We start from the raw sequence: 57,335 nt of genomic DNA, 5'->3' as shown, positions 1-57,335 counted from the left end.
ACGATTTAACTAGCACCACGCGTAAAATTAATATATAATTTTCTTAGAAAGAATATTATTAAAAAATGAATTGTATCTATGGGTGAAAATAATAATGAAAAAAGCTTTATTTGGTATGATTTACATGTCTTCTTATAAGATTCAACTCAATATCGTTGATTTACATGACCTTACGATCCTCGAAAAGATTGATTCACCATCCTTTGTACAAGCAGATAGTAAGAGTCAAGTGTTCGAACAGGATATGGACAAGATCTGTGACGCTATTGAGGGTTTTAAGTTAAAGTTAGCCGAATATCAAATTAAGAACTACAAGTTCTATGGCAATGAACAGTTAATTGACGAAATGTCAGCTAGTTTTATTGCTGATCAGATTAGAGTAAGAACTGGCTTAAATATTGAATGGCTCAATGGAGGACAAATAGTCTATGCCAAGGTGCTTAGTGGTTTAAAGAGCTTAAATCAAGATATTACAGCAAATAAGTACGAGTCGACCTATTTACTTAGTCTGGGTTCAGCTATGATAAATCTATCTTTATTTAAGAACCATAAGTTTATTTCTAGCTGGAGCCTGCCTTTAGGACCACACGAAATTCAACAATTAGCCGAGATTACTAACGAAACGCCTAATGATCCTATTGATGTAATTAGTGATTATTTGGGAGCTAAAATTGATCATTTGGCTCGTCAAATTAAGGATAGCTCACCTTGCTCAGTAATTATTCAGCACGCAGATGCTTTAAATGCAGCTTTCTTAAAAGAAGAAAACAGTACTAACCAGATCTCACGTGAGGATTTTGATCAATTTTACAATCGATTAATTGAAATGCCTGTTGCCGACATGATTCAAAAGTATCATTTAGAACCAACTGTAGCAGTACATACGATTCCTAATGCAATTTCAATTCATCAGTTTTTATCTCTATTAAATGTAAAAGATATCTATGTGACTGATTTATCGGTAATCACTGGTCTATTAATGTTGGAGGGAAAGAAGTCTCATCAAAAAATTGCTAGCAATGACATTGTGATGACCTCTGCACAGAATATGGCTAGTTGGTATTTGGTCGACATGCACCATGCAAATCAAGTACGTAAATTTGCTTTGCACATTTTTGATCGTTTACGCAAGGTGCATCTCTTATCAAAACAAGCTCGTACTCTGTTAGCTTTAGCAGCAACGGTTGATAATATTGGTAGTTTTGTTAACCAGCAGAGACGTTTTGAACAATCGGCAGAAATTCTGGATGCAAACAAATTGATTGGACTTTCAGATCGTGATAATGAGATTGTCAGTGAAATTTGTCGTTATCAGACTATTAATGATGATTATAGTGCCCCAGATATTGGTGGTCATCATTACCGTCATTTAGCTCCTGATATACAACTAGAGGTAGCTAAATTGTCTGCTATTTTGCGTTTAGCAACCGCACTGGATGCTTCTCATCGACAAAAGATAAAAAAGATTGTTTTATCTATTAAGACAAACAATCATTTAATTATTCATGCTAAGACTAATTCAGATATTACATTGGAGAGATGGTCCTTTAACAAGAGGGCAAAATTATTTGAAGATGTTTTTGGAATAAAAGTTACGTTAAAGCAAGAGGGTATGAATAGATAATGAGCAGTACATTTTTAAAGAATGAAAAGGAAGAAACTAAACCTTTTCGTAAACCAGAATATTTTAAAAATCGTGAATTAAGCTGGATGGACTTTAATGATCGTGTATTGGAAGAAGCACGAAATAAAGACAATCCTTTATTGGAGCGAGTTAATTTTTTAGGTATCACTCAAAGCAATGTTGATGAATTCTTTATGGTACGGGTTGCTTCATTGCATAAGTTGGTCGCAGCTGGTATAAAAACAACTGATTCTTCCGGTATGACTGCGGAGGAACAATTAACAGAAATCAATAAAAAAGAACACCGTGCTGTTGAAAAAAGATATTCAACTTATTGGCGTTCGCTTTTACCATTGCTAGAAAAGAAGAATATTTTTATCAAGAATGTCAAAGATTTGAATGCTAATCAGTATGAATTTGTTAGACGTTACTTCTCTGATGAACTTTATCCAGTGATTACGCCAATGGCTGATGATACTAACCGGCCGTTTCCATTTATAGCTAATAATTCATTAAATATTGCTGTACGATTAAAAGATACAGAGAGCGACAAGCATGAATATGCAACGATTCGTGTGCCAAATAACTTTAAACGCTTGGTTAAACTGCCAAATGTCGATAATAGTTTTGTACTATTAGAGGATATTATTAAGGAGTTTATTGGTAAGTTCTTCGATGGCTATGAAGTTAAAGAAGCTGCTTGTTTTAGAGTTACGCGTGATATGGATTTAGACGTTGCTGAACGGGATACATCAGACTTTTTACGTAGCGTTCAGAAACAATTGAAGGATCGAGAACATGGTAAGGTTGTCCGCTTGGAAATCGAAAAAGATATGGGCGATAAGTTGCGGACTCGTTTATTTGATAAATTAAAAGTCAATAAAGATGAAATCTATGAAATTTCCGGTCCAATTGATTTAACTGTCTTGAAGAAATTAACTGGGGCTGTTAAGGGACACGATAAATTGCGTTATGGACCAATCAAGGGCTATATTGACCCAGATTTGGAATTATCCAGTGATATTTTTAGTCATATTCGTGAAAAAGATTATTTGGTTCAATATCCTTATGATTCATTTGATGCAGTATTGAATTTTATTCGTAAAGCTGCTCATGATGATCAAGTTTTAGCAATCAAGATGACTCTTTATCGTGTATCTGGAAATTCACCGATTATTAAGTACTTAGGTGAAGCAGCTCAAGCTGGTAAGCAAGTAACTGTTTTGGTTGAAGTTAAAGCTCGTTTTGATGAACAAAATAATGTTCATTGGGCTAGAACTCTTGAACAAATGGGTTGCCATGTCATTTATGGCTTGAAGGGCCTAAAGACTCATACCAAAATCACGTTGGTTATTCGCAGGGATGAAGATGGCATTCGTCGCTATGTCCACTTGGGTACTGGTAACTATAATGACGTTACTGCCCACTTCTATACTGATATGGGTATTTTCACTTCCCGTCGTGAATTTGGTGTAGATGCAACTAATCTATTTAATATGCTGTCGGGGTATTCTCGGCCGCCATATTTTAACCAATTACGCATTTCGCCAAAGCATATTCGTGAGTTTATCAATGAAAAGATCGACAATGAAATTGCAATTGCTCAAGCGGGACGAAAAGCCGAAATTCACATGAAAATGAATTCTTTATCGGATCCTGAAATTATTGCCAAATTATACCAGGCTTCTCATGCAGGAGTTAAGATTCATTTAATTGTGCGTGGAATATGCTGTTTAAGAACAGATATCCCCGGAATTAGTGATAATATTGAGGTACATTCGATAGTTGGGCGTTTGCTTGAGCATAGTCGAATTTATTATTTCTATAATGATGGCAATCAGGAAATCTATCTTTCAAGTGCTGACATGATGAAGCGTAATTTAAATCGTCGTGTTGAAACTCTTTTTCCAGTTTTGCAACCTGACCTTAAGCAGAGAGCAATTGATATTTACAACACTATGTGGTCGGACAATGTAAAAGCACGGGTGTTACATAATGATGTTTACACGATGATTGATCGTCGTGGCAAGAAGATGGTTAATTCACAAGAGATTTTCATTCGTCAAGCTGAGGAAAAGGTACGGGCATTAAAGGAAAAGAAGAAAATGGATAGAGAACCTGATACCTTTGAAGTAATGCGCAGAGAAGACAATGATTTAACCCTTGACGATAAGGATGAGTGATTTTTATACTGCGTACAGATTAACTAAAGGAGTAAATTATGACGAATTTAGTTGTAATCGATCTGGGTTCAAACTCAGTCAGAATGCAGATTTCACAAATTGATGAATACGGCGGCTATAGTGTTCAAGGATATTATCGTGAATACGTTCGTTTGTCTGAAAATATGGGTAAGGAAAAGACTCTAAAAGATGAGCCAATGAAACGAACAATTGCTGCTTTAAAAGAATTTAAAGCTAAATATACCCAATATGACCATGTGATAGTCAAAGCCGTTGCGACTGCAGCTGTAAGGCAAGCAAAGAATCAAGCTGATTTTTTAAAAATGGTGAAAGAACAGGTTGGCATTGATTTAAGTGTAATTTCAGGAAGCACTGAAGCATATTTAGACTATGTTGGAGTGATTAATACTTTACCTGTCAGAAATGGGATCATCATGGACTGTGGTGGCGCATCGACAGAGCTAATTTGGGTGCAGAACGGTGAATGCAAGGAAAGAGTTAGTGTCCCAATTGGTGCGGTTTTGCTTTCACAAAACTATAAATTGTCTGATAAGATAAGTGCCAGCAACCTTTATAATGCTATGAACGCTGCTGGACAGAAGATTTCTACTGTACGTTGGTTGGGCGAGGTACATAATCTGCCACTGATTGCGTTGGGTGGCAGCAACCGGACGATTGCGAAGATTCATCGCCGGGAGTTAACTGATGAAGTTGATGAGTTGCCTGATATTCATGGGATGCATTTGCCACCAAAATATATTTTTGACTTAGTAAGCAAATTAATTTCTATGGATAAAGATGAGAGAATGAAAGTTCCAGGTTTAGCTAAGAATAGGGCTGACGTTATCATCGGCGGTCTAATTCCAATTAGCTTAGTCTTACAGAACTTGCAGATTAGTGAGGTCATTTTCTCTAACTGTGGCTTACGAGACGGTGTATTATATGATTATTTACGCGAAAATAGGAAGGCGTAAAGTCTTAATATAATTAAAGTGCATAGTCAGCTATTCTAGATAAGTATTGGTCATTATTAATCCTAGATGTTAAATTGTATTTGACAAAGATAGAAGGGACAAAATAATGAATAAACCTTATATTATCGTACACATGATGACTTCAGTAGATGGCCGTATTGATTGCGGAATGACTGCACAGCTGAAGGGTAACAGTGAATATTATTCGACTTTAGATACTATTGGTGCACCAACTCGGGTTAGTGGTCGTGTAACGGCTGAAACCGAAATGGCAGAAGGCAGTTTTAATACTAAATCTAAAGAAAAATTGGATAAAATTACATTTCAAAAGAATGCTGTTGCTAATTCATATAACATTGTAACTGATTCCAAAGGTCGAATGATTTGGGAGACGGAGACTAGTTCTGTTTTTCCACACTTGATTTTAACCAGTGAAAATGTTTCAAAGGAATATATTGACTATCTTAATTCTAGAAATATTTCTTGGATCGCAGCTGGTAAAGAACATGTTGATTTGAAGAAAGCAATGGAGATTTTAAACAAAGAATTTAGAGTTGATCGCTTAGCAGTTGTAGGTGGTGGCCGAATTAACGGTGGTTTCTTGAAAGCTGGTTTAGTAGATGAAATCAGTATTTTAGTTGGACCAGGCGTTGATGGTAGAACTGGTCAGCCAGCTTAACTGATAATCATCCGTTGCTATTGAAGTTAAAGAGTGTAAAAAGCTATGCTGATGGTGCTGTTTGGCTTAGGTATTTAACTAATTAAAATTAAACTGGGATCTAAAAGTGTGATGCTTTTAGGTCTTTTTTCGTTTTTAAATTAATAAAGAATATGTTTAATGAAAATTATTTGTAGTAAACTCAAATTAGAAATGTTGGTACAAATTTCAATACAGTTTTCTATTTGTAATAATACGAGAAGGTGTAAAGATGAGAAAACATTTTATCGTCGCCTTGATTTCTAGTTTAAGTTTAATTGCCTTTTTGGGTATTGCTTCTCCTGTTCAAGCAGCGAAAGTAACGAAGATCACAGTTACTAATTCAGCTCCAATGCGAACTATTACTGGAATACGTAATAATTTGCTCGAACAATACAATTTTAAATACAACCAAAAAGTTACTGACTTAAAGACCAATATTGGAAGAATCAAGTCTGCTGAAATCACTGATTTTTTCTGGGCACCATATCTAGATAAGCCAATTATGGTGACTGAAAAAGATTTCAGTCCAAATAATGTTTATATTGGTCGCGCCTATATCACGATTAATCATTTAAATAAAAATAAATGGTATACCTTTATCGGTCCAACCTGGAATTTAGACGATTCAACTTTACAAAAGATTACGGCTAAACCAAACAAAAAAGGTGAAATTAAGTATCTGGCTAGTGATTATTACTTTAACTTTGATTCACCGATTAAGACTAAAAAGGATGTGTGGTTTAACCAAAGACATCCCCATGCGCCAGCTTTGACAAGATTGAAAAAAGTTTATCGAGTAAGAGCTGGCAAGAGAATACAAACAGTTTCTGATCACGGACAATTAACTGATAGGTATCTAAAGGGAAATCGGAGTTATCATTTTGTAGCCAAAATGCATATTAAAAATTGTGGTCTCTGTTACCAATTACGTGATAAAACTGGGGAACAATACTGGATTTCTAAAAAGTATTTGAAATAATATCAAATGAGTCAATATTATTCGTCTTTTCTCTATGTTTATGTCATTTATGCAACCGGTTCAATTAAATTAGGAACAATCTTTAATAAAGCACAAATTGTGCGTAAGCATGTGATATAATCAGAAATAAAGACTACTTTATAAATTTATGGAAAGCGACTAATAAACATGGAGAATTATATTTGGGTTGTTTCAGAAATTAATGTTGACGAGCCAGTTCCAAAAATAAAATGTTTTAAATATAAGAATTATGCAGCCTTTTTATTCGATAATCGTATTAAAGAACTGACTAAGCAGTATGACTACACGCAAGAATTTAAGAAAGATGAATCTTTTACACGTATCTTTGGTAGTCAAGAAAATGACGAAATTAAGATTGTCTTACAGATGTTAAGAAAAGAATTGCATAGTTAATAAAAACAACTGTTTTACCCATATTACTTAATGAGTAAAACAGTTGTTTTTTATTATTTATTTAATTGATCATTGAGAGAAATCATTTCTAATAAACTTTGTGCTGTAGATGAGCCTTCATTACCTGCTTTCAGTCCGGATCGTTGTAATGCCTGTTCAATATTTTCTGTAGTTAGAATTCCAAAGGTAATAGGGATTTTTGCTTGTAAATTCATTTGCATTATTGCACCAGTTACATTTTGAATAATCATTGAATAATGATCGGTTTCACCTTTGATAACGGCACCCAAACTCATAATACCGGCGTATTTATTGCTGTTCAGTAATTTTTGAGTGGTAAAGCCAATCTCAAAGGCACCCGGTACCCAAAAAACATCAACATCGGACTCTTTGATACCAAACTGTTTTAACGTTTCTTGAGCTCCTAAAACCAAATTTTTAGTAACAATTTCGTTGAACTTGGAAACAACAATAGCAATTGGACCGTGAATGTTTGTATAATTACCTTTATATTCATTCATTTATTCTGCCTCTTTCAATTTTAGTAAGTGATGGAACTTTTCTTTCTTGGTTTTTAAGTAAAACAAATCAAACTTATTTGGCTTGATTTCTAGCGGTATGCGTTGATTGATAGTAATACCGTAATCTGCTAATTGATCAATTTTATCTGGATTATTGGTTAACAAATCCATGACTTTAATTCCAAGGTCTTTAAACATTTTTGCTGCAACATCGTAGTTACGCTCGTCTGCTTTGAATCCTAATAATTCATTGGCTTCATATGTATCATGTCCTTGATCTTGTAAAGCGTAGGCACGTAATTTATTGGTCAAACCAATTCCGCGTCCTTCCTGGTTGAGATACAGAATTACACCAGAGCCATTTTCTTCAATTTTTTTCATAGATTGATGAAGTTGAGGACCACAATCGCAACGTTTAGAACCAAAAGTGTCACCAGTTAGACACTTGGAATGAACACGAGTTAGTACTGGTTTGCTAGGATCAATATTACCTTTAATTAAGGCAACATTGCCATGTCCATAACTTTTAATTTTGAATTCACCGTATTCAGTTGGTAGATTTACAAAGTCTGTAAGTTTACTCGCTGGAGAATTAATGTATTCTTGCAGTTCGGCGATGGTTAAAAAAGGCATATGATATTCTTTAGCGATTTGTCTTAATTGTGTACGTCTAGCCATATGACCATCTGGTTTCATAACTTCGCAGATATATGCTACTTCCGGTTCTCCAGCTAAGTGGGCCAATGCAATTGAAGCTTCAGTATGACCATTTCGCTGTTTGATTTGATCATCTTTAGCTACCAATGGGAAACAATGACCTGGTCTGAAGAAATCTTCAGGTTTAGAATTGGGATTCGCAATTGCTTTAATAGTCGTTGCTCGGTCATATGCAGAAATACCGGTAGTAGTAGTTTTGTAATCAACACTGATAGTAAAGGCGGTACCATATGGGTCAGTGTTGTCTTGTTGCATTTGTGGCAACTTTAGTCTTTCTGCAATTTTCTTGCTTACTGGAGTACAAAGCAAGCCACGAGCGTGCTTTGTCATAAAGTTTACATTTTCTGGTGTAACCTTTGAGCCTAGGCCAATCATATCGCCCTCTGATTCGCGGTCTTCATCGTCAGCCACGATTACTAAACCGCCTTTTTTCATCCAATCGATAGCATTTTGAATTTTTTTAACATCCATTTTAATCTCTCTTTTCTAAATTTTGCGCAACATATTTTCCTAGAATATCGGTTTCGATATTGACTTCTGAGCCTTCTTTTAAATCTGATAAATTAGTTTCATCTTGTGTGTGGGGAATTAATCCAACTGAAAAAGTATTATCTTTAGTATCCATAACAGTTAGTGAAACACCGTTGATCGCAATACTACCTTGTGGCACAATTTGATTTTCCAGGCGTGTAGGGAATTTAAACCAGATTTCAATTGCATTTTCATTTGGAATAATCCTTTTTACTTTAGCAACATCATCAACATGACCGGTAACGATGTGGCCCTCTAACCGTTGTCCAATTTCTAATGATTTTTCTACATTAAGCTGATCACCAGTCTTTAGATTTTTAAAAGTAGTCTTTTTATAGGTTTGGGGCATCATTGTGACTTGAAAACTATCTTCTGTAAATTTTTCAACTGTTAGGCATGTTCCATTAATTGCAATTGAATCTCCAATTTTTAAGTTTTTAGTAAAATCAGGAATGCAACTTACAGTTAATAAAATTGTTTCATCGTTTTTAATAATATTTTTTATGTGAGCATCCCCACGAACTAAACCACTAAACATTTATCTCACCGTCAATTCTTATATTGTTATTTAGGTTTTCAATTTGTACATTATGTAAATTGAGATTACCTCTTGGTAAAACTCCAGCTGGCCCGGCACTTCCTAAAAAAGTAGGGGCAATATAGTCGATCAACTCATTAGCTAAGTCTTCATTCAAAAATGATCTGGCTAAAGTGGGACCACCTTCGACATAAATTGATTGAATTTCCCTTTGAGCTAGCTTATTAACTACTTCACTCAATTCATTACTTTTCATCAATAAAACTTGAATATTATCATTGAATTTTTTCCGTATTAAATCCTTGTTTTGAGTGAAAATCCAGGTTAGACTTTGATGATCGGTTAAGACTTTCAAATCTAAATGATTTAAAAGTCTCCCACGACGATCAACAATAACTCTAATTGGTGGATAGTCGGTCTTAACTGATGTAAGTAGTGAAGGATCGTCAATAATTGCAGTACTTGAACCAATCATGATTGCCTGATAATTTGCACGTTCTTGATGTACTCTGAAGTAAACTGACTGGTTAGTGATATTCGTACGAGTATTCTTATTTTGACTAACACGGTAATCCAGACTCGTAGCTTCTTTGATGGTGATCCACGGTTTATTATTTCGGTAGAAGTAATTATAGAATTTATTAAGTTCTTCAATTTTGCTAGTTAAAACTCCGGTTTTAACTTCTATATTGTGACTTTTTAATTTAGCAATTCCTTTACCAGTAACCAACTTATGCGGATCTACTTGTCCAATAACTACTCGCTTGATCTTACTTTTTACAATTAAATCAGAGCAGGGAGGCTGTTTTCCATAATGATTGCATGGTTCAAGAGTGACATATAAAGTTGAATTAAATAATTGTTCTGGGGTTAGTTTTGAAATGGCATCGCGTTCAGCATGATTTTGACCATAATGAATATGGTGTCCGGTAGCTAGTACTTGATTATTTTTAACGATCACAGCACCAACCATTGGGTTTTTCCAAGTCTGAAAGCGACCTTTTTTAGCTTCTTGTAAAGCCAAGTTCATATAATACTGATCTTTTTCCATTTAAAATCACTTCCTAACAGAACAAAAAAGACCTCGGAATACTCCGAGGTCGAAATAATAGAATTCATTATCAAAATAATTTATTGCACGACAAAAAAAGGGGTACAAAAAATTATTCTTCTTCCATCTAGACTATACTATCGGTGCCATAAGGACTCCACCGCCAAAACGGGTTGCGGACTTTACCGCCGGTCGGGAATTTCACCCTGCCTCGAAGAACAATATTTAATTCCCTTTCAAGATAAAGCGGTTTTTTCTATTTGTCAAATGTAAATTTTTATACAGGTACCTGTATCATTATGCTTGAAAGTAATCTACAGGTACCTGATACAAAAATAGAAGACAGGAGAAATTAACATGAATAAAGATTTAAGAATGGATTTTAATGATAAGATGATGGGATTAATACATGCAATGCGTAGATTCCATATGTTTGCTCATCGTGGAGCTAGTCCACTACAAGACGTAAGTCGTGGCCAAGGAAGAATTTTGGCAATGTTGAAGATTAAGCCAAATTTGACAACTAGGGATTTAAGTTATTTGTTGGGTATTAGACAACAATCACTCAATGAGAGTTTAAAAAAATTGGAGCGTGAAGGATATATCACACGTCAACCTGATCCTACAGATCGACGTGTAATGCGGATAGATTTAACTGATAAGGGTAAAGAAGTTAAACAGATTATAAACGAAACAGATGATGTACTTAATGAGTTTAGTGACGAAGAATTAGAACAATTTGGTTCTTATGTGGATCGTTTAAAAGATGCTTATGGTAAACGTATTTCTGCAGAAGCTGGACCAGAAGATCAACAGTTCTTTGATGAAATGGAAGAAAGGATGGAGGCTATGCGTGAAAGAATGGGAGATAACGATTTTGATGAAATGATGCATCGCTGCCGTCATATGGGAATGCCAATGGGGATGCCTTTTGGAGGGATGCATCATAGACGCCATGGCTGTGGTTGTTAACTTATGAACTGGAGATTAAATTGACCAATATTTTTGATGTAGCTCGAAAAGCTGGAGTTTCAAAGTCAACTGTTTCTCGTGTTTTCAGCCATGGCTATGTAGCTGATGCAACGAGAAGAAAAGTGATTTTAGCAGCTAATGAGCTGAATTATGTTCCATCTTTATTGGCAAGACAGTTACGTGATCAAAAGACCAGAACTATCGGTTTTATAGCAAAAAGCTATTATCCTTCTGTGGGTGTTTTGCTTAACTTTGTTACTCATTTTGCTGAAAGAAAAGGATATAACGTTACTGTTTACTTTACTAAAAGTAAAAAAGATGAAATTAGGATCTTAGATAATTTTCGTTTACATGCTTTAGATGGATTGTTCTTTGTCGCTAATCGTAATGATTGGTCGTTTATTGAAAGATATGCTAAGTATGGACCGATAGTTACTTGGCGAAGAATAAAGAGTAATAAAGTTTATTCTTCGTTTATAGATCATTACCCTTTGTATAAAGAAATTTTAGAGTATATTTATAATAAGTATGGCGTTCAGAAAGTTGGACATATTCTTAATGATCCTACTAAAAACAATACTAAGGCAAGATTAAAAGCCATTAATGCAATTGATCAAAAATATCCCAACGCGGATAATCAATGGCAACTCTTTTATCCTGAACAAGAAGGAGCGGGGGAAAAAGCAGCTAATAAGTTTTTGAATAATCGGGATGCACCCAAAATAATTGTTGCTTATTCTGATTATGTGGCCGCAGAATTTATTTCAAATCTTCACGCTCAAGGATTAAGGGTGCCTAACGATATAAAAGTTTTTGGTTTTGATAATAGCGATTTTGGTAAATTCATGAATATTTCGACTATTGATACTTGTCTGAATTTACAAGTAAAGAATGATGTAAATTATATTATTTCGAATCTCGAACAAAAAGATTTTTATAAAGAAGAGATACATCCACGTTTAATTAAAAGAAGCACTTGTTAAAAAGTTGTAGTTATTTACAACTTTTTTTTATTTTGTCCTTGACCTGGGAATGTTCCCATAAAGTAATATAAAAATGTCAGATATGAAGCCGGTTTCATAATTTAAGAAATGATGTTAAGGAAGGTCAAAAATGAGTAATTTTCCAAAGAATTTTTTATGGGGTGGCGCAACTGCCGCAGATCAGTATGAAGGTGCATATGATGCCGATGGTAAGACTTTATCAGCTTCAGACATCTTACCTTTATCAGGTAATGGCAGAAAGTGGGCATTAGATCATCCACTTGAAGCTGCTAAAAAAGACTATGGCTTTCATCCAGCTCGTAAAGGTGTTGATGGTTATCATCATTGGGAGGAGGACCTAAACTTGTTAGCTGGTATGGGCTTTAATGTTTATAGAATGTCAGTTTCATGGCCAAGAGTCTTTCCAGAATATGGTATGAATAAGCCAAATGAAGAAGGACTTAAGTTTTATGATAAAGTCATCAAAAAAGCTCGTGAACTTGGGATGGACATTATTATGACTATTGATCACTTTGATACTCCGTTCTGGGCTACTGAACAGTTTAATGGCTGGACTGATCGGAGAATGATCAATGAATATATAAAATTGGCAAAGACCTTATTTACTCGTTACCGTAACGAAGTAAAGTACTGGATTACTTTTAATGAGATTAATGCACTTCTGAATTATCCATTATTTGCAGGTGGTATCGATATTTCTAAATGTGAAAATCCTTTACAAGCACGTTACCAAGCTGCTCATAATCAACTAGTAGCATCTGCTAAGGTGGTTAAATTAGGTCACGAAATTAATCCTGATTTTATGATTGGAAGTATGATTGCGGGTATTGTCAATTATCCAAATTCTCCATATCCTCAAGATGCATTGGAAGCACAAGAAACTACTAGAAAATCATATTTCTTCCCAGATGTTCAAGCCCGTGGATATTATCCTTTGTATGCTAAACGTTTCTTTAAAGATAATAATATTCACTTACAGATTGAAGATGGTGATCTTGAAGCATTAAAGCAAGGAACGGTTGATTTTGTATCCTTTAGCTATTATTCATCAAGCGATGTTTCAACCGATTCTCGAATTAAAGCTAAGAAAACCGCTGGCAATTTTTCTTCAGCTAACTCTCACAATGATGGTGGGACAGTTACTTGGGATGCAGCTAATACTGTAATCAATCCATACCTTGAATCGAGTTCATGGGGCTGGGCAATTGATCCAATCGGTCTACGTTACTTGCTAAATGATATTTATGATCGTTATCAAAAACCAGTAATGGTTGTTGAAAATGGCCTTGGTGAACATGATACATTGACTCAAGATGGTAAGGTTCATGATACTTATAGAATTAAGTATATGAGTGAACATATTAAGCAAATGGGATTGGCAATTCATGATGGTGTTGATTGTCTAGGCTATACCATGTGGGGACCAATCGATATTATCGCTAACTCCACTGGTGAAATGTCTAAACGCTATGGTTTTATCTATGTTGATCGGAATAATGAAGGTGAAGGAACTAATACGAGAATTAAGAAAGATTCCTATGAATGGTACAAGAAGGTAATAGCTTCAAATGGTAAAGATGTAAGTTATTAATAAAGAGTTTAATCAGTTATTATTAAAATTTCCCCTTGTGGTCATGGTTAATTAATCATAACCACTTATATTTAATAAGCAACATTCTTGTGCTTAAGTGAATAAGAAGCTATATTTAACTTATAAATAGTAAGTTAAAAGAAGAAGGTACAAAATATGAAAGAATACGATTTTATTGTTATTGGTGCAGGCCCAGCAGCTATAAATTTTTCAAAAAATATGAAAAATGCTGAGAAGTCTATTTTGGTTATTGAAGGGGATAAGTTTGGTGGTACGTGTCCTAACTACGGATGTGAACCAAAGATCTTCTTGGAAGGGGCTGTACGTAATGTTTTAGGAAGCCAAGCTTTATTAGGCCGTGGAATTGAACAAGTTAGTCGTATCAATTGGGCTAAGTTGATGCAGACTAAGAAAGTTATTTGGAAGACTGTCCCTCAAGGTGAAGAAAATAACTTTAAGAAACAAAATGTAGAAACTCTTTATGGCTTAGCTAGCTTCGTAGATAATCATACTGTTGAAGTTAACGGACAAAAATATAAAGCTGACAAGATTATTATTGCTACAGGAGAGAAGCCTCGTAAGTTGAACTTCCCAGGAAACGAGTATACACATAACAGTAATGATGTACTCGATTTAGATAAGTTGCCAAAAACCGTTACTTTCATTGGCGCGGGAATTGTTTCAATGGAATTGGCTACAGTTTTATCAGCCGCAGGAGCTGATGTAAGTATTGTCGAGTTCCTTGATCGACCAATGAAGGCTTTTTCAAGTAAGCACGTTTTAAATACTGTCGCAGAAATGAAAAAGCGTGGTATTAAGTTTTACTTTGGTCAAGAAGTTTCTGAAATTAAAAGGGCTGAAAATAGTTTTACTGTAATTACTTCTAAAGATACTCAAATACAAGCGGATTATGTAGTAGATGCTAGTGGACGAATTGCCAATATTGATCGCCTCAAGTTGGAGAATACAGATGTGAAGACGGATAAACATGGTGTGATTGTTAATGATCATTTACAAACCGCTGCTGATAATATTTATGCTCTTGGAGATGTTATTTCTAAGAAAGAACCTAAGCTAGTACCAACTGCTAAATTTGAGGCAGAATATTTAACTCATGCTTTCATTAATAATGATAATACTCCAATTAAGTATCCAATTATTGGTTCTTCTGCATTCACTTTCCCACAAATTGCTCAAGTTGGTGTTAATGTGGATGAAGCTAGAGATAATGTGGACTATACCGTTAAAGATATTGATAAGTTAAGTCATTCTGATATGGAATACGCAGGACGGAATGATCAATCCGCTAAATTGAGTCTAGTCTTTAACAAAAAAGGTGAGTTAGTTGGAGCTGCGGAAAGTAGTCAGACTGCTGTTAATGATATTAACGGTTATATTCCTTTAATTGGATTACATGTTACTAAGCAACAAATTCATGATAATTATCAATTAATTTTTCCTGCAGTTAGTTTCAAAACTGAAGCAACTATCTAAATTAAATACACTTTAAAAAATCTGTATTCAAGCAATAAGCCAATTCTTTGATTTGTATTACAATAGCGGTTTACACTTAAACTGCAAGTTTATTCGAGGAGGTTTTTTACGTTGGATAAAAGAAAAGTTATTATCGTCGGTGCCTCTCATGGTGGTCATGAGTCTGCAATTGAATTGTTGGACAAATACGATGATGTAGATGTAACTATTTATGAAGCTGGCGACTTCATTTCCTTCATGTCATGTGGTATGCAGCTTTACTTAGAAGGTAAGGTAACTGCTGAAGATGACGTCCGTAACTTTAAACCAGAAGATGTTGAAGCCAAGGGCGGACATGTTTTTGCAAACCATCAAGTAACAGCAATCAATCCTGATAATAAGACTGTTACTGTAAAGGATTTGAATAACGGCAAAGAAAGTCAAGAAAAGTATGACAAGTTAATCTTGTCTTCTGGAGTAACTCCAAAGACTTTGCCTGTACCAAATAGTGATTTAAGAAACATCTATTTAATGCGTGGTCGTGATTGGGCAACTAAGTTAAATGCTGCTAAGCAAGATTCATCAATTAAGAATGTTGTTGTTATTGGTGCTGGTTATATTGGTACTGAAGCTAGTGAAGTCTTTGCTAAGGCTGGTAAGCATGTGACCTTGATGGATATGATTGATCGTCCTCTTGGAACTTACCTCAATCCAGAACTCCTTGATGTATTAGAACCTGCATTCAAGAAAGAAATAGACCTCAAGATGGGTGTTAAGATCACTGGTTTTAAGGGTGATAAGAAGGTTGCTAGCGTTGAAACTGATCAAGGTGCAGTTCCAGCCGATTTAGTAATTGTATCTGCTGGTGTAAGTCCTAATACTGATTGGCTAAAGGGTACGGTTGATCTTGATCAAAGAGGCTGGATTAAGACTGATCCATACTTGAGAACCAATATTAAGGATGTTTATGCAATTGGGGATGCAATTTTGCCACTCTCAATTCCAGCTGGTAAGCCAATGCCAATTGCTTTAGCTACGACTGCTCGTCGTGAAGCGCAATATTTGGTAAATCATTTGTTTGAAGCTAAGCCAGACAAGACCTTTAAGGGTGTTGTTGGTGCTTCCGCATTGAGTATCTTTGATTATCATTTTGCTACAGCTGGCTTGAACCAATTCTCAGCTAAGAAGAATGATATTCCTTACGCAACTAGTTTCTATGAAGATTCAATGCGTCCAGCTTATATTCCTGAAAAAGACAATCCAAAGGTTTATGTAAGTTTGACCTTCAATCCATATAATCATCAAATTTTAGGTGGTGCAGTGCTTTCTAAGTATGACATTACCGCCCAAGGCAATGTTTTAGCATTGGCAATTAGTCATAAGATGACCTTAGAAGATCTTGCTGAACAAGACTTCTTCTTCCAACCAGGATTTGACCGTCAATGGAGTTTGCTTAACTTAGCTGCACAACATGCTTTAGGTATGGCTAGATTTTAAATATAGATAATAGCTCAAAATAAAAGACCTATTAAATCTTGGTATTAACAAACCTTGATTTAATAGGTCTTTTTTTAATTATTTAGCTAACTTTTCATAGCCTGCTTCTACAAATTTATTTAACAGTTGAACATCCCTAAACCAGCTATCATCCTTAATAAAATGATGTGCTCGGTTAACTGCAAAAGAGCCATGAATCATATAGATGAAAATAGTTTCTGCTTCTTTTTGAGATAAACCAGTTTTTTTCATAATAGAGGGGATCGTTTGCTTTCGTTCGTGAGCCATTATTCGTCCGATAATATACTCACTTAAATCTGGATCCATTAGTAATTTTTGATACTTTTCAGAATTCCCAATTCTTTGACAAGCAGGGATTAGCGATTCGTTTTTCTTTAAATAATCGATCGAAAAATCACCATTCGTACAGTTGTCAGAGTCTTGATCTAGCATTAGTGCGTCATCAAGTACCTCATTTAACACATCTGTGATTGAATTAAAGTGCAGATAAAAAGTTGATCTAGTTAATTCTGCCTCTTTACAAATTTGAGTAATTGTAACCTTTCTATAGCCTTCTTTTTTCACCAATTTAAGGAAAGAATCCTTAATTATAGTAATGGTATAGATAGTTCGTCGATCTGTTTTACGTTTTTTATTTGTTGGCATTAAATCACTTTGCTTTCTATTTATGGTTCAGGTGTTGCAAGTCGTTGAATAATGTCTCTTTGATCAGGGAACAGCTGAATCAGTTTGTCAATTCTTGGAACCATAATTGCACCTGAACTATTAGTTGGAATTTCAGTACTAATTTGTGAAAAGCCTACGCCTGCATCATCAGTATCTTCTATCGCAACAAAGGTACCTGGATCTGCATAAAAACCATGAACTTCGCCTTTGCTCTTATCAAGACCTAACCGTACTTTATAATATTGTCCTTCTTGTGTAAAGCAGTGAACGACAGCTGCATCTCCCATAGAGTACATCCAAGATTGCCCATATTGAACAGTGTGCAGATGTGAAGGATGCTTATCATCAACCATTAGATACATAGGAAAGCTTCCAGGGCGGAAACCTTGATCAACCATATAATTAGGATAGAAAAGCCGCATCATTTTTTCCTGCTTTTTGATCTGTGCAGGCGTTAATTGTGGTTTAGACTTAACCTTTTCTGGTCCCTGAGTCTGAGCACCAAAACTTTTACCAGTTAATAACTCTTTAAAGGCAGTGCCGATTGAAGCGGAATACCCAATTGATCTGTCTTTAATCGAATCTGGAATAAACAATTGTCCCTTATTAATAGTAATGTAGTGAATATTAGGGGATGAAGCGACTAACTGCATACTTGGGGCCTTAATCATTTGATTTTGTGGACCTATGCCTAATTCTAATACTAGAAGTTTTTTATTCTCATTATTTTCGATAAAGCTTTGGAAACCTGCTAATTTTTGTTGGTTAATTTGGAAGTTATCACCAGGTAAATTTAGAGATAAAGGAGCTCCACATTGATCACATTTGGGAATATCATCTTCAGTCAAAGTGCCTGCTTGATCTTTTTGATAAATTTCGTGGATCTTTTCACCTAATCTGAAGATACCATGTTTCTTTGGGTTCTTGGAACAAATAGCCTCGAACCAGTTGCCTTCTATTTCAAAAGTATTGTTTAAACCAGCTAGCTCAAAATGATGATCGATATTTGAAGTCCAAATATAATATGACTTATCAGCAATGATCTTTTTCAAATCTTGCATATAGTTGGTTTTTTCATAATTATTACCGTAATATTCGATTATTCTGGCGTATGCTCGCCACTTATCTAAAGCATTAGGATAATCAAATGAGAGAGCAGTTAAGATATTAGGTAAATGATATTTATCTACCAGATCTCCTAAAACTTCACGTAATTTTTTGTCGTTAGCAAATAAGTTTAATCCTTCAGAAATAGAGAAACCATTGCTTGCAGTTACTAAAATTGCATCTGCGTTGTCAATCCATTCTTTTGCAGTACTTGCAGCTTCTTTAGTCATGTTTTTCCTCCTTAATCTTTGCAGCAGCTTCTTTAAGAACTTCATTAATATCATCACCAATCAAAAGAGAACGATCACGGATTACTGGATTAGTTAAAGCATCTTTCGGATTGATATTAATATAGAAAGAATCTTTCATATATTGCGTCATATCCCAGAAGGGTTCCTGGATAAACATCGGTGTCATCCGGCCAACACCCATTTCAATAAAGAGTATTTTTTCGCCTTTATGCTTGGCTAAGAATTTATTGAATTTTTTATATTCATAGTTGTAGCGTTTATCTTCTAAAAATTGGGGACCACGAACCCAGGCAATCAATTCAGCATCATTGATAGGACTCTTAGGAAAGTATTGTGAGTCAAGCTTATAATTCTTTATTTTGGGTAGTAATTCTTTAACAATCTTTTTAGCATCATATAAATTTTTATCTGTTTCAGGATTTGAACTTTGCATAAAAGACCAAGAACCTTGAATTTCGCTAACTGCATCTTCACCAAAATACTTTTTGAATAAGCCGTCTTGATTAGTAGTTACATAGTGAACGGGTTTATTGCCAATAACTGTCTTTAGATACTCATATGTTGGCTTTTGAGGTGGTTCATTAAAAATTAATTTGTAAGCATAAAGCATGAAAGCCCATTTTTCTTCTTTTGAATCAAAGGGAGTGTAGTAGCCTTTGAAAATTCCCTCGAAGTGATATTTATCATAATAAGGTTTCATATATTTCATAAAAAGTGGACTAGCTGAATACCAAAAATCCATTCCGGCTGCATTTGACATACCACTACCGCCACCAACAACTATGGCATCGGCAGCTTTAACTTGTTTTAATAGTTCATCAATTTTGTTCATCTTTTGCCTCGTTTCTTACATACCGATTAGTTTCATACATAATGTAGTGAACTTTATGTAAGTATATTATGATGAATGCGATTATAAATTAAGAACAGTTATATTCTATGTGTAGAGTCAACTACATATATTGAAAAATGTAGTTAATTTTTGATTTGAAAAATAGTCTAGATTTGAGCATCGTTGATGACTGAATAGAGATTCTAGGTTATTATTTAAGCAAGAAGTTAATTACAAAAAGTAAGAGGATAGGATCATGAAAGACATAAAAAATATCATTATTGGTTTTGGTAAGGGTGGAAAAACTTTAGCTAAGTTTCTTGCGCAAAAGGGTGAGGAAGTATTAGTCATTGAAAAATCTAATCAAATGTATGGTGGAACTTGTATTAATATCGCTTGTTTGCCCTCAAAGAGATTGATTATTGAAGCGGGTCAAGGAATTGATTTTGTAGATGCAGTAAATGGCAAGAATCAGATGACCGGGATGTTGCGCAATAAGAATTATCATATGCTGGCTGATGAACCAACCGTTACTGTTCTTGATGGAGAAGCCAAATTTATTGGCAATCATGAAATTGAAGTTGAAACTCTGGCCGGTGACAAAGAGCAATTTCATGGAGAAAGAATTTTCATTAATACAGGTGCTATGCCAGTAATGCTACCAATTCCGGGTTTAGCTGAAAGCAAAGCTGTCCTTGATTCTACTGCGGCTATGGATCAAAAGGATTTGCCTAAGAAGTTAGTTATTATTGGCGCTGGCTATATTGGCCTTGAATTCGCATCGATGTTTGCCAAATATGGCAGTCAAGTGACTGTATTGGATTTGCATTCTGAATTTTTACCAAGAGAAGATACGGATATTGCTGCAACAATTAAGAAGGACTTGGAAGATACTGGTATTAAGTTTGAATTAGGAGTCAAGATTTCTAAAGTAGACGGAAATACAGTATTCTACGAAAAAGCGGGAAAAGAAATAAAAGTTACGACTGATAGAATTTTGGTAGCAACTGGTCGTAAACCCAATACTGAAAATCTTGGATTGGAGAATACTGATATTGAATTAACCGATCGAGGTGCAGTTAAGGTTGATGACTACCTTCAAACATCTGTAAAAAATGTTTGGGCAATTGGGGATGTAAAAGGTGGTCTTCAATTCACCTATATTTCTCTAGATGACTTTAGAATTATTAAAGATCAACTATTTGGCAAGGGAGAACGTAAGGTCAGTGATCGTATTAACGTTCCTTACAGTGTATTTATCACACCAACTTTGTCTCATGTAGGACTTAATGAAAAGCAAGCACAAGCAAAAGGGATTGATTACCAATTAAAGAAATTACCCGTCGCATCAATTCCAAAAGCACATGTTTTAAAAGATCCTAGGGGATTGTTTAAAGCACTGGTTGATCCAAAGACTAATTTAATTTTAGGTGCAACTTTGTATGGTGCTGAATCTTATGAACTAATCAATTTGATTTCTTTAGCAATTAATCAAAAGATACCTGCATCTGTATTGAGAGAGCAAATTTATACCCATCCAACGATGACTGAAAGCTTTAACGATTTATTTAAGTAAAAAATATTAAGGCAAATATTTAAGAATAGGACCGTCAGTAAATTACTGGCGGTTTTATTTTTTGTGAGAAATTGGGATGCAATATGCAAAATTATGTTAAGTAAATAAATTAGTCTATATAAAGTATCTTGTTACTAAATTCTTAAATTTCAATTAAAGTCGTTGAATTAAAATTCAACGACAACAAAAAAATAGGAAACACAAAACGTCCATTAGTGAACAAACTTTTGATATAATTAAAAAGAATGTTAGTTCGAATATAGATACTATAGAAACAGAAAATAATAATGAAAACAGTACAAGAAACCCTTAAGACTATTAACGAAAAGACTTTGATTGATAATTATCTTCATCAAAATCCACCTTCTTTTAACGATTTTGATGAAAAGATTACTATTGGAGATGCGAAAAAATACGCTTATCTTCAAATGCATCAGTATATTAATCATTTGAAGATGTTGAAGATTAAATCAAATAAAAATCAAGGTATTTTCTTTATGCAACGAAAAATGGACGATGGCATGGGTATTGGAACATCTAGTAATCTCGTCTTTATAGATGATCTAAAGAAGAAGGGTGTAGAGGCTCAAAGTTATGCTTTTGAATTTACTCCACAAGCTGAAATAATGAGCTGGTGGATAGCTAATAATGAGCTTACACAAGCTTATTTACTTGATCTTCTAGTAGAAATTATGGAAGAAGCTTCCTTATTTGGCTTTAAACAAGAAGGATTACAAGCGGAAGTAGATACTATTAATTCTAGAATAGAGGAGATTGATAAACATCCTGATAAGCTAATATCAGCTGATGAATTTGAAAAGAATTCTAATTTTGATAAACAAACATCTGAAGAAGATGATTTGGAATGGAAGGCTTCTGAGGCTGAACTTAAATATAGTGAATATTCTCGAAAACTAGAGTTAAAAAAGATTATGAAGGAATTAAATATCAAAACTTAGGAATAAGAGGCGAATTCTATGTCAAAAAAGGTAGCAAAGATTGAATTTGGTTTTGAAAATTGTGAAATTGGTTCATTACCAATAGAAGCTGTTCCTGTTTTTAATTTAAGAAATATTCAAAAGGACTATCATCACATGTGGCAGTTCAAGGATGATCCTACTGATGAAATATCTACGGATATTCACTGTGAAGGAGCCCATTTTCAAATTGATTATGCATTAGCAAGTAAAGTGAAAACTAATTTAATGTGTCTTGATAATCAAAATTTAGATCAAGAAAATCTTGCACAACGATTTTTAAACTGGAAAAAATCTAACTTCTGTCACCTTAATCTATGAAGATAGAAGTAAAGAAATTATTTGGTTACCTTATGAAGAAGCTCTTCCTGGTGAAACTTTTGATACTAGGAATAAATTCCAATCAATTAAAGTGGTACAGGGCAATCCATGGGAAGTAGGTTTTAATGAGGCCTATAAAGATCATAAGATGATTATAATTGATATAAGTAATAATACATAAGAAAAGACAGATCGCTTAATCACGATCTGTCTTTTCCTTTGCCTGATATTCTTTTTCTTTCTGTTTGACCAAAATAGTATCGACAACATCCGATAATTTTATATTATTTAATTTAGCTTTAGCTGCGACTTCGGCTTGATGATAATATTCTTTAAGAGTTGCTTGAATATTACCACCGACAATACATTGAGGATTAGTCTTATGATCAATCTCAAACAAAGGCTTGTCTTTTTCAACTGCTAAATAAACGTCTAATAATGATATTTGATCAGTTGGTTTTGCCAATTTAGGATCTGGCGTACCATGCTTAGTTTCAATTAAACCAGCCTTACGCAGCTCACTCATTAGCTTTCTAACCATCACTGGTGAAGTTTCAATACTGCCCGCGATATTTTCACTAGATAGGGGGATCTGTCCTTTATAGATATGAATGAAAGCTAAGAGGTGAATTGCATCACTAAAACGAGTTGATACTTTCATTTTTTGCCTCCTTATGATGTAATTATACAAATTACAAATAAGTTGTGCAAATCTATTGACCTATGCAATAAATGAGCCTATATTATTAACTATCAACTAAAGATGTAACTTGAATATTAACGAATGGAGAACATCATGAGTAAAAAGAAAATCTATTCACTTATTGGCTTAATCATAATTATTATAGCAATAATCGCAGTTATTTGGCCTCATGATAATAAAAATAGCGTGAACAGCAGTAGTTCTTTAAGAAGAACAACAATCATCCTGGGATCGAAAAACTTTAGTGAAAGCAAAATTGTAATGCAAATTTGGGCTGATGCATTAAAAAAGAAAGGTTACAACGTCAAAACTAAGCCAAATATTTCTAGTTCTGTTGTCTACCAAGCTATCAAATCGGGACAAATTGATCTTTATCCTGAATACACTGGTACTATTGCCATGACTTATCTTAACTTACATATTGTTGGCAAAAATGCCAATGAAATTGCGAAGATTGCTCGAAAGGGCATTGCAAAGAAGAATCTGACTACTCTTAATTACGCACCTAGCAATGATGCTCAAGGTATTGCCATTAGAACTTCTGTAGCCAAGAAATACGGTATTAAAACTATCTCAGATTTACAAAAGAACGCCAACAAGATTCGCTTTGTTTCTCAAGGCGAATTCGATAAACGTGAGGACGGTATTCCTGGTCTGCAAAAAGTTTATGGCAAGTTTAACTTTAAGAGTCACAAGGTTTATGATCCGAGTTTAAAATACGAAATTTTAGCAAAGGGCGAGGGTGATATTACCCCAGCTTCGACAACTGAAGGTCAGCTTGCCACAGGCAAGTACTTTGCTTTGACAGACGATAAGCACTTCTGGCCAGACTATAATTTAGTTCCATTAGTTAGAAATAATACTCTGAAGAGTAATCCTGGTATTAAAAATATGTTGAACAAGATTGATCAGAAATTAACCACTACTGAATTGCAAAAGTTAAATAAGAAAGTGGACGTTGATGGTCAAAACTATCAAAAAGTTGCTCAAAATTGGGTTAATGCCAACTATTAAGAGGTATCTATGCTTAATCAAATTATTCGCTATTTTGCAACATCATCGAATGAATATTGGGGCTATGTGAGTCAACACTTATTCATTAGTCTGACTGCTTTGATTATTTCATTAATTATTGCTTTGCCACTGGGTTATCTGGGCTCAAGGAACAAAGTCATTGCAGCCTTTTGCCAAACTTTTGCGCAAATATTGCGGATCGTTCCTAGTTTGGCTTTGTTGTTCATCTTGATTCCGTTTATTGGCACAGGAATTGTTCCAGCACTAATCGCATTGGTTGTTCTAGCTTTACCACCAATCATGGTAAATACAATACTAGGTTTCAATGAAGTGTCACCAGTTTTAAAAGAAATTGGTTTGTCATTAGGAATGAATCAAATGCAGCTGTTAAAACAGATCACATTACCGTTAGCTTTGCCTTATATTCTGAATGGAATTAAATTAGCCTTAGTTGAGATCATTTCCAGTGCAACATTGGCCACTTACATTGGTGCAGGTGGTCTTGGTACTTTGATTTTTACTGGCCTTGGTTTATATAAGATGCAATACGTAGTTATTGGCGGAGTAAGTGTAGCACTTTTATCACTGCTTTCAATGTTTATTATGGATTTTGCTATTAGAAAGGTTAGAGAAAATGACTAATTCAACCATTAAATTCGTACATGTTAATAAGAAATTCGGCAAAAACCAGATTATTTCCGATCTCAACTTTGAGATCAAACGAGGCGAATTTGTCACTGTTCTTGGATCTTCCGGTTCGGGCAAAACTACCACATTAAAAATGATTAATGGATTAGAGAAACCAACAACAGGGCAGGTGATCGTCAATGGAAAGGATGTAAGCAGTTGTAATCTGGTTGAGTTGCGTCGTCATATTGGCTATGTTGTCCAATCGATCGGTCTTTTTCCTCACATGACGATTGCCCAAAACATTGCGGTAACACCAAAACTTCTGGGTTGGAACAAAGACAAGATCAATCAAAAAGTAGATAGTCTTCTAAAACAGGTTGGTCTTGAACCAGAACAATATAAAAAACGCTATCCGATACAACTATCCGGTGGCCAGCAGCAAAGAGTGGGTGTGGCTCGTGCATTGTCGACCAATCCGCCAATTCTGCTCTTCGATGAACCATTTTCTGCATTGGATGCCATTATCAGACAAAATCTGCAGCAAGAGATAAAGTCATTACACCAGAAGTTGAGTGATAAAACCTTTTTCTTCGTTACGCATGATATCAATGAGGCATTGTTCTTAGGTGACAAAGTAATGGTGATGAATCATGGTCAGATTGAGCAATTTGACACACCAGAAGCACTTGTTTCTAAGCCTGCAACTGACTATGTTGCTCAACTTTTAGATACTGTAAGACAAAATAAAGCATTGTGGGAGCACTTAAATGATTAAGTATTGGCAAGATAATTCGTCGCGCATGATGCAGTTAATGATCGAACATGCGCAGATGGTATTAACAGCATTACTATTGGCATTCTTAGTTGCAATTGTATTAATTGCAGTCTTTTTGAGAAAGAAGAATTGGATGAATAGTTTGATTTATTTCTTCTCGCTCTTATATTCAGTTCCAAGTTATGCATTTTTTGCTTTGCTTATTCCTGTAACTGGACTAGGTAAAACTACGGCAATTCTCGTTTTAGCTTTTTATAGTGAATACGTATTACTCAGAAACTTTATAACAGGAATTCGTGAAGTTGATCCTAACTATATTGAAGTGGCCAAAGGATTAGGCATGGATAATAACGATATTTTCATTAAAGTACAACTACCCTTGGCTTTACCAGCAATCTTTTCAGGATTACAAATTGCTTTAGCTTCAACGATGGCGATTGCTACAATTGCGTCAACGATTAGTGCAGGTGGTCTAGGTGACTTGCTTTTTGAAGGCTTGCAAACAGGCAATGTTATACCGATTTTGTGGGGAACAATTTTAACAGTAGTTTTAACTTTGATCTTTGCATTAATTTTGAAATTAATTAAGAATATTGTGTTAAGTGAAGGCTTAGATATTAAAGAGGGTAAATAATTATGAAAATAGCAGTTACTGGTGCAACAGGACATTTAGGTGGTAAAGTTGTTGCGGAATTGAGCAAGAAAACTAGTAAGAATGACATTGTGGCTTTGGTACACAATAAGGTTCATGCTAAAAATTTAATTGAACAAAATTACGAGATTCGAGAAATCGATTTTCAAAATGAAATTAGTTTATATAAAGCTTTTTCAGGTATCGATACGCTTATTTATGTAGCTAGTAAAACTTATTCGGTCTTCGACCGAGTTCATGAACTTGAAAATGTCTTGGCTGCAATGAAGGAAAAGCATGTTGGTAACTTAGTAGCAATGAGCTTTATTGCTGATCAAGAGGACAATCCATTTGTGATGTCACCATTTTATGGGTATTTACCAAGACGTCTTGCTGGGACTGATTTAAATTACGCCATTGCCAAGAATAGCCTGTATGCTGATCCTTTGGTACCATATTTACCCGAACTAATTGAACGTAAAGGTTTGATCTATCCAGTAGGTAAGCAGGCGATGAGTTTTATCACCTTAGATGATTCAGCTGAAGCAATGGCTACCATGGCCTTGAATAGAGAAATCTTGAAGAGTAGAAAATCTTATTTGCTCACTCAGAGTCGCTCTTATACAATGCCGGAACTGGGAGCTGTGATGACTGAGGTAACCAGTCACGAAATTGGTTATCATCCAGTTACTGTTGAAGAATTTGGTAAAATTTATGTAGCTGAGGGTGATGGTACTGAACTTGCTTCAATGTACAAGGGCGGTGCAATGGGATACTTGCATGGTTTGAGTGATGATTTTGCTCATATTACTGGACATGAACCAGAAACGATGGAACACTTTTTGAGCAGGGAATATAAAAAGCAATAATCATTAGCAAAAAGAAATAACAGCTCAGTTTTGGAGAGCTGTTATTTCTTTTTAGTCATTGTTATCAAGTTTTTCTCTTACAAACAAAATTGATAATACAGTAACCAGTAGCAAAATGCATCCCAGCCTTGTAATCCACAACGGCCAGTTCATCCCGTTAATTATAGTATGATTGTAATAAGCGGACAGAATCTGATTAGTGTTTTGGTTGAAAAGAAAGTTATTAATGATCAAGAGTGAAATCAAGGTAATCTGAGAGGCGATTGAACCTAAAATATTGTAATGCTGCTTAACAAAACGTGTATTTAGAGCTGGAATTTCTTTATCCTGACGATATCTCTGCCAGACCCATTGATTAGTAATACTACAGAAAAGACAAGAAATGAGGAGTCCGATTAAAAAAGTCCACATGTTGGGTACCAGCGAAATGATGAATCCTACTAGACAGCCTTGAAGAAGAGCTTTACTAGATTTAATCTTTCTAGCCAGAATCATACCACCGATAGTAGCAAAGATATAGAGACAGTAGGCGAGATACAAATAATTGAATTTCCCTAAGGCATCAAAATAGAAAATACTGTAGATTAAGAAGAAATTATTGACGGCCCCAGTCCAGAAGGTCCATAGACGTGATGCTTTAAATTTTTGCTGGAGGCAATTAAAGCCGAAGAGCATGATAATCCACATAGTTAGCGTCATGAAAACTACTTCTTTGTCTCCAGTTTGTTTTAAAACTCTGGCCCCTAAAGTCATCAGGAAAATCAAAATAGTTGGAATTAGTGGTTTGAAGTGAAAAGGACCGGTAAAAACTGGGTTATTTTTCCAAGGGGAGGATAGTCTGTGAACTGTATATAACATTAGAATAATCAATACTAGCAGTTCAATTACAAAATAGTTGAACGAGATTGATGCAAGGCACATCCCCAGCGCAAGAATAGCTATCAGGTAGAAAATACCATATAGGGCTTCTTTGCCATATGACCAGTTCTTTTGCTTCTTATATGTGTCCTTCAATTCCTGATAAGCGGGTTGTATACTGGCAAAACCAATCCCCAATAAAATAGCACCTTCGATGATCGTGGGTGAAAAAAGAGTAAGATAGGCACCAACTAAGGCAATGATCAAACTCCTAGTCAAAATCTTATAAGGATTTTTGATTTTACCAAACGCACGCACGGCATACGGAATGGTTTTAACTATTACGTAAAAAAGGATGGCTGGCCAAGCAAATTCCGTATGACGACCATTTTGCGTGAAATAAACGATAAAAAGAATATTCGGAATGACAACATACCCTAGAGACATTGCTTCTAGGTTCGTAATAAGAAACTTCATGAATGTTCTCCACTTCCTGTTTGATACAATAGATCTAGTATAACTCTAAAACGAAAGGCGATCTGAGATGAGAAAAGAAGTACCAAAATTAGATGATAACTTAACTAATGACGAATTTTTGCAATTAATCGTCGATATTTTTCAATCAGTGGTCTTGGGTACGGTCGATGAAAAAGGTAATCCTATCACCAACGTAGCCGATATTGAAGTCAAAGATGGTAATCAATTGATCTTTGCGACCACTTATCAAAAGGCTTTTTACCGAAGATTGAAGAATCATCCGCGCATTTCAATTACTGGTTTAAAAGGTAATGAAACTTTGAATAGTGTGGGCTTTACCTTGAATGGGGATGCACACGAAGTCGATGATCATTATCTGAATGAAATTTTTGTTAAAAGACCGGAAATGAAGCAAATTTCTGCTAACTTTAGCGAACGTCGAGAAATCTTGCGTCTTTTTGCAATTACGCCAATCAATGGCTCTATTTATGATTTACGGCAGCAGCCCATTTTTCAGAAGCAAATTAAATTTTAAAGGGAACAATTATGAAAATTGATTTAGATGAAATCACAAAAATACGTTTGAATTTCTGCCGAGATATGGGATTAAAGATAAAAGATGAGCAATTCTTCCATAATAAGGTGCAGGCATATGGCTATCGTGAAATTATTCATCAATATAGCTCGCATTTTATGCATAAAGATGATGAACAGACTGAGAAATTTAAGCCAAATACAACTTTTGAAGAACTGTATGACTTTTATCAACTGGATCAACGCTTAAAGAATGAGACTATGATTGACTTACAGCTGTTTGAACAAAGTTTTAAAGCGGCATTGGTCGACGCAGTTGATACAGAAGCTGCAAATTTGAGAATGGCAAAGGCAAAATCTGGTAAAGATGATCAGTTAAAATTAGACGATTTTCTCAAAGAAAAATATCAGTTGCAAACTGGACGAGTTATTAGACGAGGTGATCTCCGTAGTCGAATTAGAAGGATAAAAAAGAATTATCTTGAACCTTTTGCTGGCTATAATGAGATTTATTCTGAAATTACACCATGGATCTTAATCAAAGAAATGTCTTTTGGTGTAGCATGCAATTATTTCTTCTTGTTACATCATCATGTTCAGAAAGAAGTTTTAAAAGCGCTTTTTAAGGATGAAACACCGGTTGTCAAATTTGAAAAAATAGTAGAAATCATCCGAGACTTTCGCAATCGGGCAGCACATAATTATCGGTTGATCGGGATTAAACATGATGATGTGTATTATTATCAATTGGTTTACCAACAATTATTACTACTGAAGAATGATGAACCATCTGCAAGAATGAAGATGAGTTTTGATCAGATTAAAAAGAATTATTTAATCAATTATTCTAAAGAAAAACAGTATCTGAAAGAAGTTTTAATCTAATATGTCCTATCTGTTTAAAACCGTGACTCATTCTTTATTGCAAGAACTCATCTTGTTGGGAATTCCCACAATAGTGGTCTTGCTATTAACATTCATCAATCGCAATACTAAACGAAACTTAGCTAGTACATTAGGTGTTAATTCTCAAATATATTTGGGTTGGTTAGGAATCATTGTCCATGAGCTTAGCCACTTACTTATCGCAATTTTGGCAGGGCATCATATTGAGCACTTTAAATTGATATGTTCACCTCGAGAAGTTGATATTAATGGTGGTCGTTTAGGCTATGTTGATGAAAGCTATAATCCTAAATCCTTATATCAAAGAGTAGGGACGTGCTTTATTGGAACGGCACCGATATGGGGATGTACATTAGCTGTCTATTTAATCTTGGTTTTAATGGAACCTAACATGCTAAGACAATTGCAATTCTTTTCCAGTCAGATAATGCAAGGAAATACTAAGATTGCATTTTTGAGTTTATTAACAACAAGCTATTTTCAGTACCCAATAAGTTTGGAGAGAATTATGTCCTGGATTGGTATTTTTTTGCTAATCAGTTTAGTTGTAGGTGGTTTTGATCTCAGTTCAGCCGATTTGCACAATTCCTGGACTGGATTTGCATTACTTTACATAATTATGGCCGTGTTAATTATTATTTTAAATTTGTTGGGACTAGGCATATACGTAAATAAAATCTTAAAAGGATTTATATTCATATTTGTAAGCATTATGAGCATAAGCGTGATTCTGTCGATAATCGTTAATTTAATTTCTAAAGTTTTGCGCATACTGTAAAGAAAAAAGAATGGGATTTACTCCCATTCTTTTTTACTTGAAATAGTAGTTATTCATTTGCGACAGTTATTCTTTGCTTATGATGAACTGGTTCAACTATCTCACTCACTATAACTTCAGCCATTGTGCCAGAGTTTGTCTTGGATTCGCCAGCTTTATTTTTTAGTAATTCATCTTTACCTAAAATGTAATTAGTAGCAGGTCCAGCAGTAAAATTAGCAGAAGGTGAGATGCCTAACCAATCTACATCATTTATAGTTTTAAGAAATTGTAATTCCTTAAGTTGTTGACGTGGCGTGTTTACCCAACTTTCAGCATTTGGCAACTTTTCTAGATCTTTAACGAACAAGTGGTGATCTTCACCGGTCTTGAGACTGCCAGCACCTAAAATAAAAATCACACGTGCTTTACTTTGTCGAGCAACTTCAATTAATTTCTTAGCTAATTCAATTTGTTGATCAGCTTGAGCAGACGTCGTACCTAAAGCATCAACTAGTACATCAAACCTTGTCAGTTCTTCGTTATCCATAGCTAAGGCATCACCAATTAATAAGTTGGCATTATTACCTAAAACTTTTCTAGCTTTGTCCTCATTTCGAATAATGCCAGTAGGCTCTAGCTGTGAATTATTTGTAACTAATTTATAGACTGCACGACCTGCCATACCTGAAGCACCAATGATTCCGACTTTTTTCATAAAATTGCTCCTTTCATAACTATCCTTGTTTTTATTATAATAATTTTACTTTCATTTTGTAAGTTATATGCAAAGACTATAAATAAAGATTCTTATTTCACAACCAACAATTCAGGACGGCGCGCTAATTCTACATATGGTCTATCATTTCGAACTGCAATTCCTTCAGTTTCACGTAGGGTGTGGAATTGATAATGTTTTAGAACTTTACCTGAACTGTCTATCTCAAAAAGATTGTCATTGAAAGCAAGATAGAAGTGATCGTTTGCATAAGTAAAACCTTGAAGAGGAGAATCATTCTTAACAAAGTTAGATTGTGTAGCAGAAATCTCCGTTGGTATCCAAGAGCTGCCTTGTCTAGTTAAACGCCAGTATTCGTAGCAGCCTTTACTAGCATTATGAAAGACAGCATACATCAAATGATCGTTCACAATAAATGCATTATGGAAATAACGTGGAAAGAATTCAGAACGGTTCCAAACTTTGATAGTCCACAGATTTTTAATTTGATAATTCTTTCGTGAAATCTGCAATAGTTCTTCCGACTTAGCAGAATTATCTTCAAGATTGCTACTGGCTAGAACATAAAGATAGTTTCTAGTCATACTAAGTGATTGACCGTGTCCTAACTTTAAGTAAGACGAAACACTAATATTTTGACTGTTATGAACGAAGTCATCCCAATTCATATTAAGTAGGTTCTGCGTCTTAATCGGATCAGTTAATTGATTTAAATTGTAAGTCACTAAATGACCCCAGGTTGAATTAGGTTGGCTAAAGTAAGAAACAGTTAACTGATTTTTCAATAAACTAATTCCTTCAGGAATAACGCCTACTTGATTTAGTTGATCATCTTCTGATTGATAGTTAAGGAGGTGAAAACGTGGTTGATAAAATACAGTTTTCATAGTAGCACCATTTTTACCATGATAGGTATTGATTTTAGTTTCGGGTTGGTAATTGTTTTCCCAGTTCCAGTTACGAGACGAAGATTTGGAACTACCTGAGAATGTTGAAACCTCAGCAGGTCCTGAAACGGGTGTCTTGTCAGCTACGGTTACACCTTCACTGGTATTTGTCCGCACAACAATATTACCTTTAGCTCTAATGCCATGATAGCTATAAATAATTGTGTAAATTCTGGGAGTTGCTGAACTAATAGTTTTTCTGGATACATGAACTTTATCAGGTACGATTAATGTACCATGTTTATCAACGACGTAGGAGATTGCATCCCTAGTTGGGAAAGCATAATAGTTATTTCTAACTAAGGAAATATTATGAGCAATTGAGATTTCATTTCTACGGAAGAACTTTTCATTAACCCAACCAACAGTACGACCATTTGCTACTAGTTGCCAAAATGTTCCATTTTTGGTTTTAACGGAATGCTGTGATTGCAACAATGATTTTCTAAAATACTTTGTTGAAGTAAAAGCATTCACGCCGCCTTTTTGACAAACGTTGCGATAAATGGAGTAATTTTTGTTACCGGCTAATTTAGTCTGGACAGTGTGATAGTCATTAATCTTAGCTTGATTTATAACAATCTGACCATTTTTGACTGGATTAACTTTTTTAGGCAAAAGAAAATAGCCCAACACTCCGAATAGAATTAATAAGCTTAATACTTGAAAAAATCTTTTCATCATGGGGCTATTATCGTTCTAAATAGGCTGATTTCAAATAAGCAGCCATTAATATTTAAGAATACTTAATTTTCTATCCCGAGTTACGCAAGCCAGAAGCTACACCGTTGATAGTGATCGGGATGATACTTTCATAAACGCCTTGCACTTCTTCAGTACGGTCACGTTTGATCATTTCTAATTGAATGTAATTCAAAATGTTGAAGTAAGGCATTCTGTAATCTAAACTCTTCTTTAAAGCTGGATTGTCTTCCAATAATTCATTATGTCCTTCAATTTGTAAAATAACTTGCTTTGTTAATTGCCATTCCTTGTAGATAATGTCAAAGACAGACTTGACGTTTTCACCTTCACATAAGTCTGCATATTGTTTGGCAATTTCCATATTAGACTTGGATAAAACCATGTCTACATTCGAAAGCAAGGAGTGGAAGAATGGCCAACCTTTGTACATGTCTTGCAATTCTTTTAGATTATCTGGATCAGAATCGATGAAGTCCTTAAATGCAGAACCAACGCCATACCAACCTGGGAACATAACTCGACTTTGTGACCAAGAGAAAACCCATGGAATGGCTCTTAAGCCTGAAAAGTCGGTTAACTTCTTTCTAGATGCCGGGCGAGAACCAACATTTAATTTAGAAACTTCTTTAATAGGAGTTGCTTGGAAGAAATACTTAATAAAGTTTGGATTATCGAAGACAAGCTTACGATATACTTCGTTGCTTTCGGTAACAATCTTATCCATTGAAGATCTAAATTCATCGATATGATCTTCACTAACGATTTGTTTAGAAGCCATCCGGTCGATAGTTGCGGAAGCTAACATTTCCAAATTATAGTAGGCAGTGTCTTTATTACCGTACTTATTTTGAATAATCTCACCTTGTTCAGTCATTCTGATACGATCATTGATTGACTTAAATGGTTGAGCAGTAATTGCTTCATATGATGGACCACCGCCACGACCATGCATGAAGGTAATCTTAATGCCAAGATCTTCACCAATAGCAGTTAGATCTTTCTGTGCCTTGTAAAGGTTCCAGCAAGAAGCAAGGTAACCACCATCTTTGTTAGAGTCAGAATATCCCAACATGATTTCTTGGTAATTATTTTGTGACTTAAGCCATTTCTTAACAATATCAAAGTTCAGATATTCCTTGATAATGTCGCGAGCATTGTTCAAATCTTCAACAGTTTCAAAGAGGGGAACGACTTGAATTCTGGCTTTTTGATTATCAAGTAAATCATATTCCTTAAGCATGACAGCTTGTTCTAACATATCAGATACGCTTTCGGTATGAGAAATAATATGTTGCTTGATAACATCTTCACCTAAACGATCTTTTAATTGTCGTGCTGTCTTGTAGATCTTCAACTCTTTTTGTAACAATTCAGACTTTGGTTGATTGTTAGCATGCAAGTTACGTGGATCATCATTAAGTTCTTTAAGCAAGAGGGAAACCTTTTCCTTTTCGTTCAAATCACTGTAATGATCACAAATTCCAGCGCTCTTTAATAATTCTGCAACGCAGGCTTCATTAATGCTAGAATCTTGGCGCATGTCGATTGTCGCCAAGTAGAAGCCAAAAATATCAATAGCTTCTAAGATTTGAGTAAAGCCAGTTTTAACTACTGCTTGGTCATGATTTTCTTCAAGTGAAGTCTTGATCACTTCTAGATCAGCTTTAAACTCTTGTGCATTTTGATAAGCGGGGATCTTATTTAAGTTCTCAAGATCGCGTTCCTTAAGGAAGGTATTGATGTTAGTAATGTTTAAAAGTTTTTGCTCAGTATGAACTAACCGACTTTGAATGTAGTAGAAAGCACGTCTGTATGGTTCATTAACTCTGAACGGTGAATCATCGTTTGAAAGTTCAGATAAGTTGGAAACTGCAGCTGAAGGCTTCATATAAGAAGTTGACAATGAGATGGTGCGGTAGAGTTCGTTGATCTTCTTGATGTAATATTCGAAGATTACTCGACTTTGCAAGGTCGCACTAAGTTCCAAAGTGTCTGCAGTCACATAAGGATTTCCGTCACGATCACCACCGATCCACATACCCATTGTGATTGGTGTAGCCTTTGATACGTTTAGGCCATGTTCTTGAGCTAGTTCCTTATAACGAGTAGTGAATTTGGTGATTGCAGGGATGAGAGCTTTAGTGTAGTACGTCAAAACATTCGTAATTTCATTGGCTACCTTAAGTTTATGACCACGAATAATGTCAGTTTGCATTAAGATTTCAATGCAAGCACGCAATTGTTCAGTCCATTCATCGCGATCAATGGTACCGTTGTTAACTTCACGATAGCTTCGCAGAAGTTGGTGAATGTTATCCGTTAATTCCAAAACGGTCTTTCTCTGAACTTGAGTAGGGTGTGCAGTCAAAACAGGAACAACATTAACGTGTTCAAGGATTTCTTCAGCATTTTTCTTTTTAGCAACGATATCAATGGTATCTTTTAGCTTACCCAAATAATCTTGATGAGTATTATTGAGCAAGTTGACCTTGCTTGCAAATTCTACGTCTTCTGAAATATTGATCAAAAGAGGTAAGGTAGCAAAGTAACGGGCAACGACAATCATTTCTTGGTTGTTCAAGCCAGCAATTTGCTTTTTAAGCTTTTCTTGGCCTTGAGCAGCGGAGATTTTAACTAAGTTTTGAATCTTAGCGAAAGCATCTTCGCCAACTAATTGCTCGGTGGATTCGTTAAGCAAATTGGTTAAAATCTTAACTTCGTCAGCCATTGCATTTACGTCGCTGTTGTTTTCTAATTTTTTAACAGTCATGTCGTAATTCCTTTCTACTTTTTGTTAAGAATAAGATACCATGAAAACGTGAAAGAAATGAATATGATTGAATATTTATGTAGAAAATTTTAATATTTATAGTATAAATGTGATTTAAGCTAGCATTCAAAACAGTAAATTTTCAAACTAAGTCATGACTTCTATAATTATTTTTGAAAATTAAAGTTGATGAAAGGAAGAAAGTTATGAGTAACTGGATTAACGAAGAATTGAATGAATTTGACAAAGCACCAACTTTACAAAACAAACCTTTAAATGATGATGGGGCAACTTTTGAAGAAGAAAATCCTGTATGGGAAGTTGTCGCTAACGATAAGTTATATATCAGAGGTGCCAAAGGAACCCAAGATACCAAGTGGTATATTGCTGGCGTTAAAAATGGTGGTCAAGTTGGTTTAAATGGTAAAAATTATAATGTTAAATATGTTCCAGTAAAGGATAAATCAGAAATTGATGCTGTTACTGCTGCTTTTAACAAAAAGTATGAAGGTCAATATCCTATTGATTTAATGGTATCTGATAAGGTAGCTTTAGCAACGGTGGAACTTGTTAAGCAATAGAATATCTTTTAAATTTGTTTTTGCAAATAAATCATATCTATAAGTTGTTCTCTGGCTTCAAAGATCGGGCGATCGTAATTGTCGACAAAGAAATTACGTTTACGACCACGGACTTTGAAGCCGATTTTTTTGTAAAAAGGTAAGTGGACTGTCACTAGTGCCGACTTGAAAAATAGGATTTGTAGCTAAGTTTTTGATTTCTAAAATTCCATCACCTTCATCGGTGACTACACACTCCGCAATAGCTGTGTTTTTCTTAAAAAGTATGTACATTCTTCCACGACTAAGATACTTGTTAACCATGCTTTCTTGTTCATCAGCTAGTAGTAATAGGTCTAGATACTGTTTTTTTTAATTTCTTTAATCTTCATGACTTTAGGTAAAACTGGATTGATTAGTTTTCGATACGATTTTGTAAATATTAAAGTTGATTTTTAAAGTTGAGAATATGATTCATTACTATAATAGATACCACACTTTATAGAAAGGATCTTAATTTATGTATGTTATCCAAGAAAGAAACATTTTGAAAAAGCATATTGTTAAATTAAAGCGCGCAGGTCTGTTGAAGAACTATCATCGCATTATTGATGAAATTGCAAAAGATCCTAAGAGTCAAACACATCATTTTGAAATTCTGGAAAGAAAAATTTCTAAACCAAGTATTTTTTCGAAAAGATTAAGTAAAAGCCATCGAGTGGTGTATTCAATTGATGTAAATCATAAAAGTGTAACCATTTTTAGTGCTTGGGGTCACTATGCAAGTGGAGTACATAGTTTGGATCAACACAAACTGTGAATTTAGTATTTTTAACTAGCGTTTTTAGAGCGATATTTGCTTGGAGAGACTTTATATTTTTTACGAAAACAGTAGTTGAAGTAGTTAACTGTTTGATAGCCACAACTTTCTGCAATAGTCGAAATGGTTTTATTGGATGTAGTCAAAAGCATAGTCGCCATTGACAGACGATAATTGTTCAAATAGGCAGTGGGAGTTTGATTCAAGACTGACTTAAAACTCCGAAAACATTCAGCTCGACTAATATTAGCGAATTTGGCCATATCTTCAGCATCAATACGATGAGAATAGTTTTGATAAATAAATTGGATTATTTTCCTTACTCGTTTATTACGAATATCTTGCTTAAACAAATTATTATTGGATAAACTTTGTCGCTTTATTTCTAATAAAAGTTGACGCCAGATTAAAAAGAAAAGCTCAAGCGTATGTAATTCGTAACCAATTTCTTTATTAGATAAATGGACTATCTGATTTAATTTTGCTAAAAGCATTACTTGTTTGTCATTATTCTTGTCTAATGATAATACTCGGATATTGGAATCTAGAATTGGTGTCAATGAATTATTCTTGATACTTGTTAACCATTGGATATCAAAAAATACTAGTGGGATAATCAAACAACCAACTTGGGTATGTGGTGTAAGGCCTGAAACTCTGTGCAACATCTCATTGTTGATAAAAATTCCATTGCCAGAATTGATTTGATATTTATGAGCTTGTCCGCCTTCAGTCCAAATTGTGTATTCAACAGTTCCATTTAACACTATTTGTAGTTCTAAGCCTTCATGCCAATGAGCATCCCATGAACGATCATAATAGTCATCAAGATTATCTATGCATGTTACTAAAGGTAAAGTATATTTATCAAAAATCACATGTTCTTGCAAATCATGATCCAGTTGTAATAATCTATTTCCCATTTGTGTCCTTCCTTGATACGATTTTATAAATAAACGATATCATATTGGCTGTTTTTTCGTAAATTATTGAATTACACTATAAAAAATCATCTATGTAACCTTCAGAGGAGTGAAAAGAATGACTGACGACAAAATAGAAATTATCAAAGCTAATGAAAATAATTTAAAAGATATCAGTTTATCAATTCCTAAAAACAAATTAGTAGTCTTTGCTGGAGTTTCTGGTTCAGGTAAAAGTTCCTTAGTCTTCGATACAATAGCGACAGAGAGTAGTCGTGAATGGCAAAATTCTTATTCATTATATTTACGTAATAAGATGCCACATTATCAACGTCCTGATGTTGAAAGCATTAAGAACTTAACACCAGCTATTGTGGTCAAACAACAAGCAAGTAGCGGCAGTAGTCGTTCTACAGTAGGTACAATTGTTGATGTTGCACCACTATTAAGATTACTTTACTCACGTGTCGGTCAACCAAGTGCCGGTGGATCAATGTCTTATTCTCCAAACCATCCAGCAGGTATGTGTCCAACTTGTACAGGCTTAGGGAAAATTCAAGAACTTGATGAGGATAGTCTATTTGACGTAAATAAGTCTATCAATGAAGGCGCTATTTTATTTGAACCATTTTCTTCAGGTTGGCAAAGTTATTTATATTCAACTAATCCGCAATTAGATCCAAATAAAAAGCTGAAAGACTTTTCTGAAAAAGAATGGCAAATATTGAAATATGGCGATAATCAAGAGGTAAAAATCGAGATTCGATCTAATAAAACTGGCCGTGTGGATCGGGTTGACTATGAAGGAGTTATCCCACGTTTCAAGCGTTTGTATCTAAAGAGAGACATTTCTAAGCTAAGCAAAAAATCACGTACACAAGTACTAAGTCATGTGACGACTGTCCCATGTTCAGCATGTGCTGGTACTGGTTTAAACCCTAGGGCATTGGCATCTAAGATTAATGGCTTGAATATTGTTGATATGACGGCTCTTTCAGTTGATGAATTACTACCATATTTAGATAAAATTGATGATCCAAGAGCTAAATCTTTATCTAGACAAATCGCAAACACTATTCAACATATGATTGATATTGGTGTTGGTTATTTATCATTAGATCGTAAGACTAATACATTGTCTGGCGGTGAGATGCAAAGACTTAAGATTGTCAGAAACTTAGGTAGCAGTTTGAATAATGTTACTTATATTCTTGATGAACCTACTACAGGTTTGCATCCAGCCGATATTGATAAAATTGGCAAAATGTTGCTGAATCTACGTGATGCTCATAATAATGTTTTAGTAGTTGAACATTCTAGACAAATTATTAATTTAGCTGACGAAGTAGTTGAAATGGGACCACAAGCTGGTTCAGCAGGTGGTCAAATTGTTTACCAGGGTGATTTAACTGGGCTTAAAAAAGCTGATACGTTAACGGGCCATGACCTCGTTCAAAAAATCGAATTAAACAAAGAACCACGCAAATGGAGCGATAGTTTTCATATTAGGGATGCACATTGTCATAACTTAAAACATGTTGATGTTGATATTCCTAAGAATGTTTTAACTGCTGTTACAGGTGTAGCAGGATCCGGTAAGAGCTCACTAATCAGATATGATTTTATCAAACAACATCCAGAAGCTATTGTGATTGATCAAAAACCGATTGGTACTTCTATTAGATCGACACCGGCTACTTATACTGGTGTGATGGATGAAATCAGAAAGATCTTTGGTAAGGCCAACAATGTAGCTCCAAGTTGGTTTAGTTTTAATTCTAAAGGTGCATGCCCAATTTGTAAGGGTCGAGGAGTAATTAAATATGATATGGCTTTTGCAGATGCAGTAGAAGTGATTTGTGAAGAATGTCAGGGTCATCGTTACAGTCAAAAGGCTCTTAGTTATAAATATCAAGGAAAAAATATTGAAGAAGTAATGAATTTTACTATTTCTGATGCAATTAACTTCTTTGATAATCAAAAGATAACTAATGCTTTGCAAAAATTAATCGATGTAGGTTTAGGTTATCTTACTTTAGGTCAACCAACTAGCACATTATCTGGTGGTGAAATCCAAAGAATAAAAATAGCTGCGGAATTGAATAAAAAAGGCAATATCTATGTAATGGACGAGCCTGCAGCTGGCTTACACAGTGAAAATATTAAGACTTTGAATAAGCTTTTACAAAAGTTAGTTAATAATGGCAATACTGTAATTATTATTGAACATCGTCTAGAGCTTATTTCAAAGGCTGACTGGATTATTGACATTGGACCAGAAGGTGGATCAAAGGGTGGTAAAGTTTGCTTTACTGGTACACCTCAAGAATTATGTCATGATACAAATTCAAAAACAGGAATTTATTTAAAGAGAGCCACAGAATAGGAAGAACGAGAATAATGATTTCAAAAGAAAAAATTGAATATAACAATAAATTAGCTAATTCAGGTAAAATTTACGACAGCGTTGATGAAGAATTCTTAAACTATCAACATCAACTAGTTAATCGAATTATTAAATTTAATCAAACTCCTGAAACCCCTGAAGGGCTAAAAGAAAGAGATAAAATTTTAAAAGAGTCACTTGGAACATATGGTGAAGGATTATATGTAATTCCTCCGATTTATGCTAATAGTGGATTGAAAAATGTTCATGTAGGAAAAAATGTTGTCATTAATTTCAACTCGAGTTTTGTTGATGATGGTGAAATCTTTATTGGTGATAATACAATGATTGGCCCCAGTTGCATGTTAGCAACGGCAATTCATCCTATTTCTCCTAGATTAAGAAAGCCTAAGTTGCAATATAATAAACCAATTCATATTGGCAAAAATGTTTGGATTGGTGGTAATGCTTCAATTTTGCCTGGTGTGACAATCGGCGATAATTCAATTATTGGGGCAGGGAGTGTTGTTACTAAGGATATCCCTGCAAATGTAATTGCAGTTGGTAATCCAGCGAGAATTTTACGTAAAATTACCGCAGAAGATGATAAATTCTATGATGGTAAACCAATTCCTAAAGAAATAATTGATAAATATATGAATTAATAATCAAAAGGTCAAGTAGTGTTGATATGACATTGCTTGACCTTTTTAACTTTGATTGGATTGAATGAACTGGTAAATATTCTTTATCGATGCCTAAGTATTTTTAGTAATTATGATTTGCACTTGAAATTTCTTGAAAGCAGTTTTTTCTGGTTTTATTGTACTTTCTCAATTTTTATAATTTTAGTAAACTTAATATACAACTGACAATAATGGAATAAAGAAAAGAGCTAGCAATGAAAACAGTACAAGAAGTCCTAAAATCATTGGACGAGAAAGATATCATCAATACTTATTTATATCGTTATTCTGCATCATCGATTGAAGACTTCCCCGAAGAAAAACCAATTGATGAAGCAAAAACTATAGCTAGAGAAACTATTACAGAATTTATTCATGAATTAAAAGAAATTACGCCTAAATTTCCCGAAAATAAGAACTATGGCATTTTTTATTCATATTGGGTATTGCACAATGGTTTTAAGGAACCTAACTTTGAATTAACATTTCTTAATGAAATTTATCAGAAAGACAATCCACAGAATTATGGTTACGAACTAACTAATCGTGATGAAATTATGGGGTATTTAGTTTCGGATGATGGATTAACACAATATTATTTGGAAGATTTGATAGTTGATATCTTGTACAATGCTTCCTTTTGGGGATATGACAATGAGACTTTTAAGAAAGAACAAGAAAGAATCTTCCAAGAACTTAAGGAAAGTGAAGATGAAGATTTAGGAAAATCTATGACTCTTGAAGAATTTGAAAAAGAAATGGGTATTGCGTCTCATCCACCTAAACTTACAAAAACGGAAAAGGAGTTGGAAGATAAAGCTTCTAGAGCGAATTATCAATTTAGCGAATATTCTAAACGTCTGTATGTTAGTAAATTTTTAGATAAACATCCTAAAAATAATCCTAACTTATTTGCTTAGTTATCAGTTTCTATTAGATAAAAAAATGTCTGGGAAAAACCAATTTCCCATGCTGTAATGTTTTAGAACCAAATTTCTTGAATAATTAAATGAATTAGAGCTTGTTTCATTCAACCTTTTCCGCTAGAATCAAAGAAAATCAGAAAGAAGGATATTACCCATGAGAGCCATTTTAACCACAGTTGGAAAAGATAAAATAGGAATTATTGCTCAAGTTAGCAAAACTTTAGCTGATGAGAAAATCAATATTTTGGATGTATCGCAAACTTTGATGGCAGATAATTTTGTCATGACGATGATGGTCAATGTTCCTGAAGATGAAGATTTAGTTAAGCTTAATGATTGCTTAAACAAACTAGGGCAAAAATTGAACGTTGAGATCAACTTGCGTAATGAAGAATTATTTAGTGCCATGCATGGACTTTAAGAAGGAAGAAAAATGGATTCAAAGCAAATTTTTGAAACTAGTCAAATGCTTTCCAGTGAAAATCTTGATATTCGAACAATTACAATGGGAATATCACTTTTTGACTGCATTGACAGTGATAGCGACCGAGCTTGTCAAAAGATCTATGATAAGATCACGACAAAAGCCAAAGATCTAGTAAAAGTGGGGCAAGCAATCGAAACAGAATATGGCATTCCGATTGCCAATAAACGAATTACAGTGACACCCATCGCTTTAATTGCTGCTGCTAGTAAGGATCATGATTATGTTAAATATGCAAAAACTTTAAATCGTGCCGCTGAAGTTTTAGGTATTGATTTCATTGGTGGCTATACTGCTTTAGTTAATAAAGGCTATCAAAAAGGCAGTCATACTTTAATTGATTCTCTACCAGAAGCGTTGGCTGAGACTAAATACGTTTGTGCATCAGTAAATATTGGCTCAACTAAAAGCGGAATTAATATGGATGCTGTTAAACGAATGGGCGAAGTAGTCGTTGAAGCTTCTAAACTTGATTACATGACTAATGCCAAGCTTGTAACTTTTTGTAATGCAGTGGAAGATAATCCATTTATGGCTGGTGGTTTTCATGGTGTGAGTGAACCTGATGTAGTTATTAATACTGGTGTCTCAGGTCCAGGCGTAGTTAAAGCAGCTTTAGAAAAAGTTAAGGGTGAGTCAATGGATGTCGTCGCTGAAACAATTAAGAAGACTGCCTTTAAAATTACTCGTATGGGTCAATTAGTTGGTACTGTTGCCGCTGAACGTCTTCATGTACCTTTTGGTATCGTTGATTTGTCCTTAGCACCAACTGCAGCAGCTGGAGATTCCGTAGCAGAAGTTTTGGAAGAAATTGGTGTCGGTCAAGTGGGTGCTCATGGTACTACTGCTGCTTTAGCAATGCTTAACGATGCCGTCAAAAAGGGCGGAATTATGGCTTGCAGTCATGTTGGTGGTTTATCAGGTGCTTTTATTCCAGTTTCTGAAGATGCCAATATGATTACCGCTGCAGAAACTGGCACTTTAACAATTTCAAAGCTAGAAGCAATGACTGCAGTTTGTTCAGTTGGTTTAGATATGATTGCTATTCCTGGTTCTACGCCCGCTACGACAATCAGCGGTATGATTGCTGATGAGGCAGCAATTGGGATGATCAATAATAAGACTACGGCAGTGAGAGTGATTCCTGTACCAGGTAAAGATGTTGGAGACGAAGTAGACTTTGGTGGATTGCTTGGACATGCACCAATTATGCCAGTTAACCCTGCTTCAAGTACAAATTTAATTAATCGTGGAGGACTTATTCCTGCTCCAGTTCATAGCTTTAAGAATTAAGAAATTTTTATAATTAACTAAATTTTCAAATGCGACTTTGTCTTTGAAATATGACTTTAATTTCTTTGATTGTAATGATTTTAAAAACGATCTTTAATCGATTTTTGCCCATTCATCTTGTAAAGAGGTAATAAAGGGCAGAAGCCGTTTTTTGTTTTTACCTAAATAATTGGCATAGAAGGTCATCGTAGCTGTTTCATCACTTATTTTTACAGGACGTCGATCAGCCATTTCTTGTTTTTGCCATAGTGGATCAAGATGAGAGATATTGGTTGTAAAATACGGGAAAACAGAATAATTCTTAATTTCATCAAAGTTATTACGATCATTTTGATACAAAAACTTAGCATCAGGTATTTTTTTTTGAATCAAATCACGCCAAATACCAATGTCACGTAAAACAATAAAACTCATACCTTGCAGATCTTGGAAACTAACTTCATTTCGATTAGCTAAAGGCGTGAATTCGTTAAGATTAGCAATTAGAGATTCTTGTCCTAGATAGGAATTACTGATGTTTTTATCTTGAAGAGGGTAATTAGTAAAAATTATAGTGTATTGTTGATCAATTAATAGTTGATTCAAATTCTTATCAGATAGTAGTTTATCTTCAAATTGAATATTAGTATCATCGATTCTTTTAGCTATCATTAAGGGACCAGGAGCTATTGAAGCGATAACCACTTTAGTTTGATTTTGATTGAAACTTTTGACCTCACTAACAAAACTACGGTTGACTACTAATACTTTTTCTGCCTTTTCTGCAGCAAATCTTCCTGTTTCATTTAAAGTAATCTTATTAGGCTGTCTATCAAAAAGTTTTAAATTCAACTCTTGCTCTAGCTTCTTAGTGCCACGAGTAATCGCAGGCTGGGAGAGTCCCAAATGTTTAGCTGTCTTAGCTAAAGTTTGATATTTGTTAAATGCTACTAATTCTTCTAACAGATAATTATCAATCATATTCTTCACCTTACGCTAAGCGTATACTACCATACCTATCTTTGAATTTTCAAACCATAGATTTTCTATTAACATGCTATGTGTAAGTTAAAGAACAGGAGAAAAATGATGGTTGAAACTTTTAAATTAAATGATGGCAATAAGATCCCTGCAATTGGTTTTGGTGTATTTCAAATTCCTGCTGATGGCTCAACTTATAAAGCAGTCAGCCAAGCATTAAAATTGGGTTATCGTCACATCGATACCGCTGTAGCATACTTTAACGAAGCTGAAGTAGGTAAGGTAATTCGTGATAGTGGCATCCCTCGTGATCAAATCTGGGTAACTTCAAAAATGTGGTTGCAAGATTACGCATACGAAGATGCTAAGAAGGCAATTGATACTTCTTTAGAGAAGCTCGGTTTAGACTACATTGATCTCTACCTAATTCACCAACCATACGGCAAGGTAGATGAAGCTTGGCGTGCGATGGTGGAAGCAAAGAAAGCCGGTAAGATTCGTTCAATTGGTATTTCTAATGTAACACCCAAGATTTGGGATAAATGGAAAGATATTTTTACAGAAAATGTTCCTTCAGTTAACCAGGTCGAATTTAATCCATATTCTCAACAAAAAGAACTACGTAGAGTAATGGCCCAGAATGGTATTACCTTGGAAGCTTGGGCACCATTGGGTGAAGGGAACAAGGACTTATTCAATGAGCCGATTCTGAATAAACTTGCCAAAAAATATAACAAGGATGTTGGTCAAATTATGTTGCGCTTTGAACACCAAGAAGGCGTGATTGTTTTTCCTAAATCTGTCCATGAAGCAAGAATTAAATCCAACAAAGATATTTTTGACTTTGAATTAACTAGCGACGAAATGGATGCTATTCGTGTACTAGATAAGGGCAAAGGAATGCATGATCCTGATGCACCAGGTGTAGCAGATATGTTACTAAATGCTTTTGACGTTCATGCAAATGATTAAATGAGGAGAAATACTATGGCACAGATTCCAACAAAGAAATTAAATGATGGCAATGAAATGCCTCAACTGGGTTTTGGTGTCTTTCAAATTCCGGACCATGACGAAGCAGTTAAAGCTGTTGAATCAGCAATTGCCAATGGTTACCGCCTAATTGACACAGCAGAAGCCTATAATAATCAAAAAGCAGTTGGGGATGCAATTAAAAATAGTGATGTAAATCGTGACGACATCTTTTTAACTACTAAATTATGGGTTTCCAACTTTACTTACGAAAAAGCAACTAAGTCTATCAATAATGACCTGGAAGAATTAGGTACTGATTACCTTGACTTGATGCTTTTACACCAAGCTTATGGTGATGTAGCTGGTGCTTGGCGTGCCTTAGAAGATGCACAGAAAGCTGGCAAGATTAAGTCAATCGGTGTTTCAAACTTTTGGCCTGAACAAATGATAAATTTGCAATTGATGAGTAATGTAAGACCTGCTGTCAACCAAATCGAAGTTAATCCATAGTTCCAACGTGAATCTGAGATTAAATGGAATCAAAAAGATGGTGTGACTGTTGAAGCCTGGGCTCCATTTGCGGAAGGTAAAGATGGTATCTTCACTAATCCGGTTTTACACGAAATTGGTGAAAAATACAGCAAATCGAACGGTCAAGTAATCTTGCGTTGGCTTCTTCAACGTGGAATTATCGTTATTCCAAAATCAGTACACGATACTCGTCAAAAGGAAAACATTGATGTCTTTGACTTTGAATTAAGTGATGACGATATGAAGAAGATTGCTGGTTTGGACAAGAACGTCAGTCAATTCTTTGACCACCATGACCCAACTACCATTGAACAAATCTTTGGCTCAAGTTTGAAAAAATTGAGAAGATAAAGCTGTTCATTAATTAAGCATCAAGCTAGTGGCTTGATGCTTTTTGTCTTTTCAATAAATCCTTCAACAACTTCTCCGGAACATGGCGTGGTCCACGAATTGCGCGCACATCATAATCAGCTAACTTCTTGAAGGTATACTCGTTTTTAGGATAAGAAGCAATACGTTGAATCCGCATTACATGGGTGATTTTTAAATTCTTACCTTGGTAATCATAAGGAATATTGACTTCCAACACTTTACATTGATGAATAATTGCAGAGATAGGTGAACCAACATACATGAAAACAATATCACCTGGCTTAATCTTGGTACTTTGTTTCCAAATGATATTATCTGTGTCATTAAAAGCATTCATAATATCAAAATAACTTGGATTAGCTGGGATCAACCAATAATGTTTTAAACCGTCAGGGTAAATACTTAAATGACAGAAAAAATGAATACAGTAGTACTTACTAAGCCATGTAAGACTGATGAATTAAAAGTTAGTCAAGTTGATATTCCTGAGGTAAAGAATGGTTATGATTTAATCCAAATTAAAGCCTTCGATGTTAATGAATCTGAAGTTACTAGTCGTAAAGGAGAATTAGATCCTGACTTCAAGTTCCTACGTATCTTAGGTATCGAAGGCGCAAGTGTTATTACCAAGACGTTTGAAGGCTCCAAGTTTAAGGTGGGGCAAAAGGTAATTACCATGATGGGTGATATGGGCCCGTAGTATTGATGGTTCTTATACAGAGTACACTTTGTTTGAAGATATGAGTTTTCTTAAACAAGATGGTTACTGCTGTTTCAGGTGATCAATGGAATTGGAAGAATTTTTTTCTTTATTTGAATATAATTCTTGTCCCCAGTCAAATAATTGATTCATCGTCATGGCTAAATCTTTTCCAAGGGGTGTTAAATGATAGGTAACAGACGGAGGGACTTGATGATCGTCATGCCGAATAATCAGTCCATCGGCTTCTAATTCACGTAAGCTTTTAGTTAACATAAAATTGGTAATATTGTCGCCAATCATTCTTTTTAAATGGTTGTAATGCTGGCCATCTTCAATCATTAACTTAAAAATAATTGGGATTTTCCACTTTGAACCTAAAACTTTCATTGAATAAGTAATAGGACAATATTCGGGCATTTCTTCATTGAATCGTTTAACAATTTGATCATATTTATTTTTTTCATTTTATCTTCACCTGATATTTTTTAACTAACTTAATTTTAACAAAAAAAATCAGATTAATAAGAATAGTATCTTAAAAGCCCATAAACTCGGGCTTTTTTTATTTTAAGGAATAAAAATCTGCGTACTTGTTTTATTTTTTTAAGAATTTAATATAATAAATGTCAGCTAACAAAAAGTAAGTAAAATAGAAAAGAGGTTCAACATGAAAAAAGAATATCAACCATTGTTTACACCATATGTTTTAAACAATGGCGTATCTATTAAAAACCACTTAGTGGTAGCTCCATTGACAGTTTATGATTCAGGTCCAAATGGTGAATTAACTGATTCGGCTAGAAACTTTTGGAGAGATCGTTTACATGGTTTTGGAATGTGGATTATGCCATTTACTAATGTTGATCCTTCCGGTATAGGCTTTGAATCTCCAAATGCTTTTAGCAATATTCATCTTAAGACTTTAAAAGAATACGTCAAAATCGGTCACGATCAAGGTACAAAAGTAATTATGCAACTTGGTCATTCAGGATATAAAGCCAGAAAATGGATGACCCAAGGGTATGGAGTTGAAGCTCCATCTAAGATACGTTCTGCAGAAGAAATGTCTGATGATGAGGTAATTCGAATAATACATAGTTTTGCAAAAGCAGCGACATTAGCAATCAAAGCAGGTATGGATGGTGTCGAAATTCAAGGCTCCAACGGTTGGTTAATTGAACAGTTTTTCGCTCCTAACATCAATTTCAGGGATGACCGCTGGGGTGGCGATTTTGAAAGACGAACCAAATTTGCTCTGGCTATCATTGATGAAATTGATGCAGTTCGCAAAAAATTAAATCGTCCTGATTTTATTATCGGCTATCGCTTTTCTCCTGAGCGACCACGTCAAGGATTTACAATGGCGGATACATTAAAGTTTATTGATAAATTAGTTACCAAGCCATTGCAATATCTGCATGTGTCCTTATTAGGATTTTATCATCATGTACGACGTGGAGCGGATACTAAATTGCCTAGAATTCAAGTCATTCATGATCGAATTAATGGAAAACTGCCTTTGATTGGTGTTGGAGAATTATTTACTGGGAAAGATTTAATTGATGCTTATAACACTGGCTGGGCAGAGTTTTTGGCGATGGGAAGAGCGGTTATGCTTAATCCAGATTTAATTGATCTGATTAGAAATAATCAAGAGGATAAGATTGAGAAAAAATTTGATTGGGCCCATCAAGATCGCTATCGCTATACTGATACGATGCTTGAAGCTAAAAAACAGGGTCTTGATCTAGCTTATCGTAATCCGCGTCCTCGCAGACGGAGGTAAATGATGCGACAAAACATTAAAGTTACTATGAAAAATGGTACTCAACTTGCCGGAGTGAAATTTACTAACAAAAAAGCCAAAACGGCCTTTATTGCAATGACCGGAGTTGGTGGAAATATCAGAAGCAATCGTTTTTATAAAAATATTGGTAGTTTACTTAGTGAAAATGAGATCGATTTTATCGTAGCTCATGGACTTGATGCTTTTAATCGTACCAAAGCCGTTAATCAAAACACCAAACAAATTGAATACTATGGTGCTGAATATGAAAACTTTTCCCGTAGTGATGATGAAGTTCAAGCATACCTTGATTATGCGATGAACCAAAGTTATGAACATATCATTCTGGGTGGTCAATCATTGGGTGCAAATAAGGTGATTCATTATTTAGCTACTCATCCCGATAGTGGGATTGATAAGTTCTTTTTCTTGAGTCCTGTAAATGTCGATAGTCTAAGGGATCGCATTTCTAATAAAGAGCGTCTTTATTTAAAGAAACAAATTACACTGGGAAATGCTGATGAGGTAATGCCATTTAAATTATTTAAATGGCAAAAAGGCATAATTCAAACAGGATGGAATTGGTTAACCGACAATACTTTAAACAATACTCATATAGAAACCAATGCGGATTTTAAGCAAGTGCATGCCATAAAACAATCTGGCGCGTTGCTGATAGGAACTCATGACGGTTATAGCCGTGGCAATCCAGAACGCTATTTGAAAAATATCAATAATCATATGTTGAAGAAAGATAAAAATACTTTGTTGTTTATCACAGATGCAAGCCATGTTTATCGTAACAAAGAACAAGAAGTTGCCGAAAAGGTATTAGAAACTATTAAAGAAAATTGGAAATATTAGAGGTAATAGAATGGATAAGAAGTATGATAAATTATTTGAAAGTTACACATTTAATAATGGGGTTAAAGTTAAAAATCGTTTGGTAGTGGCACCATTGACAGTTTATGATTCAGGTCCTAATGGTGAATTGACCGATGCTGCAAGAAGATTTTGGCATGATCGTTTTAAAGGATTTGGTATGTGGATTATTCCATTTACTAATGTTCATCCTTCAGGAATTGGTTTTGAATCACCAAATGCATTTCGGGATGAAGATATTGTGACTTTAAAAGAATATGCACAAATTTCTCATGAACAAGGTGCTTTAGGTATCTTGCAAATCGCTCACAGTGGTATTCGAGCAGATCGTTCGATGACTCAAGGTTATGATGTATTAGCACCAAGTGACTATCCATACAGTGGTGCACGTGCAATGACTGATGCGGAAGTTAGAGAAATGGTTCATTCATTTGCTCACGCAGCAGAATTAGCAATTAAAGCCGGTCTTGATGGGGTAGAAATTCACGGTGCTAATGGTTGGTTAATACAACAATTTGTTTCTGCAACATACAACCAACGTACTGACCACTGGGGTGGTAGTTTTGAAAAGAGATTGAACTTCCCAATGGAAATCATTGATGCGATTGACGAAGTACGTAAGAAGTACAATCGTCCAGATTTCATTGTCGGTTATCGTTTTTCACCAGAAGAACCAGGTGAATATGGTTTGACAATGAAAGAAACCTTAGGATTAGTCGATCATTTGCTTGAAAAGCCATTACAGTATATTCACATTTCTCTTTGGAACTTCTATAAAAAGATCCGTCGTGGCGGTGATACCCATGAAACGAGAATGGAAGCATTCCATAAACGAATCAACGGTAAGATTCCATTTATTGGAGTTGGTGACTTATTTGCAGAAGAAGACGGCTTGAAGGCATTTAATACTGGTTGGGCTGATTTCTTAGCTGTTGGTGGTTCAGTTGAACTTAATCCACACTTAGTAGATATGATTAAAAATGGTCAAGAAGACCAAATTCAAAGTAAATTTGATTGGTCAAGAATGGATGAATATCGTTTCACTCCAGCAATGCTTTATGGAACTTTGGCTGGTAATGCGATGTTCCCACCATCTGTTCAAACAGGTCTTAATTAGGATGAATGATATGAAATATGAAGCTTTAAATGTTTATACCAAAAAAGGAACGGAATTAACAGGTGTTCTATTTTCCGAAAAGAAGAGCGATTGGTTAATGATTGCAATTACAGGAGTCCATGGCAATTTCTATTCCAATCCTTTCTATGTCAATATCGGGCAGACTCTTAATGAAAATGAAATTGATTTCTTATATGCTCAAACTCGGGATGCTTTCGGACAAATTGAAAGCAATAACAAGGTAACTGGTAAAAAAGAGATTATTGGTTCTTTTAATGAGGACTTTAATGAAGCCGATAATGATATTGAAGCATATCTAGATTTTGCACAAAAACATAATTATCACCATGTAATCCTTGCAGGGCATAGTTTGGGTGCAAATAAAGTGATTCATTACCTAGCTACTCATGATGATTCGAGAGTTGATCATTTTATTTTCCTTAGTCCGGCCAATGTGCGTTACTTAACTTCATACTTAAGTAATGCAGAAAAGCAAGAGATAATGGACAAAGTAAAAAATGGTCAAGGAGAGGAAATGTTGTCGTTTTCAATGTTTGGTTGGTTGCCAGCAAAAGCAAGAACAGCAGAGCAATGGCTAAATAGTCCTGTAATAGATAATGTTCATTCTGGAGATGCAGGAGATTTTTCACAATTAGAAAATATTCATAAAACAGGAGCATTATTAATTGGAACTTATGACACCTTTACGGAAGGAGATCCAAGCTCATTTTTAAAGAATATTAATAACCATATGCCAACCAAAGATAAGAATCAATTAATCTTTATCAAAGAAACTGGGCATACATATCAAGAAAAGGAACAAGAAGTGGCTGAAAAAATAGCTTCTATTATTAAAAATTGGCAGAAAGAAAAGGTGAACTAAGATGCCATTTATTACAGTAAGAGCAAATCAAAAAATCACTAAAGAACAAGAAATAGAAATTAAGAAAGAGTTAGGTAAGGCCATTGCTTTTGTACCAGGCAAAAGTGAACAATCACTGATGGTAATGTTTGAACCTAATACTTCGATGTACTTACGTGGAGAAGATAGTCAAAAGATGGCTTTTCTCGATGTAGCAGTTTTCGGCAATGAGAGCCATAAAGGTTATCCAGAATTTTCACTTTATATGTCAAAAAGTATTAATGAGATTCTAAATGTAAAGCCAGAGAATATTTTTATCGATTATCGTGATATTCCGGTCTTTGGTGCTAGCGGTTATGCATTTGCAAGATAAGGGTGACTGAAATGGATAAAATTCAAATTAGAATTTTTGCAGATCCAATGATGGGGATGCATTGGGAACTATGGCCAGTATTAAGAAAGTTATTGGTTAAGTTAGATAATCAAATTGATTTAGATTTTATGCCAGTAGAGTTAGTTAAAGATATATATAATTTTGTTGATCAAAGCACTTTAGCTCGTTATGGCAAAAAGGTGGCTCTAAACACTTATTGGGCTAAATTAATGCAAATTTATTTGCAAGAACAACAAATTTCATCAATGCCAATTATCATGGGGAGTACCGGTAAGCATTTATTTGATGAAGAACATACTAGTTCACGTAATCTGATTTTGGCTTATCTTGCTATGGAACGTTTGAAACCAGAAAGTCGTTTTGACTTTTTATATGCAATTCAACAGGCAACTGTTTTGCAGGATAAACAAACTACAGATCTAGCAATTTTACAAGAAATTGCAAATAAGTATGGTGTAAATGAAAGTCAATTTATACAAACTTTAAATAGTAATGAAGTAGAAAATGAATTTGATCAATTGCAGAGAATTACAGAAAAATTGCAAATCAAGCAATTGCCCTCCGCAACGATTACTTATCATGACAAGACCTATCTCGCTAATGCCTTAATCAACTATTCACAATGGGTTGAATTGCTAGAAAAAATTACAGGTAATAAATTGACAGAATCTGATATACCTCTCAATAGTGATTCGTTAGAAAAAATTATGGCTAAGTTTGAAACTATTTCTGCAATTGAACTTGAAGAATTATTTGATATAGATGATGAGACTGAGCTAAAAACCGCAATTTTACCTTTAATAAAGCAAAACAAGGTAAAAGAAAGTAAATATCGTGATGTTAGTTTTTATAAGAGGATAAAAAATGAAAACTAAGAATCTAATTATTGAAGAAGATGCCGCAAAATTATTGGAGAAAAAAATAAAAAAAGATCAATTATTGCTTTTGAATCTTAATGATGGCGCAAATATCTATTCAGATATGGGTAGTTGCGGTGGTGAAATTGCTTACCAACTCGTAATTATTGATCATTTTGATCCTAACTATGATATTAAACTTGAAAATGACTATCATATTCCAGTTTACATTAGCGAACGAGAAAGTGGAATGTTAGGTGCAGGATTAAAGTTAAAAGAAAAAATGGTATTTTATCTTTGGTTAGTGATGAAGGCATGGTTGATAGTTCACTCACCTTTAACGATAAAACAGATAAAAGCAATAAAATAAATTTGATTAATTTACAGAAAATTTAAGATCAAAAAAGAAGGCTTCTACAAAGGAGCCTTTTTCAATAATTTAAGTAAGAGGTAAAAATGGAATATTGTGAAACTATTACAGAAAAGATAGAAGGTGTTGGTTTTTATTCACCTTCTGGGCATTTTTCAGAAGTGCATCTTTTATTAGAACCTGGCTCACCTAATAGTGGTATTCGATTAGAAAATAAAATTCCTCATGGACTATTAGATAAGAAATGGCAAAAACAGATTATGACTGTTCTCAAATCTAATAAGCTATTAGGAGTGTTAACTAATTCTCCTTTAACTGACATTAAAATAACTTTAATCGGAGGAAGTCAACAAACGAAATATAGTCATGCAAGTGATTATCGCAATGCCGCTTTACGTGCTGTGCGACAGGGATTGATGAAATTAAGAGCTAGAAATGCGGTAAAAATTTTATCTGCGTTCAATAAAGTTGAACTTGAGGTTGAAGAAAGACATTATAGTCAAATAGTAGCTCTCATTGGGCAAAATCGTGGCAACGTTTTGGCTGCAATGGATAAAAATAAAAAAATAAAAATGAATATTACCATGCCAGAAGAGAATTTAAGTTCCTTTGAAAAAAAGCTACGACTTTTAACGAATGATGATTATCAATTAACAATTATTAAACAAGAATTCGTATTTGCTCATCATCAACAGCGCATTATTGATCAAGTCGCTTATAATCCTGAAAAAGATCTTGAAAATTCAGCGAATGCTGTTTCCTGTCCTCACGCCAGTGATGATTTAATTGTTCCTTGGAACAAAGTTGAACAGATTGTATTTTATCCTATGTCAAAAATATAAGTTCATGAAAGGAAATAACAATGAACAAAGCAAGAGTCGAGGCGTTTACCGATGCAATTGTAGCTATTGTGATGACTATTATGGTCTTAGAAATAAAGATTCCACGTGGTTCAGGGTGGCTAGCTGTATGGTCTGAAAAAGCTTATTTTCTAGCTTACTTAATTAGTTTTTTTCGTATCGCCACCACTTGGTATAATCATCATTATTTGTTTACAACTGCAAGGTGGATTTCAAAAAGGGTATTTTGGCTGAATATGATCTGGCTATTCTTCATGTCGCTTTTTCCAGTTGCCACGGGCTGGATAAGTGAACAAATTCATTCACGTGTTGCAGCATATTTTTACTTTCTTATCTTTACAGTTTGGGCAATTACATATTATGTGATGGTTGGGATTTTAGCTAAAGATAACCCTAAAAATTGATCTTGCAAATGTTAAAACCATCGAGATGGATTTATGAACTAGTTTCTGTTGTACTAGGGATAATTCTTATCTACTGGCAGCCAATCAGCGCATTAGTTATTTTAGCAGCTAATATAATCTATTGGATTATTGCTTCACCGCAAGATTCAGATAAATTGGTTAAATGATTTATAAGGCATAAAAATCTGCGTACTTGTTTTTTTATTAACAAGATATAGAATGACCTCAAAATGATATGAATAGGAAGTTAGGTGAAAAATTATGAACAAGTTGACTAAAGTTTTAGGAATTGAAAAGCCCATTATTCAAGCTCCAATGCATACTTTGACAAATTATCATTTAGTTAGTGCAGTTTCCAAGGCAGGAGGCTTAGGCGTTCTAGGTGTAAATGCCGGTTACGTAGTTCCTGATACAACTAGTGGTGCTTCCCAACATAGTGATTGTGGCACTAAAGAAAATGGTTCCATCATTGGTGGTAATAGAGCCGTAAATATGATGAAAGAACAAATTAAAGGTGTTCGTTCAATTACTAATAAACCGTTTGGTATTCAATTAGCAGGAACTCATGAAGATCCTAAGGACGATCCTGATGCTTATGCTATGTTTAAGTTAATGGTGGAAGAAAAAGTTCCTGTTGCTATTTTTGGTGGTTTTGGTCAAACTGTGTCCAAGAACTGGGTAGATCTTCTACATGACAATGGAATAAAAGTCATTAATCGTTCAAATACACCGACTGCAGAAGATACAGAACAAGCTGTTAAAAATGGAGTTGATGTAATTGGAGCTACAGGATTTGATGAAGGTGGTACAGTTCCTACTAAAGTTATTGGTACTTTTGATATTGTTCCTTTAGTAGTTGATCATGCGCATGGTGTACCAGTCGTTGCTGCAGGTGGAATAAGTGATGTTCGAACAGTTAAAGCTGCTTTTGCACTAGGAGCTCAAGGTGTGTATATAGGTAGTGCATTTTTAGCTAGTGAAGAGGCACCACTTGCTGAAAATATTAAGCAAATGCTCGTTGATAATGATGCTGATAAAATGTTGCTATATCGAGCAGTTCCAGCCTTTTATCGTTCTCTACCTGGAGAATTGCCAAATAAACTTGCTAAGATGAATGAAGAAGGAAAAACGGGTAAAGAAATTTTTGCAGCAGCTAATAATTATCAGGGAATGATCAATGGCATGGTTAAAGGTGATCTTTCTACCGGATATGCTTCATTTGGAATGGGCATAAGTTTTATTCATGAAATTAAACCTGCTGCCCAAATTGTTGAAGAACTTAATCAAGGTGTACCTGAAAATTAATCTACTTTTTCCCAGGCGTCTTGCCAGTTTACAATAACTGATCCAAGACGTTTTTTTGTTTATCTTTGGTTCTCTCTGTATTGTAATAGTTGATATATTTTCTGATAGCTTCCTCTAATTCATCAAGTGAAGTATATTTCTTGAACACTTCACGTTTAGGATGCCAAAGAAGCCCTCCATTAAGCCATCATCTGGAGATCAGCCTTTCCTAGACATGCTTTGCTCAATATCGCGAAGAGCTAATTCATGTTGGTAAGCTTTGTATTGGTATAACCAGCCTCGATCCGCGTGAAAGATTAAAACGTTTAATGCTTGATTAGTCTTAAAAGTATCATCAAGCATCTTCATTACTAGTTTCAGTTTAGGATGACGAGAAATATTATAAGCAACAATATCGCGACCCCTTAATTTCATCATAGATTTCTTTTATACGATTCATGACATCGCCATGATTGACCTGATCTTTATCCTAGCGTATAAACGTCATAGTAGTTACTGCGCGAGATATGCGGCAGATCTTCATTTGCATTGATAATCTCAATGATCTTCTTCACGGTAAGCCCCAGTTCATGCCTTAATTCAGTAACAGCTTGTGCTATTTCTGTTTTAGTTGGCTCTTTCTTTTTTGAACCAAGGCATCCAATTTTTTATATATGCGTTTTCGACTGCAAGCTTTAAATTCTGGCGACGCAATTCTGCGTTTTCTTGCTTGGTTAATTTAGACATAGTAAACCCCCGAAATTCATGTCCAAATTTCGAGGGTCACTACACTTAAAGCTAAGTTTTTTATTTTTTAATTTTTCTGTAATAAGCTCTTTAATAGCTCTTGGGGCACATGCCTTGGACCACGGATTGCACGAACATTATGTTTAGCTAAATTTTTAAATGTGAACGCTTCTTTAGGATAGGACTTTAACTTTTTAATCTTCATTACATGCGATATCTGCAAATTTTTATCCTTATATTGATAGGGAATATCAACTTTTAAAACCTGACATTGATAAATAATAGAAGAAACTGGTGAACCAACATACATGAAAACAA

General features: G+C 34.7%; 60 protein-coding genes, 2 pseudogenes and 1 riboswitch. Of the genes and pseudogenes, 42 read left to right on the top strand and 20 right to left on the bottom strand.

Annotated elements, in window-relative coordinates; translation table 11 throughout:
• Positions 1–94: 94 nt before the first annotated feature.
• The 6 genes from FC57_RS04535 to FC57_RS04510 all read left to right on the top strand — a co-directional run bounded on the left by FC57_RS04535 (position 95) and on the right by FC57_RS04510 (position 6,874).
• Positions 95–1,624 carry a hypothetical protein gene (locus tag FC57_RS04535; RefSeq protein ID WP_007125655.1) on the top strand — a complete coding sequence of 510 codons (1,530 nt, stop codon included), beginning with the start codon at positions 95–97 and terminating at the stop codon, positions 1,622–1,624.
• Positions 1,624–3,807 (top strand): RNA degradosome polyphosphate kinase, encoded by a 2,184-nt coding sequence (locus FC57_RS04530; protein ID WP_007125656.1) that lies wholly within the window; start codon positions 1,624–1,626, stop codon positions 3,805–3,807. The genes FC57_RS04535 and FC57_RS04530 overlap by 1 nt, the downstream gene beginning before the upstream one ends.
• Positions 3,808–3,845: 38 nt before the next feature.
• Entirely contained in the window at positions 3,846–4,781 is a 936-nt protein-coding gene (locus FC57_RS04525; RefSeq protein WP_007125657.1) for a Ppx/GppA family phosphatase, read from the top strand.
• Positions 4,782–4,887: 106 nt separating this feature from the next.
• Positions 4,888–5,460, top strand: coding sequence for a dihydrofolate reductase family protein (locus tag FC57_RS04520; protein WP_007125658.1), 573 nt, complete (start codon positions 4,888–4,890; stop codon positions 5,458–5,460).
• Between the two features lie 250 nt (positions 5,461–5,710).
• Positions 5,711–6,460 carry a hypothetical protein gene (locus FC57_RS04515; protein ID WP_007125659.1) on the top strand — a complete coding sequence of 250 codons (750 nt, stop codon included), beginning with the start codon at positions 5,711–5,713 and terminating at the stop codon, positions 6,458–6,460.
• A gap of 168 nt (positions 6,461–6,628) precedes the next feature.
• Positions 6,629–6,874, top strand: a complete 246-nt coding sequence (locus FC57_RS04510) for a hypothetical protein (protein ID WP_007125660.1) — start codon at positions 6,629–6,631, stop codon at positions 6,872–6,874.
• 53 nt (positions 6,875–6,927) lie between these two features.
• On the opposite strand, the gene ribH is transcribed toward FC57_RS04510, so the two are convergent.
• The 4 genes from ribH to ribD are packed head-to-tail and all read right to left on the bottom strand — an operon-like array spanning position 6,928 to position 10,232.
• Positions 6,928–7,395 (bottom strand): 6,7-dimethyl-8-ribityllumazine synthase, encoded by a 468-nt coding sequence (ribH, locus tag FC57_RS04505; RefSeq protein WP_007125661.1) that lies wholly within the window; start codon positions 7,393–7,395, stop codon positions 6,928–6,930.
• Entirely contained in the window at positions 7,396–8,583 is a 1,188-nt protein-coding gene (locus tag FC57_RS04500) for a bifunctional 3,4-dihydroxy-2-butanone-4-phosphate synthase/GTP cyclohydrolase II (RefSeq protein ID WP_007125662.1), read from the bottom strand. It abuts the gene before it with no gap.
• A gap of 1 nt (position 8,584) precedes the next feature.
• The gene (locus tag FC57_RS04495) at positions 8,585–9,181 is read right to left on the bottom strand and encodes a riboflavin synthase (RefSeq protein WP_007125663.1); all 597 of its coding nucleotides are present in this window, start codon (positions 9,179–9,181) and stop codon (positions 8,585–8,587) included.
• The gene (gene ribD / locus FC57_RS04490) at positions 9,174–10,232 is read right to left on the bottom strand and encodes a bifunctional diaminohydroxyphosphoribosylaminopyrimidine deaminase/5-amino-6-(5-phosphoribosylamino)uracil reductase RibD (RefSeq protein ID WP_007125664.1); all 1,059 of its coding nucleotides are present in this window, start codon (positions 10,230–10,232) and stop codon (positions 9,174–9,176) included. The genes FC57_RS04495 and ribD overlap by 8 nt, the downstream gene beginning before the upstream one ends.
• Positions 10,233–10,343: 111 nt before the next feature.
• A riboswitch (FMN riboswitch) is annotated at positions 10,344–10,455 on the bottom strand.
• A gap of 134 nt (positions 10,456–10,589) precedes the next feature.
• On the opposite strand from ribD, the gene FC57_RS04485 reads away from it, so the two are divergent.
• From FC57_RS04485 to FC57_RS04465, 5 genes are all read left to right on the top strand, one after another.
• Complete coding sequence (locus FC57_RS04485; RefSeq protein WP_007125665.1) at positions 10,590–11,204, top strand: MarR family winged helix-turn-helix transcriptional regulator; 615 nt, start codon at positions 10,590–10,592, stop codon at positions 11,202–11,204.
• Between the two features lie 20 nt (positions 11,205–11,224).
• The gene (locus FC57_RS04480) at positions 11,225–12,187 is read left to right on the top strand and encodes a LacI family DNA-binding transcriptional regulator (RefSeq protein WP_040529441.1); all 963 of its coding nucleotides are present in this window, start codon (positions 11,225–11,227) and stop codon (positions 12,185–12,187) included.
• A 130-nt stretch (positions 12,188–12,317) separates the two neighbouring features.
• Positions 12,318–13,799, top strand: a complete 1,482-nt coding sequence (locus tag FC57_RS04475) for a family 1 glycosylhydrolase (protein ID WP_007125667.1) — start codon at positions 12,318–12,320, stop codon at positions 13,797–13,799.
• 156 nt (positions 13,800–13,955) lie between these two features.
• The gene (locus FC57_RS04470; protein ID WP_007125668.1) at positions 13,956–15,293 is read left to right on the top strand and encodes a dihydrolipoyl dehydrogenase family protein; all 1,338 of its coding nucleotides are present in this window, start codon (positions 13,956–13,958) and stop codon (positions 15,291–15,293) included.
• A gap of 111 nt (positions 15,294–15,404) precedes the next feature.
• Positions 15,405–16,769, top strand: coding sequence for an FAD-dependent oxidoreductase (locus FC57_RS04465; RefSeq protein ID WP_007125669.1), 1,365 nt, complete (start codon positions 15,405–15,407; stop codon positions 16,767–16,769).
• 78 nt (positions 16,770–16,847) lie between these two features.
• Here FC57_RS04465 and FC57_RS04460 read toward each other — a convergent pair whose 3' ends face one another.
• From FC57_RS04460 to FC57_RS04445, 3 genes are read right to left on the bottom strand one after another with little or no spacing between them, the layout of a single operon-like run.
• Complete coding sequence (locus FC57_RS04460) at positions 16,848–17,435, bottom strand: TetR/AcrR family transcriptional regulator (RefSeq protein WP_007125670.1); 588 nt, start codon at positions 17,433–17,435, stop codon at positions 16,848–16,850.
• A gap of 20 nt (positions 17,436–17,455) precedes the next feature.
• Entirely contained in the window at positions 17,456–18,793 is a 1,338-nt protein-coding gene (locus tag FC57_RS11000) for a cupin domain-containing protein (protein WP_007125671.1), read from the bottom strand.
• Positions 18,786–19,646: an SIR2 family NAD-dependent protein deacylase gene (locus tag FC57_RS04445; protein WP_007125672.1), complete on the bottom strand. Its 861-nt coding sequence runs from the start codon at positions 19,644–19,646 to the stop codon at positions 18,786–18,788. The genes FC57_RS11000 and FC57_RS04445 overlap by 8 nt, the downstream gene beginning before the upstream one ends.
• Positions 19,647–19,902: 256 nt before the next feature.
• On the opposite strand from FC57_RS04445, the gene FC57_RS04440 reads away from it, so the two are divergent.
• From FC57_RS04440 to FC57_RS04430, 3 genes are all read left to right on the top strand, one after another.
• A complete protein-coding gene (locus FC57_RS04440; protein ID WP_007125673.1) occupies positions 19,903–21,222 on the top strand; it encodes an FAD-containing oxidoreductase in 1,320 nt (439 codons plus the stop codon).
• 287 nt (positions 21,223–21,509) lie between these two features.
• Positions 21,510–22,181 (top strand): DUF6557 family protein, encoded by a 672-nt coding sequence (locus FC57_RS04435; RefSeq protein WP_007125674.1) that lies wholly within the window; start codon positions 21,510–21,512, stop codon positions 22,179–22,181.
• 18 nt (positions 22,182–22,199) lie between these two features.
• Positions 22,200–22,520 (top strand): hypothetical protein, encoded by a 321-nt coding sequence (locus tag FC57_RS04430; protein WP_007125675.1) that lies wholly within the window; start codon positions 22,200–22,202, stop codon positions 22,518–22,520.
• 196 nt (positions 22,521–22,716) lie between these two features.
• Here the strand turns inward: FC57_RS04430 and FC57_RS04425 are convergent, their stop codons facing one another.
• Positions 22,717–23,181, bottom strand: coding sequence for an Rrf2 family transcriptional regulator (locus FC57_RS04425; protein ID WP_007125677.1), 465 nt, complete (start codon positions 23,179–23,181; stop codon positions 22,717–22,719).
• A 135-nt stretch (positions 23,182–23,316) separates the two neighbouring features.
• Here FC57_RS04425 and FC57_RS04420 point away from each other — a divergent pair, with 135 nt between their 5' ends.
• The 5 genes from FC57_RS04420 to FC57_RS10635 are packed head-to-tail and all read left to right on the top strand — an operon-like array spanning position 23,317 to position 27,142.
• Positions 23,317–24,237, top strand: coding sequence for a glycine betaine ABC transporter substrate-binding protein (locus FC57_RS04420; RefSeq protein ID WP_040529405.1), 921 nt, complete (start codon positions 23,317–23,319; stop codon positions 24,235–24,237).
• Positions 24,238–24,246: 9 nt separating this feature from the next.
• The gene (locus tag FC57_RS04415) at positions 24,247–24,879 is read left to right on the top strand and encodes an ABC transporter permease (RefSeq protein WP_007125679.1); all 633 of its coding nucleotides are present in this window, start codon (positions 24,247–24,249) and stop codon (positions 24,877–24,879) included.
• Positions 24,872–25,642: an ABC transporter ATP-binding protein gene (locus FC57_RS04410; protein WP_007125680.1), complete on the top strand. Its 771-nt coding sequence runs from the start codon at positions 24,872–24,874 to the stop codon at positions 25,640–25,642. Before FC57_RS04415 ends, FC57_RS04410 begins: the two co-directional genes overlap by 8 nt.
• Positions 25,635–26,276, top strand: coding sequence for an ABC transporter permease (locus tag FC57_RS04405; RefSeq protein ID WP_007125681.1), 642 nt, complete (start codon positions 25,635–25,637; stop codon positions 26,274–26,276). Before FC57_RS04410 ends, FC57_RS04405 begins: the two co-directional genes overlap by 8 nt.
• A 2-nt stretch (positions 26,277–26,278) precedes the next feature.
• Positions 26,279–27,142, top strand: a complete 864-nt coding sequence (locus tag FC57_RS10635) for an NmrA family NAD(P)-binding protein (protein WP_007125682.1) — start codon at positions 26,279–26,281, stop codon at positions 27,140–27,142.
• Positions 27,143–27,193: 51 nt separating this feature from the next.
• Here the strand turns inward: FC57_RS10635 and FC57_RS04395 are convergent, their stop codons facing one another.
• Entirely contained in the window at positions 27,194–28,477 is a 1,284-nt protein-coding gene (locus FC57_RS04395) for a hypothetical protein (RefSeq protein ID WP_007125683.1), read from the bottom strand.
• A gap of 67 nt (positions 28,478–28,544) precedes the next feature.
• On the opposite strand from FC57_RS04395, the gene FC57_RS04390 reads away from it, so the two are divergent.
• The 3 genes from FC57_RS04390 to FC57_RS04380 are packed head-to-tail and all read left to right on the top strand — an operon-like array spanning position 28,545 to position 30,695.
• Positions 28,545–29,012: a pyridoxamine 5'-phosphate oxidase family protein gene (locus FC57_RS04390; RefSeq protein ID WP_007125684.1), complete on the top strand. Its 468-nt coding sequence runs from the start codon at positions 28,545–28,547 to the stop codon at positions 29,010–29,012.
• Between the two features lie 11 nt (positions 29,013–29,023).
• Complete coding sequence (locus tag FC57_RS10630; RefSeq protein WP_007125685.1) at positions 29,024–29,896, top strand: Abi family protein; 873 nt, start codon at positions 29,024–29,026, stop codon at positions 29,894–29,896.
• A gap of 1 nt (position 29,897) precedes the next feature.
• A complete protein-coding gene (locus FC57_RS04380) occupies positions 29,898–30,695 on the top strand; it encodes a hypothetical protein (protein WP_007125686.1) in 798 nt (265 codons plus the stop codon).
• 49 nt (positions 30,696–30,744) lie between these two features.
• Here FC57_RS04380 and FC57_RS04375 read toward each other — a convergent pair whose 3' ends face one another.
• From FC57_RS04375 to ppc, 3 genes are all read right to left on the bottom strand, one after another.
• Positions 30,745–31,392 (bottom strand): NAD(P)-dependent oxidoreductase, encoded by a 648-nt coding sequence (locus FC57_RS04375; RefSeq protein ID WP_007125687.1) that lies wholly within the window; start codon positions 31,390–31,392, stop codon positions 30,745–30,747.
• A 92-nt stretch (positions 31,393–31,484) separates the two neighbouring features.
• Positions 31,485–33,044, bottom strand: a complete 1,560-nt coding sequence (locus tag FC57_RS04370) for an SH3-like domain-containing protein (RefSeq protein WP_007125688.1) — start codon at positions 33,042–33,044, stop codon at positions 31,485–31,487.
• A gap of 70 nt (positions 33,045–33,114) precedes the next feature.
• Entirely contained in the window at positions 33,115–35,835 is a 2,721-nt protein-coding gene (gene ppc / locus FC57_RS04365) for a phosphoenolpyruvate carboxylase (RefSeq protein WP_007125689.1), read from the bottom strand.
• A 206-nt stretch (positions 35,836–36,041) separates the two neighbouring features.
• Between ppc and FC57_RS04360 the strand changes: the two genes are divergently transcribed.
• Positions 36,042–36,416, top strand: a complete 375-nt coding sequence (locus FC57_RS04360; RefSeq protein WP_040529406.1) for a DUF2255 family protein — start codon at positions 36,042–36,044, stop codon at positions 36,414–36,416.
• An 8-nt stretch (positions 36,417–36,424) separates the two neighbouring features.
• Here the strand turns inward: FC57_RS04360 and FC57_RS11495 are convergent.
• Positions 36,425–36,767, bottom strand: a pseudogene (locus FC57_RS11495) (GNAT family N-acetyltransferase); the annotation flags it as partial.
• Between the two features lie 148 nt (positions 36,768–36,915).
• On the opposite strand from FC57_RS11495, the gene FC57_RS04350 reads away from it, so the two are divergent.
• Positions 36,916–37,215 carry a type II toxin-antitoxin system RelE/ParE family toxin gene (locus FC57_RS04350; RefSeq protein ID WP_007125692.1) on the top strand — a complete coding sequence of 100 codons (300 nt, stop codon included), beginning with the start codon at positions 36,916–36,918 and terminating at the stop codon, positions 37,213–37,215.
• Positions 37,216–37,226: 11 nt separating this feature from the next.
• Here the strand turns inward: FC57_RS04350 and FC57_RS04345 are convergent, their stop codons facing one another.
• Complete coding sequence (locus FC57_RS04345; protein ID WP_007125693.1) at positions 37,227–38,138, bottom strand: AraC family transcriptional regulator; 912 nt, start codon at positions 38,136–38,138, stop codon at positions 37,227–37,229.
• Between the two features lie 118 nt (positions 38,139–38,256).
• On the opposite strand from FC57_RS04345, the gene FC57_RS04340 reads away from it, so the two are divergent.
• The 5 genes from FC57_RS04340 to FC57_RS04320 all read left to right on the top strand — a co-directional run bounded on the left by FC57_RS04340 (position 38,257) and on the right by FC57_RS04320 (position 43,913).
• A complete protein-coding gene (locus tag FC57_RS04340) occupies positions 38,257–40,524 on the top strand; it encodes an ATP-binding cassette domain-containing protein (RefSeq protein WP_007125694.1) in 2,268 nt (755 codons plus the stop codon).
• 14 nt (positions 40,525–40,538) lie between these two features.
• Positions 40,539–41,189: a sugar O-acetyltransferase gene (locus FC57_RS04335; protein WP_007125695.1), complete on the top strand. Its 651-nt coding sequence runs from the start codon at positions 40,539–40,541 to the stop codon at positions 41,187–41,189.
• Between the two features lie 236 nt (positions 41,190–41,425).
• Positions 41,426–42,130 carry a DUF6557 family protein gene (locus FC57_RS04330; RefSeq protein WP_007125696.1) on the top strand — a complete coding sequence of 235 codons (705 nt, stop codon included), beginning with the start codon at positions 41,426–41,428 and terminating at the stop codon, positions 42,128–42,130.
• A 160-nt stretch (positions 42,131–42,290) separates the two neighbouring features.
• A complete protein-coding gene (locus FC57_RS04325) occupies positions 42,291–42,557 on the top strand; it encodes an ACT domain-containing protein (RefSeq protein WP_007125697.1) in 267 nt (88 codons plus the stop codon).
• Between the two features lie 12 nt (positions 42,558–42,569).
• A complete protein-coding gene (locus FC57_RS04320; RefSeq protein WP_007125698.1) occupies positions 42,570–43,913 on the top strand; it encodes a PFL family protein in 1,344 nt (447 codons plus the stop codon).
• A gap of 93 nt (positions 43,914–44,006) precedes the next feature.
• Here the strand turns inward: FC57_RS04320 and FC57_RS04315 are convergent, their stop codons facing one another.
• Positions 44,007–44,873, bottom strand: a complete 867-nt coding sequence (locus FC57_RS04315) for a LysR family transcriptional regulator (protein ID WP_007125699.1) — start codon at positions 44,871–44,873, stop codon at positions 44,007–44,009.
• Positions 44,874–44,981: 108 nt separating this feature from the next.
• On the opposite strand from FC57_RS04315, the gene FC57_RS04310 reads away from it, so the two are divergent.
• On the top strand, positions 44,982–45,845 hold the full coding sequence (locus FC57_RS04310; RefSeq protein WP_081445808.1) for an aldo/keto reductase: 864 nt from the start codon (positions 44,982–44,984) through the stop codon (positions 45,843–45,845).
• Between the two features lie 15 nt (positions 45,846–45,860).
• Positions 45,861–46,730 (top strand): annotated as a pseudogene (locus tag FC57_RS04305) (aldo/keto reductase).
• Positions 46,731–46,755: 25 nt separating this feature from the next.
• On the opposite strand, the gene FC57_RS04300 reads toward FC57_RS04305, so the two are convergent.
• Positions 46,756–47,121, bottom strand: a complete 366-nt coding sequence (locus tag FC57_RS04300) for a hypothetical protein (protein ID WP_007125703.1) — start codon at positions 47,119–47,121, stop codon at positions 46,756–46,758.
• A 36-nt stretch (positions 47,122–47,157) separates the two neighbouring features.
• On the opposite strand from FC57_RS04300, the gene FC57_RS04295 reads away from it, so the two are divergent.
• Positions 47,158–47,451, top strand: coding sequence for an alcohol dehydrogenase catalytic domain-containing protein (locus FC57_RS04295; RefSeq protein WP_007125704.1), 294 nt, complete (start codon positions 47,158–47,160; stop codon positions 47,449–47,451).
• Between the two features lie 63 nt (positions 47,452–47,514).
• Here FC57_RS04295 and FC57_RS04290 read toward each other — a convergent pair whose 3' ends face one another.
• The gene (locus FC57_RS04290; protein WP_007125705.1) at positions 47,515–47,871 is read right to left on the bottom strand and encodes a winged helix-turn-helix transcriptional regulator; all 357 of its coding nucleotides are present in this window, start codon (positions 47,869–47,871) and stop codon (positions 47,515–47,517) included.
• Between the two features lie 250 nt (positions 47,872–48,121).
• Between FC57_RS04290 and FC57_RS04285 the strand changes: the two genes are divergently transcribed.
• From FC57_RS04285 to FC57_RS04240, 10 genes are all read left to right on the top strand, one after another.
• Complete coding sequence (locus FC57_RS04285) at positions 48,122–49,240, top strand: oxidoreductase (RefSeq protein WP_007125706.1); 1,119 nt, start codon at positions 48,122–48,124, stop codon at positions 49,238–49,240.
• A complete protein-coding gene (locus tag FC57_RS04280) occupies positions 49,241–50,104 on the top strand; it encodes an alpha/beta fold hydrolase (RefSeq protein ID WP_007125707.1) in 864 nt (287 codons plus the stop codon).
• A 10-nt stretch (positions 50,105–50,114) separates the two neighbouring features.
• A complete protein-coding gene (locus tag FC57_RS04275; RefSeq protein WP_007125708.1) occupies positions 50,115–51,239 on the top strand; it encodes an NADH-dependent flavin oxidoreductase in 1,125 nt (374 codons plus the stop codon).
• Positions 51,240–51,249: 10 nt separating this feature from the next.
• The gene (locus tag FC57_RS04270; RefSeq protein ID WP_148449535.1) at positions 51,250–52,122 is read left to right on the top strand and encodes an alpha/beta hydrolase; all 873 of its coding nucleotides are present in this window, start codon (positions 51,250–51,252) and stop codon (positions 52,120–52,122) included.
• Position 52,123: 1 nt separating this feature from the next.
• A complete protein-coding gene (locus tag FC57_RS04265) occupies positions 52,124–52,474 on the top strand; it encodes a tautomerase family protein (RefSeq protein WP_007125710.1) in 351 nt (116 codons plus the stop codon).
• Between the two features lie 11 nt (positions 52,475–52,485).
• Entirely contained in the window at positions 52,486–53,370 is an 885-nt protein-coding gene (locus FC57_RS04260; protein WP_040529408.1) for a DsbA family protein, read from the top strand.
• Complete coding sequence (locus FC57_RS04255) at positions 53,360–53,722, top strand: iron-sulfur cluster biosynthesis family protein (protein ID WP_007125712.1); 363 nt, start codon at positions 53,360–53,362, stop codon at positions 53,720–53,722. The genes FC57_RS04260 and FC57_RS04255 overlap by 11 nt, the downstream gene beginning before the upstream one ends.
• Before the next feature lie 86 nt (positions 53,723–53,808).
• Complete coding sequence (locus FC57_RS04250; protein WP_007125713.1) at positions 53,809–54,564, top strand: translation elongation factor; 756 nt, start codon at positions 53,809–53,811, stop codon at positions 54,562–54,564.
• A 20-nt stretch (positions 54,565–54,584) separates the two neighbouring features.
• Positions 54,585–54,986 (top strand): TMEM175 family protein, encoded by a 402-nt coding sequence (locus tag FC57_RS04245; RefSeq protein WP_007125714.1) that lies wholly within the window; start codon positions 54,585–54,587, stop codon positions 54,984–54,986.
• A gap of 261 nt (positions 54,987–55,247) precedes the next feature.
• Complete coding sequence (locus FC57_RS04240; protein WP_007125716.1) at positions 55,248–56,291, top strand: NAD(P)H-dependent flavin oxidoreductase; 1,044 nt, start codon at positions 55,248–55,250, stop codon at positions 56,289–56,291.
• A gap of 28 nt (positions 56,292–56,319) precedes the next feature.
• On the opposite strand, the gene FC57_RS11490 is transcribed toward FC57_RS04240, so the two are convergent.
• From FC57_RS11490 to FC57_RS10990, 3 genes are all read right to left on the bottom strand, one after another.
• Entirely contained in the window at positions 56,320–56,439 is a 120-nt protein-coding gene (locus tag FC57_RS11490) for an IS3 family transposase (protein WP_007125717.1), read from the bottom strand.
• 50 nt (positions 56,440–56,489) lie between these two features.
• The gene (locus FC57_RS11485; protein ID WP_007125718.1) at positions 56,490–56,708 is read right to left on the bottom strand and encodes a DDE-type integrase/transposase/recombinase; all 219 of its coding nucleotides are present in this window, start codon (positions 56,706–56,708) and stop codon (positions 56,490–56,492) included.
• Positions 56,709–57,084: 376 nt separating this feature from the next.
• Positions 57,085–57,335 (bottom strand): hypothetical protein (locus tag FC57_RS10990; protein WP_056990015.1); only part of this gene is annotated, 251 nt, incomplete at its 5' end.

The organism is Lactobacillus ultunensis DSM 16047 (assembly GCF_001436305.1).
Lineage (GTDB): Bacteria > Bacillota > Bacilli > Lactobacillales > Lactobacillaceae > Lactobacillus > Lactobacillus ultunensis.
Note: the sequence above shows the minus strand (reverse complement) of the source record. Positions and strands in the feature narration are given on the sequence as shown.

What these genes read in the sequence shown, in the direction of transcription:
- FC57_RS04535 (WP_007125655.1), top strand. Translation starts at nt 95, where the DNA reads ATGAAAAAAGCTTTATTTGGTATGATTTACATGTCTTCTTATAAGATT.
- FC57_RS04530 (WP_007125656.1), top strand. Translation starts at nt 1,624, where the DNA reads ATGAGCAGTACATTTTTAAAGAATGAAAAGGAAGAAACTAAACCTTTT.
- FC57_RS04525 (WP_007125657.1), top strand. Translation starts at nt 3,846, where the DNA reads ATGACGAATTTAGTTGTAATCGATCTGGGTTCAAACTCAGTCAGAATG.
- FC57_RS04520 (WP_007125658.1), top strand. Translation starts at nt 4,888, where the DNA reads ATGAATAAACCTTATATTATCGTACACATGATGACTTCAGTAGATGGC.
- FC57_RS04515 (WP_007125659.1), top strand. Translation starts at nt 5,711, where the DNA reads ATGAGAAAACATTTTATCGTCGCCTTGATTTCTAGTTTAAGTTTAATT.
- FC57_RS04510 (WP_007125660.1), top strand. Translation starts at nt 6,629, where the DNA reads ATGGAGAATTATATTTGGGTTGTTTCAGAAATTAATGTTGACGAGCCA.
- ribH (WP_007125661.1), bottom strand. Translation starts at nt 7,395, where the DNA reads ATGAATGAATATAAAGGTAATTATACAAACATTCACGGTCCAATTGCT.
- FC57_RS04500 (WP_007125662.1), bottom strand. Translation starts at nt 8,583, where the DNA reads ATGGATGTTAAAAAAATTCAAAATGCTATCGATTGGATGAAAAAAGGC.
- FC57_RS04495 (WP_007125663.1), bottom strand. Translation starts at nt 9,181, where the DNA reads ATGTTTAGTGGTTTAGTTCGTGGGGATGCTCACATAAAAAATATTATT.
- ribD (WP_007125664.1), bottom strand. Translation starts at nt 10,232, where the DNA reads ATGGAAAAAGATCAGTATTATATGAACTTGGCTTTACAAGAAGCTAAA.
- FC57_RS04485 (WP_007125665.1), top strand. Translation starts at nt 10,590, where the DNA reads ATGAATAAAGATTTAAGAATGGATTTTAATGATAAGATGATGGGATTA.
- FC57_RS04475 (WP_007125667.1), top strand. Translation starts at nt 12,318, where the DNA reads ATGAGTAATTTTCCAAAGAATTTTTTATGGGGTGGCGCAACTGCCGCA.
- FC57_RS04470 (WP_007125668.1), top strand. Translation starts at nt 13,956, where the DNA reads ATGAAAGAATACGATTTTATTGTTATTGGTGCAGGCCCAGCAGCTATA.
- FC57_RS04460 (WP_007125670.1), bottom strand. Translation starts at nt 17,435, where the DNA reads ATGCCAACAAATAAAAAACGTAAAACAGATCGACGAACTATCTATACC.
- FC57_RS11000 (WP_007125671.1), bottom strand. Translation starts at nt 18,793, where the DNA reads ATGACTAAAGAAGCTGCAAGTACTGCAAAAGAATGGATTGACAACGCA.
- FC57_RS04445 (WP_007125672.1), bottom strand. Translation starts at nt 19,646, where the DNA reads ATGAACAAAATTGATGAACTATTAAAACAAGTTAAAGCTGCCGATGCC.
- FC57_RS04440 (WP_007125673.1), top strand. Translation starts at nt 19,903, where the DNA reads ATGAAAGACATAAAAAATATCATTATTGGTTTTGGTAAGGGTGGAAAA.
- FC57_RS04435 (WP_007125674.1), top strand. Translation starts at nt 21,510, where the DNA reads ATGAAAACAGTACAAGAAACCCTTAAGACTATTAACGAAAAGACTTTG.
- FC57_RS04430 (WP_007125675.1), top strand. Translation starts at nt 22,200, where the DNA reads ATGTCAAAAAAGGTAGCAAAGATTGAATTTGGTTTTGAAAATTGTGAA.
- FC57_RS04425 (WP_007125677.1), bottom strand. Translation starts at nt 23,181, where the DNA reads ATGAAAGTATCAACTCGTTTTAGTGATGCAATTCACCTCTTAGCTTTC.
- FC57_RS04420 (WP_040529405.1), top strand. Translation starts at nt 23,317, where the DNA reads ATGAGTAAAAAGAAAATCTATTCACTTATTGGCTTAATCATAATTATT.
- FC57_RS04415 (WP_007125679.1), top strand. Translation starts at nt 24,247, where the DNA reads ATGCTTAATCAAATTATTCGCTATTTTGCAACATCATCGAATGAATAT.
- FC57_RS04410 (WP_007125680.1), top strand. Translation starts at nt 24,872, where the DNA reads ATGACTAATTCAACCATTAAATTCGTACATGTTAATAAGAAATTCGGC.
- FC57_RS04405 (WP_007125681.1), top strand. Translation starts at nt 25,635, where the DNA reads ATGATTAAGTATTGGCAAGATAATTCGTCGCGCATGATGCAGTTAATG.
- FC57_RS10635 (WP_007125682.1), top strand. Translation starts at nt 26,279, where the DNA reads ATGAAAATAGCAGTTACTGGTGCAACAGGACATTTAGGTGGTAAAGTT.
- FC57_RS04395 (WP_007125683.1), bottom strand. Translation starts at nt 28,477, where the DNA reads ATGAAGTTTCTTATTACGAACCTAGAAGCAATGTCTCTAGGGTATGTT.
- FC57_RS04390 (WP_007125684.1), top strand. Translation starts at nt 28,545, where the DNA reads ATGAGAAAAGAAGTACCAAAATTAGATGATAACTTAACTAATGACGAA.
- FC57_RS10630 (WP_007125685.1), top strand. Translation starts at nt 29,024, where the DNA reads ATGAAAATTGATTTAGATGAAATCACAAAAATACGTTTGAATTTCTGC.
- FC57_RS04380 (WP_007125686.1), top strand. Translation starts at nt 29,898, where the DNA reads ATGTCCTATCTGTTTAAAACCGTGACTCATTCTTTATTGCAAGAACTC.
- FC57_RS04375 (WP_007125687.1), bottom strand. Translation starts at nt 31,392, where the DNA reads ATGAAAAAAGTCGGAATCATTGGTGCTTCAGGTATGGCAGGTCGTGCA.
- FC57_RS04370 (WP_007125688.1), bottom strand. Translation starts at nt 33,044, where the DNA reads ATGATGAAAAGATTTTTTCAAGTATTAAGCTTATTAATTCTATTCGGA.
- ppc (WP_007125689.1), bottom strand. Translation starts at nt 35,835, where the DNA reads ATGACTGTTAAAAAATTAGAAAACAACAGCGACGTAAATGCAATGGCT.
- FC57_RS04360 (WP_040529406.1), top strand. Translation starts at nt 36,042, where the DNA reads ATGAGTAACTGGATTAACGAAGAATTGAATGAATTTGACAAAGCACCA.
- FC57_RS04350 (WP_007125692.1), top strand. Translation starts at nt 36,916, where the DNA reads ATGTATGTTATCCAAGAAAGAAACATTTTGAAAAAGCATATTGTTAAA.
- FC57_RS04345 (WP_007125693.1), bottom strand. Translation starts at nt 38,138, where the DNA reads ATGGGAAATAGATTATTACAACTGGATCATGATTTGCAAGAACATGTG.
- FC57_RS04340 (WP_007125694.1), top strand. Translation starts at nt 38,257, where the DNA reads ATGACTGACGACAAAATAGAAATTATCAAAGCTAATGAAAATAATTTA.
- FC57_RS04335 (WP_007125695.1), top strand. Translation starts at nt 40,539, where the DNA reads ATGATTTCAAAAGAAAAAATTGAATATAACAATAAATTAGCTAATTCA.
- FC57_RS04330 (WP_007125696.1), top strand. Translation starts at nt 41,426, where the DNA reads ATGAAAACAGTACAAGAAGTCCTAAAATCATTGGACGAGAAAGATATC.
- FC57_RS04325 (WP_007125697.1), top strand. Translation starts at nt 42,291, where the DNA reads ATGAGAGCCATTTTAACCACAGTTGGAAAAGATAAAATAGGAATTATT.
- FC57_RS04320 (WP_007125698.1), top strand. Translation starts at nt 42,570, where the DNA reads ATGGATTCAAAGCAAATTTTTGAAACTAGTCAAATGCTTTCCAGTGAA.
- FC57_RS04315 (WP_007125699.1), bottom strand. Translation starts at nt 44,873, where the DNA reads ATGATTGATAATTATCTGTTAGAAGAATTAGTAGCATTTAACAAATAT.
- FC57_RS04310 (WP_081445808.1), top strand. Translation starts at nt 44,982, where the DNA reads ATGGTTGAAACTTTTAAATTAAATGATGGCAATAAGATCCCTGCAATT.
- FC57_RS04295 (WP_007125704.1), top strand. Translation starts at nt 47,158, where the DNA reads ATGACAGAAAAAATGAATACAGTAGTACTTACTAAGCCATGTAAGACT.
- FC57_RS04290 (WP_007125705.1), bottom strand. Translation starts at nt 47,871, where the DNA reads ATGCCCGAATATTGTCCTATTACTTATTCAATGAAAGTTTTAGGTTCA.
- FC57_RS04285 (WP_007125706.1), top strand. Translation starts at nt 48,122, where the DNA reads ATGAAAAAAGAATATCAACCATTGTTTACACCATATGTTTTAAACAAT.
- FC57_RS04280 (WP_007125707.1), top strand. Translation starts at nt 49,241, where the DNA reads ATGATGCGACAAAACATTAAAGTTACTATGAAAAATGGTACTCAACTT.
- FC57_RS04275 (WP_007125708.1), top strand. Translation starts at nt 50,115, where the DNA reads ATGGATAAGAAGTATGATAAATTATTTGAAAGTTACACATTTAATAAT.
- FC57_RS04270 (WP_148449535.1), top strand. Translation starts at nt 51,250, where the DNA reads ATGAAATATGAAGCTTTAAATGTTTATACCAAAAAAGGAACGGAATTA.
- FC57_RS04265 (WP_007125710.1), top strand. Translation starts at nt 52,124, where the DNA reads ATGCCATTTATTACAGTAAGAGCAAATCAAAAAATCACTAAAGAACAA.
- FC57_RS04260 (WP_040529408.1), top strand. Translation starts at nt 52,486, where the DNA reads ATGGATAAAATTCAAATTAGAATTTTTGCAGATCCAATGATGGGGATG.
- FC57_RS04255 (WP_007125712.1), top strand. Translation starts at nt 53,360, where the DNA reads ATGAAAACTAAGAATCTAATTATTGAAGAAGATGCCGCAAAATTATTG.
- FC57_RS04250 (WP_007125713.1), top strand. Translation starts at nt 53,809, where the DNA reads ATGGAATATTGTGAAACTATTACAGAAAAGATAGAAGGTGTTGGTTTT.
- FC57_RS04245 (WP_007125714.1), top strand. Translation starts at nt 54,585, where the DNA reads ATGAACAAAGCAAGAGTCGAGGCGTTTACCGATGCAATTGTAGCTATT.
- FC57_RS04240 (WP_007125716.1), top strand. Translation starts at nt 55,248, where the DNA reads ATGAACAAGTTGACTAAAGTTTTAGGAATTGAAAAGCCCATTATTCAA.
- FC57_RS11485 (WP_007125718.1), bottom strand. Translation starts at nt 56,708, where the DNA reads ATGATGAAATTAAGGGGTCGCGATATTGTTGCTTATAATATTTCTCGT.